The organism is Desulfobaccales bacterium (genome assembly GCA_041648175.1).
GTDB lineage: Bacteria > Desulfobacterota > Desulfobaccia > Desulfobaccales > 0-14-0-80-60-11 > 0-14-0-80-60-11.
Genome location: JBAZPO010000007.1, coordinates 1 through 57,671, shown reverse-complemented (window position 1 = coordinate 57,671; position 57,671 = coordinate 1). Strand labels below are relative to the sequence as shown.

The 57,671-nt window shown below is 53.4% G+C and carries 42 protein-coding genes, 3 tRNA genes and 1 riboswitch; of the genes, 26 read left to right on the top strand and 19 right to left on the bottom strand.

Annotated features, from left to right (window positions below):
• Window positions 1-406 precede the first annotated feature (406 nt).
• Complete coding sequence (locus WC600_08350) at window positions 407-886, bottom strand: hypothetical protein (GenBank protein MFA4902741.1); 480 nt, start codon at window positions 884-886, stop codon at window positions 407-409.
• Window positions 887-1,357: 471 nt separating this feature from the next.
• Window positions 1,358-1,433 (bottom strand) — tRNA-Glu (locus WC600_08345).
• A gap of 295 nt (window positions 1,434-1,728) precedes the next feature.
• Between WC600_08345 and WC600_08340 the strand changes: the two genes are divergently transcribed.
• The 4 genes from WC600_08340 to WC600_08325 all read left to right on the top strand — a co-directional run bounded on the left by WC600_08340 (window position 1,729) and on the right by WC600_08325 (window position 9,357).
• The gene (locus WC600_08340; protein MFA4902740.1) at window positions 1,729-5,166 is read left to right on the top strand and encodes a PAS domain S-box protein; all 3,438 of its coding nucleotides are present in this window, start codon (window positions 1,729-1,731) and stop codon (window positions 5,164-5,166) included.
• A complete protein-coding gene (locus WC600_08335; GenBank protein MFA4902739.1) occupies window positions 5,163-5,330 on the top strand; it encodes a hypothetical protein in 168 nt (55 codons plus the stop codon). Before WC600_08340 ends, WC600_08335 begins: the two co-directional genes overlap by 4 nt.
• 128 nt (window positions 5,331-5,458) lie before the next feature.
• Complete coding sequence (locus tag WC600_08330) at window positions 5,459-5,833, top strand: response regulator transcription factor (protein MFA4902738.1); 375 nt, start codon at window positions 5,459-5,461, stop codon at window positions 5,831-5,833.
• A gap of 215 nt (window positions 5,834-6,048) precedes the next feature.
• On the top strand, window positions 6,049-9,357 hold the full coding sequence (locus tag WC600_08325) for a PAS domain S-box protein (GenBank protein MFA4902737.1): 3,309 nt from the start codon (window positions 6,049-6,051) through the stop codon (window positions 9,355-9,357).
• A gap of 209 nt (window positions 9,358-9,566) precedes the next feature.
• Here WC600_08325 and WC600_08320 read toward each other — a convergent pair whose 3' ends face one another.
• Genes WC600_08320 through WC600_08300 form a run of 5 tightly spaced genes read right to left on the bottom strand, consistent with a single transcriptional unit; the run spans window position 9,567 to window position 15,256 of the window.
• On the bottom strand, window positions 9,567-10,007 hold the full coding sequence (locus WC600_08320) for a response regulator (GenBank protein ID MFA4902736.1): 441 nt from the start codon (window positions 10,005-10,007) through the stop codon (window positions 9,567-9,569).
• Window positions 10,004-11,986, bottom strand: coding sequence for a PAS domain S-box protein (locus tag WC600_08315; GenBank protein ID MFA4902735.1), 1,983 nt, complete (start codon window positions 11,984-11,986; stop codon window positions 10,004-10,006). Before WC600_08315 ends, WC600_08320 begins: the two co-directional genes overlap by 4 nt.
• A 3-nt stretch (window positions 11,987-11,989) precedes the next feature.
• Window positions 11,990-13,600 (bottom strand): ASKHA domain-containing protein, encoded by a 1,611-nt coding sequence (locus WC600_08310; GenBank protein ID MFA4902734.1) that lies wholly within the window; start codon window positions 13,598-13,600, stop codon window positions 11,990-11,992.
• A gap of 13 nt (window positions 13,601-13,613) precedes the next feature.
• Entirely contained in the window at window positions 13,614-14,618 is a 1,005-nt protein-coding gene (locus WC600_08305) for a uroporphyrinogen decarboxylase family protein (protein ID MFA4902733.1), read from the bottom strand.
• Window positions 14,615-15,256 (bottom strand): cobalamin-dependent protein, encoded by a 642-nt coding sequence (locus WC600_08300; GenBank protein MFA4902732.1) that lies wholly within the window; start codon window positions 15,254-15,256, stop codon window positions 14,615-14,617. The genes WC600_08305 and WC600_08300 overlap by 4 nt, the downstream gene beginning before the upstream one ends.
• A 1,237-nt stretch (window positions 15,257-16,493) precedes the next feature.
• Window positions 16,494-16,569, top strand: a riboswitch (cyclic di-GMP riboswitch).
• Between the two features lie 347 nt (window positions 16,570-16,916).
• Here WC600_08300 and WC600_08295 point away from each other — a divergent pair.
• Window positions 16,917-18,338: a kelch repeat-containing protein gene (locus WC600_08295; GenBank protein MFA4902731.1), complete on the top strand. Its 1,422-nt coding sequence runs from the start codon at window positions 16,917-16,919 to the stop codon at window positions 18,336-18,338.
• A gap of 208 nt (window positions 18,339-18,546) precedes the next feature.
• Here the strand turns inward: WC600_08295 and WC600_08290 are convergent, their stop codons facing one another.
• Complete coding sequence (locus tag WC600_08290) at window positions 18,547-19,044, bottom strand: transposase (protein ID MFA4902730.1); 498 nt, start codon at window positions 19,042-19,044, stop codon at window positions 18,547-18,549.
• A gap of 604 nt (window positions 19,045-19,648) precedes the next feature.
• On the opposite strand from WC600_08290, the gene WC600_08285 reads away from it, so the two are divergent.
• The 4 genes from WC600_08285 (at window position 19,649) to WC600_08270 (ending at window position 26,770) form a co-directional block, all read left to right on the top strand.
• On the top strand, window positions 19,649-22,765 hold the full coding sequence (locus WC600_08285) for a PAS domain-containing protein (GenBank protein MFA4902729.1): 3,117 nt from the start codon (window positions 19,649-19,651) through the stop codon (window positions 22,763-22,765).
• A gap of 2 nt (window positions 22,766-22,767) precedes the next feature.
• Complete coding sequence (locus WC600_08280; protein MFA4902728.1) at window positions 22,768-24,420, top strand: CHAT domain-containing protein; 1,653 nt, start codon at window positions 22,768-22,770, stop codon at window positions 24,418-24,420.
• A gap of 15 nt (window positions 24,421-24,435) precedes the next feature.
• Window positions 24,436-25,794 carry a hypothetical protein gene (locus WC600_08275; GenBank protein MFA4902727.1) on the top strand — a complete coding sequence of 453 codons (1,359 nt, stop codon included), beginning with the start codon at window positions 24,436-24,438 and terminating at the stop codon, window positions 25,792-25,794.
• 142 nt (window positions 25,795-25,936) lie between these two features.
• A complete protein-coding gene (locus WC600_08270) occupies window positions 25,937-26,770 on the top strand; it encodes a tyrosine-type recombinase/integrase (GenBank protein MFA4902726.1) in 834 nt (277 codons plus the stop codon).
• A 20-nt stretch (window positions 26,771-26,790) separates the two neighbouring features.
• Here the strand turns inward: WC600_08270 and WC600_08265 are convergent.
• The 5 genes from WC600_08265 to WC600_08245 form a co-directional block, all read right to left on the bottom strand.
• Window positions 26,791-26,868: transfer RNA gene (locus WC600_08265), tRNA-Glu, on the bottom strand.
• Window positions 26,869-26,876: 8 nt separating this feature from the next.
• Window positions 26,877-26,949: transfer RNA gene (locus WC600_08260), tRNA-Lys, on the bottom strand.
• A 137-nt stretch (window positions 26,950-27,086) separates the two neighbouring features.
• Complete coding sequence (tmk, locus tag WC600_08255; GenBank protein MFA4902725.1) at window positions 27,087-27,698, bottom strand: dTMP kinase; 612 nt, start codon at window positions 27,696-27,698, stop codon at window positions 27,087-27,089.
• Window positions 27,699-27,707: 9 nt separating this feature from the next.
• Window positions 27,708-28,157 (bottom strand): ferritin family protein, encoded by a 450-nt coding sequence (locus WC600_08250; protein MFA4902724.1) that lies wholly within the window; start codon window positions 28,155-28,157, stop codon window positions 27,708-27,710.
• A 150-nt stretch (window positions 28,158-28,307) separates the two neighbouring features.
• On the bottom strand, window positions 28,308-28,760 hold the full coding sequence (locus WC600_08245) for an Hsp20/alpha crystallin family protein (GenBank protein MFA4902723.1): 453 nt from the start codon (window positions 28,758-28,760) through the stop codon (window positions 28,308-28,310).
• Between the two features lie 510 nt (window positions 28,761-29,270).
• Here WC600_08245 and WC600_08240 point away from each other — a divergent pair.
• The 14 genes from WC600_08240 to WC600_08175 all read left to right on the top strand — a co-directional run bounded on the left by WC600_08240 (window position 29,271) and on the right by WC600_08175 (window position 46,657).
• The gene (locus WC600_08240) at window positions 29,271-30,197 is read left to right on the top strand and encodes an aspartate carbamoyltransferase catalytic subunit (GenBank protein ID MFA4902722.1); all 927 of its coding nucleotides are present in this window, start codon (window positions 29,271-29,273) and stop codon (window positions 30,195-30,197) included.
• On the top strand, window positions 30,194-31,471 hold the full coding sequence (locus WC600_08235) for a dihydroorotase (protein ID MFA4902721.1): 1,278 nt from the start codon (window positions 30,194-30,196) through the stop codon (window positions 31,469-31,471). The genes WC600_08240 and WC600_08235 overlap by 4 nt, the downstream gene beginning before the upstream one ends.
• 142 nt (window positions 31,472-31,613) lie before the next feature.
• Entirely contained in the window at window positions 31,614-32,006 is a 393-nt protein-coding gene (locus WC600_08230; protein ID MFA4902720.1) for a hypothetical protein, read from the top strand.
• Window positions 31,952-32,770: a DUF6236 family protein gene (locus WC600_08225; GenBank protein MFA4902719.1), complete on the top strand. Its 819-nt coding sequence runs from the start codon at window positions 31,952-31,954 to the stop codon at window positions 32,768-32,770. Before WC600_08230 ends, WC600_08225 begins: the two co-directional genes overlap by 55 nt.
• A 47-nt stretch (window positions 32,771-32,817) precedes the next feature.
• The gene (locus WC600_08220) at window positions 32,818-33,936 is read left to right on the top strand and encodes a DUF362 domain-containing protein (protein ID MFA4902718.1); all 1,119 of its coding nucleotides are present in this window, start codon (window positions 32,818-32,820) and stop codon (window positions 33,934-33,936) included.
• An 82-nt stretch (window positions 33,937-34,018) separates the two neighbouring features.
• Window positions 34,019-34,597 (top strand): hemerythrin domain-containing protein, encoded by a 579-nt coding sequence (locus WC600_08215; GenBank protein MFA4902717.1) that lies wholly within the window; start codon window positions 34,019-34,021, stop codon window positions 34,595-34,597.
• A 47-nt stretch (window positions 34,598-34,644) separates the two neighbouring features.
• Window positions 34,645-35,832: a DUF4062 domain-containing protein gene (locus WC600_08210; protein ID MFA4902716.1), complete on the top strand. Its 1,188-nt coding sequence runs from the start codon at window positions 34,645-34,647 to the stop codon at window positions 35,830-35,832.
• A gap of 12 nt (window positions 35,833-35,844) precedes the next feature.
• Entirely contained in the window at window positions 35,845-37,359 is a 1,515-nt protein-coding gene (gene cobA / locus WC600_08205) for a uroporphyrinogen-III C-methyltransferase (GenBank protein MFA4902715.1), read from the top strand.
• 251 nt (window positions 37,360-37,610) lie between these two features.
• On the top strand, window positions 37,611-39,572 hold the full coding sequence (locus tag WC600_08200) for an ATP-dependent helicase (GenBank protein MFA4902714.1): 1,962 nt from the start codon (window positions 37,611-37,613) through the stop codon (window positions 39,570-39,572).
• Window positions 39,573-39,650: 78 nt separating this feature from the next.
• Window positions 39,651-40,586: a radical SAM protein gene (locus WC600_08195; GenBank protein ID MFA4902713.1), complete on the top strand. Its 936-nt coding sequence runs from the start codon at window positions 39,651-39,653 to the stop codon at window positions 40,584-40,586.
• Between the two features lie 29 nt (window positions 40,587-40,615).
• A complete protein-coding gene (locus WC600_08190) occupies window positions 40,616-41,320 on the top strand; it encodes a metallophosphoesterase family protein (GenBank protein MFA4902712.1) in 705 nt (234 codons plus the stop codon).
• Window positions 41,321-41,741: 421 nt separating this feature from the next.
• A complete protein-coding gene (gene secD, locus WC600_08185) occupies window positions 41,742-44,405 on the top strand; it encodes a protein translocase subunit SecD (protein ID MFA4902711.1) in 2,664 nt (887 codons plus the stop codon).
• 756 nt (window positions 44,406-45,161) lie between these two features.
• Window positions 45,162-46,019 (top strand): phosphoribosylformylglycinamidine synthase I, encoded by an 858-nt coding sequence (gene purQ, locus WC600_08180; protein ID MFA4902710.1) that lies wholly within the window; start codon window positions 45,162-45,164, stop codon window positions 46,017-46,019.
• Between the two features lie 140 nt (window positions 46,020-46,159).
• Complete coding sequence (locus tag WC600_08175) at window positions 46,160-46,657, top strand: DUF3124 domain-containing protein (protein ID MFA4902709.1); 498 nt, start codon at window positions 46,160-46,162, stop codon at window positions 46,655-46,657.
• A 124-nt stretch (window positions 46,658-46,781) separates the two neighbouring features.
• On the opposite strand, the gene WC600_08170 is transcribed toward WC600_08175, so the two are convergent.
• From WC600_08170 to WC600_08150, 5 genes are all read right to left on the bottom strand, one after another.
• Entirely contained in the window at window positions 46,782-47,972 is a 1,191-nt protein-coding gene (locus WC600_08170; protein MFA4902708.1) for a cofactor-independent phosphoglycerate mutase, read from the bottom strand.
• A gap of 229 nt (window positions 47,973-48,201) precedes the next feature.
• A complete protein-coding gene (locus tag WC600_08165; protein MFA4902707.1) occupies window positions 48,202-48,612 on the bottom strand; it encodes a hypothetical protein in 411 nt (136 codons plus the stop codon).
• A 104-nt stretch (window positions 48,613-48,716) separates the two neighbouring features.
• On the bottom strand, window positions 48,717-49,121 hold the full coding sequence (locus tag WC600_08160; protein MFA4902706.1) for a hypothetical protein: 405 nt from the start codon (window positions 49,119-49,121) through the stop codon (window positions 48,717-48,719).
• A 107-nt stretch (window positions 49,122-49,228) separates the two neighbouring features.
• Window positions 49,229-49,513, bottom strand: a complete 285-nt coding sequence (locus WC600_08155) for a DUF4282 domain-containing protein (GenBank protein ID MFA4902705.1) — start codon at window positions 49,511-49,513, stop codon at window positions 49,229-49,231.
• 265 nt (window positions 49,514-49,778) lie between these two features.
• Window positions 49,779-51,110 carry a homoserine dehydrogenase gene (locus WC600_08150; protein ID MFA4902704.1) on the bottom strand — a complete coding sequence of 444 codons (1,332 nt, stop codon included), beginning with the start codon at window positions 51,108-51,110 and terminating at the stop codon, window positions 49,779-49,781.
• Window positions 51,111-52,395: 1,285 nt separating this feature from the next.
• Here WC600_08150 and WC600_08145 point away from each other — a divergent pair.
• From WC600_08145 to WC600_08135, 3 genes are read left to right on the top strand one after another with little or no spacing between them, the layout of a single operon-like run.
• Window positions 52,396-53,661: a hypothetical protein gene (locus WC600_08145; protein MFA4902703.1), complete on the top strand. Its 1,266-nt coding sequence runs from the start codon at window positions 52,396-52,398 to the stop codon at window positions 53,659-53,661.
• Entirely contained in the window at window positions 53,658-54,842 is a 1,185-nt protein-coding gene (locus WC600_08140) for a radical SAM protein (protein MFA4902702.1), read from the top strand. Before WC600_08145 ends, WC600_08140 begins: the two co-directional genes overlap by 4 nt.
• Before the next feature lie 10 nt (window positions 54,843-54,852).
• The gene (locus tag WC600_08135; GenBank protein ID MFA4902701.1) at window positions 54,853-56,307 is read left to right on the top strand and encodes an adenylate/guanylate cyclase domain-containing protein; all 1,455 of its coding nucleotides are present in this window, start codon (window positions 54,853-54,855) and stop codon (window positions 56,305-56,307) included.
• Between the two features lie 643 nt (window positions 56,308-56,950).
• Here the strand turns inward: WC600_08135 and WC600_08130 are convergent.
• On the bottom strand, window positions 56,951-57,671 hold a 721-nt coding region (locus WC600_08130), incomplete at its 5' end, for an aminotransferase class I/II-fold pyridoxal phosphate-dependent enzyme (GenBank protein MFA4902700.1).

The following is a 57,671-nucleotide window of genomic DNA, read 5'->3' as shown; positions in this document are numbered from 1 at the left end:
GTTTTGGGATTACTCAGGCGGCTGGGGGTGGTATTCTGGAATACAACTAATAATTTTGATAATTAATGACCAAGAAAAACCAACATTAGTATACATACACAATAAACCGCAAGCTTATTTAATATAAGTATAATGACTTTCGATAGCACTTTTTCTTTTGATCAAACCTTCCCAACAACATTCTTTTTTCTAGAACGATAGGGCTTTCCATCCAAAGGATTTCAGCCTCCTTTCTTTAATAATCCTGGTGCTCCTTCTCTTTATGGTGATTGAGTTACTCTTTGGATAGGTCAAGTCTGGCCGGTGAATGCTATCGCCGAGGCCAGTATAGAAAGCCGGATTTTTCAGGGGAACTGGGCGAAACGTCGGCGGCAAAGATTAGTCTTAGAGGATTGCGCCCTCTTGGTCAATTGGGGGTCGGGGACCGGACTCCGGCCGCACGTGTGCCGCGCATTCCTACCGCAACGCCGACGAGACCGGCACCTGCCCCTGATTTTTTGCTTCCGGGAGAAATTATTCCCCCTTGACGAGTACAAACTTCGGAGACAATCTCCGCATTTTGTTCATTTGCCCCTAAATAGTGGGAAAATTCATGTGCTACCACCTGATTGGACAGATCTTCTTGAGACAAATAGACCATGCCACACCAATAAACCCCTAAGAGATTTTCCCCGGGTTTTGATAATTCCGGGAACATCTGGCCTAATACCCTTGAGTCCTGAACAAACACAATCGGCGGCGTCTTGTATTCCACTTTTTGGTTCATTAACTTGGCCACGCTGCCATACAGGGCTACATAATCAGGCCCAGGCCGGCTGTCAAATGAGGCGCAGCAGTTTATCATGAGGCTACTTGACAGCACGATAAGAAGCTTCTTCAACAACATCCTGAACCCACTTGTAATGAGAATCAAACTTTATAGCTTGCTGGTGGCCTCGCTGGAATGCATCTGGCCGCCAATCAAAATTCCGTGAATAGAAAGGCTTATTAAATATATTTGCAAGGTATATGCCTGGCTACACACCTTCTCTCCAACAAATTCTAATTTCATTAATTTTCTGCGGATGGCCTGGACTACCCGGAAGTTCCGGCCAGCCTTGGCTGGAGCTCACTTACGGCGGGGGCCAACTTAATCATTCGAACCTTGAGGGGAGATAAGTCTGAGAGCCGAGGTGAGGCGAGTCTATGGTCGGATCGTGACCAAGATAATGGTCATTGCGTTTACGCGTTGGAACACGCCAGAGGGACCAACGCCACTGGCTGAAGATGAATTTGTTAATTTTTGTCGGAGGCTAAAATATAGACAAAAAAAAGGCCCTTCCGAAGTCCGGAAAGGCCCATGAAATGCGGTTTTTATTGGTAGTCCCAACGGGAATCGAACCCGTGTCTCCGCCGTGAGAGGGCGGTGTCCTAGGCCCCTAGACGATGGGACCGCATTTAATTTTTATATCTCAACCTGCAGATGGTGTCAAGGCACTACTTCCCTGTCGACCCTTGAGCTTGCTTCTTCCGGTCAAGGGAAAAGCCTAGATAACTTCTTGTTTTAATGGCAGATTAGATTGTCAGGCCGAATTATATTAAAGGTTCCCAATAACTTACCGATATAACTTGTAAAGGTTTTTTACGCCGGGCACCACTGCTGTCTTAGCTTGAGGGGGACCCAGTCTTGGGGATACTCAAAGGGCTTAGAGGAGTGAATCGGCCTCACCTCAGCATGAAAAACTTACCATGAAAAAGAGACGATCAAGCGTGGACTCAATAGACCACCTCAAGGCCAGGGTAAAGGAGTTTCTGGCGGCCAATGTGCCGGACCTGGAACGGATGCCCTGGGATGATGTCCAGGAACTGGTGCATGAACTGCAGGAGCACCAGTCCGAGTTGGAGAAGCAAAACCAGGATCTTCGCCGGTCCCAGGAGGTTCTCGCCAAGTCCCAGGACCGGTATGCCACACTCTATGACTTTGCCCCGGTAGCTTACTTTACCCTGGACCCGCACGGGCTCATCAGCGAGGTTAACGACGCGGGGATTAGGTTATTGGGGGAACCCAGGGATTCATTACTGCAAACGCCTTTCATCCGGTTCGTGGCCCCGGGAAATCATGAGGCCTTTCGAACTCACCTGCAATCGGGGCTAGCCGATGGCGTCTCGCAGTCAGGTGATCTGTTGCTGAGGCCTCACCAAGGCCCCCCTTTTTCCGCTTCCCTGGAGAGTCTGCCGGTGGTGGATGCAGGGGGCAAGTTGGTCCAATATCATACGGTTGTTAGGAATATCACCAAACTCAAGCAAGCGGAAGACAACTTGCGCAAGAGCGAAGCCTTGTACCGTCTCATCGTGGAGACCGCCAACGAGGGTATTTGGGGGATAGATGCCGATTACCAAACAACTTACATCAATCCCGTCATGGCTGGAATGCTGGGTTACCAGATGGAGGAGATGCTGTACCGGCCGTTGACTGACTTCTTGTTTCCCGAAGATCTGCCTGATCACGAGAACAAAATTGCCCAGCTCCGCCAGGGGCTGGATGTAACCTTCGAACGCCGCTTGAAGCGCGAAGATGGGAGTGATCGCTGGTGCATTATCTCGGCCAGGAGCCTCCAAGATGGCCAGGGCCAATTTCAGGGCGCCTTCGCCATGTTCGCCGACATCACCCGACACAAGCAGGCGGAAGAGGCCCTGCGACTGGCGGCTCACCAATGGCAGGCCACTTTCGATGCCATGAGCGACGGCATTTGCCTCATGGACTTGAACTGCCGGATTCTGGGATGCAATCAAGCCATGGCCACTCTGGTAGGCCAGCCCATTGATGAAATCCTGGGCTGCCTCTGTTACGAGGTCGTCCATGGGACCTCCCAACCGATTTCTGAATGTCCCCTGGGGATCATGTGCCAGACCCGGCAACGGGAAGAAGTGGTCCTGCCCCATAAAGAGCGCTGGTTTAAAGTGACCGTGGACCCCATCCTGGACGACGCCGGCGAACTCCTGGGCGCAGTGCATCGTATCGCAGATATTACCCGGCTCAAAAAGTCCGAGGAGGCCTTGAGAGAGAGCGAGGCCCACTTCCGGCAATTGTTCGACAGCGTCGCGGATGCCGTCTTCCTGCACGCCCAGGGCAGGATTGTCGAGGTCAACCTGCAGGCCTGCCGGAGTCTGGGGTACACCAGGGAAGAGCTCCTTGGTTTGCACGTAAAGGATATCGAAGTGGGGATAAGCCGGCAAGACCTCCAAAATCTGTGTAAGCATGACTCCCCAGCGAATACCTTTTCCGGCATCCATCGCCGCAAGGATGGCTCTACCTTCCCGGTGGAGGTCAAGAGCAGTAATTTTCCGGCCCAGGGCCACAATTTGCGGCTCGCCGCAGTCCGGGACATTACCGCCCAAAGGGCGGCGGAGCAGGCCATCCGGGAGAGCGAAAAACTCTATCGGTCCCTGTTCGAGAATATGCTGAACGGATTTGCCTACTGTAAGATGCTCTTTGAGCACGATCAGCCCCACGACTTCATCTATCTTGAGGTCAACAAATCCTTCCAGGTCTTGACCGGGTTGAAAAATGTTGTTGGGAAAAAGGTATCTGAAGTCATTCCGGGCCTGCACAAAGGGAATCCGGAGCTTTTTGAAATCTATGGCAGGGTGGCTCTGACTGGAGAACCCGAGAGGTTCGAAATCTATGTGAAAGCCTTTCAGAAGTGGCTTTCGATCTCGGTGTACTCCCCCGCAAAAGAATATTTTGTGGCAATATTAGACGATATCACTCAACGCAAGCAGGCTGAAGAAGCCCTGCGGCGAAGCCGGGAAACCTTACGGGTGCTCCTGGACGCCACCCCTGCCGCGGTGGTGCTTCTGAACCCCCACGGCATTATCCTGGCGGCCAATAAAATAGTGGCCGAAAGGTTGGGCAAACCCATCAAAGAGATGGTGGGCACTTGCATGTTCGATTACTTACCGGCTGATTTGGCCAAAGGGAGACAGGCCCGTATAGAAGAGGTCAGGAGTACCGGCAGGCCCCTGGTTTTTGAAGATAGGCGCGGGGGCCTCATTTGTGATAATTATGTCCATCCAATATACTCAGGCGCCGGAAATCTGGTAGGCTTTGCGGTCTTGTCGGTGGACATTACCGCCCGCAAGCAGACAGAGGAAGCCCTGGCCCAACAATCCCAGTTTCTGCAATCTTTGATTGAAACGATTCCCACCCCCGTTTTTTACAAAAATGCCGAGGGCCGCTATCTGGGCTGCAACCAGAGCTTTTTAGACTATTTTGGGGTTACGAAAGAGGAGATGGTGGGGAACACGGTCGACTGTCTACCCCACCAGGAATCGGCAACAAAATATCGTCAGAAGGACCTGGAACTGTTTAAAAATCCCGGCGTCCAGGTATATGAGCATATTATGCCGCTGCCTGATGGCAGGAAACGGGAGGTCGTCTTTAACAAAGCCACCTTCCTGAAAGGCGATGGCGCGGTGGGGGGACTGGTCGGGGTTATCACTGACATCACGGAGCTCAAGCAGGCCCAAAAACAACTCCGGGCTTTAGCGGCCCAACTGGCGGAAGCGGAAGAGAAGGAGCGGCATATCCTGGCCCGTGAGCTCCACGACGAGGTGGGCCAGGGCCTCACCGCCCTGGGCCTCAACCTGACCTTGCTCACGACCCAGATGCCCAAAAATGCGGCAGAGCCGCTCCTGATGCGACTGGCCGACGCCGTGACCCTGGTGGAAAAAATCGGGGAAACCATCCGGAACGTCATGGCCGAACTGCGGCCCCCGGTGTTGGATGACTACGGGCTGCTATCGGCGCTACGCTGGTATGGGGGGGAGTTTGCCCGGCGGACAGGTATCAATGTGGAGGTCTTGGGGGAGGAGGCAGCTCCCCGCCTGACCAGGTGGGTGGAATTGGCCTTGTTCCGTATTGCCCAGGAGGCCCTGACCAACGTGGCCAAGCACGCCAGGGCTTCTAGGGTCGAATTGACCGAAGAGGTAATTAACGGAACCATCCGCCTGATCATCGCCGACAACGGCGTCGGCTTCGACCAGTCCCAGGTGGGCCAGCCCGAAGGGCCTTGCCGGTGGGGCCTTATGAACATGAGCGAGCGGGCGGCAGCGGCAGGCGGTAGCTGCAACATCGAGTCTCAGCCCGACCACGGCACCCGAGTGATAGTTGAAGTGACCCGATGAAGATCACCGTGTTTCTGGCCGACGATCACGCGGTGGTCCGGGACGGACTCAAACTCTTGTTGGAGACCCAGGCCGATCTCCTGGTGGGAGGCGAAGCCGCCGATGGGCGTCAGGCGTCTACCCACGCGACAAGAAGAATCTTCCTTGAGATGTCAAGACTTTGACCTGAACTGTCAAGGTCTTCCCCTCAAATTGTCAGACTTTCCCGGCTGACAGAAGAGCAATCGCGGCATAGATATAAGAAAGTTGTCTATCATAATAGTTGAAGAATTTTGCACAGAAGAGGAGAGTTATGAACCATAATATCTTGATAGTAGAAGATCACGTAGTCGTTCGCCAGTCACTGCGGGAATGGCTGGAGCTCTCTTTTCCTCACTACCAGTTGCTGGAAGCCACCAGCGGAGAGGAAGCGATCTCCATGGCCCAGACGATGACTCCACGTCTGATCATCATGGACATCGGCTTGCCCGGGATGAGTGGCATCGAGGCCGCCCAGGGCATAAAAGCGGTGTTGCCGGACACCCACGTGGTGATGCTTACTATTTATGACGACGAGGCCCATCGAGCCGACGCGGCTGCGGCCGGGGCCAGCGCCTATGTACCCAAGCGCAAAGTCCAAACGGAACTCTTGCCCATAGTCACGAGGTTGCTATCCGGGGAGTATTGAGACCAAAGCCCTTGATTGGTCCCGGCAAGGTTGAGTTTTGTCAAGGGTAGACCACGATAGCCAAGCCACGCAAGAGTCTGACCTATACTCATTGCCAAAAGTTTTTTCTTATTAACCCCTCACCCTACCCTCTCCCACAAGGGGAGAGGAGAATTAGAGGAAAAAACTTTTGGCAAATACTATAAGTCGAGGGCCGTTGTAAGTCGAGATCATGTATGACAACTGACAGGACCTCAGAAGATCTGTTAAGAGAAATCCGAGACCTGCGCACCCGCTTGGCCGAGGCCGAGGGGAGTTTGCGCGCCCTTGGCCAGGGGCAAACCGAGGCCCAATCATTGCCGGGATACCAAGGAGATCAGACCGCCTTCTCGCGAGAGCATGCCCGTCTGGCTGCCATCGTCATGAGCAGTGACGACGCCATCATCGGCAAGACGTTAGAGGGCATCATCACCGACTGGAACCCGGCGGCCGAGAGACTCTACGGCTATACCGCCACTGAAATCAAGGGGAAATCTGTTCTGATCCTGGCCCCTCCAGAGCATCAGGCGGAGATCAACCATATCTTGCAAAAGATGAAGCGCGGAGCAGGGACCGAACATTTGTCAGCGCTACGGGTGCGGAAAGACGGCACCCCCCTCCAGGTCTCACTTACCGTGTCACCCATCCGGGATGCGGCCGGTACGATTATCGGCGCTTCCACCATCGCCCGGGACATCACCGCGGTCAAGCGGTTGCAGGATACGCTGCAGGCTTCTCTCCGCTTTCAAGAGATTGTGCACGAACAAACAGAGATCAATCCGCTTTTAGAAGCTTTCGTGTCTGAGATCAAAAACTTTACTGGCTGTGAGGCGGTGGGCATCCGGGTTCTCGACACTGCGGGCGGGATTCCCTATCTGGCTTATCAGGGTTTCAGCCGTCAATTCTATGAAATGGAAAGCCCCCTATCCATTTATTCAGATCAATGCATGTGTATCAACGTCATCAAAGGCACGTGCGATCCTACGTTGCCATTTTATACTATGGGCGGGTCGTTTTACATGAACGGCACCTCCCGGTTTCTGGCCACGGTTTCCGAGGGAGACAAAGGCAGCACCCGCAACCTGTGCAACCAAGTGGGCTATGAATCCGTAGCTCTGGTGCCTTTTCGCCGCGGCGAGGTGATCCTGGGCTTGATCCATGTGGCGGATCACCGGGATAATATGGTGCCCTTCCATGTCGTCGAGATGCTGGAAAAAGTTGGGATGCAACTGGGCGCGGCCTTTCAAAAGTTACAAGCCGAACAGTCGTTGCGGGAAAGTGAGGCGCGCTACCGCACCTTGGTGGAAAACATTGATCTGGGTATTTCGGTAATAGACCGGGATCATCGGATAATCATGACCAATGCGGCTCAGGGCAGATTATTACAAAGGCCCCTCGGCGAACTGGTGGGCCACGAATGTTTTCGGGAATTTGAACACCGGGATGCGGTCTGCGCTCATTGTCCCGGAACCAAGGCCATGGCCACCGGACAAAAGGAAGTGCTTGAACTTACCATTACCCCTCCTGACGGTAGCCGGCTTGACGTTCGTATCCAGGCTTTTCCATACCGCGCTACGGATGGCCAAATAACCGGGTTCATCGAGGTTGCCGAAGACATCACCCAACGCAAAGAGATTGAGGCAGCGCTGCAGCAGAACGAAGACCTCTATCGGTCCTTGTTCGAGAACATGCTGAACGGCTTTGCTTACTGCAAGATGCTCTTCCATCAAAATCAGCCCCAGGACTTCATCTATCTAAAGGTCAACAATTCCTTTGAACTGTTGACCGGCTTAAAAGATGTTGAGGGGAAAAAAGTGTCCGAAGTCATTCCGGGCATCCGGGAGACTGATTCGGAACTGTTCGAAATCTATGGCAGAGTGGCCTTGACCGGCAAACCCGAGAAGTTTGAGACCTATGTGTCAGCCTTAAGAATGTGGTTTTCCGTCTCAGTTTACAGCCCCGCAAAAGAATACTTCGTGGCGGTATTTGACGTCATTACCGAGCGCAAGCAGATGGAGGAGGACCTCCGCGCCGCAGCTCACGCCTGGCAAAGCACCTTCGACGCCATCGGTGACGCGGTGTGCCTGGTAGATCGGGAATCCCAGATTCTCCAATGTAACCAGGCCATGGTTGATCTGGCAGGCAAACCTTTATCCGAGATCATGGGTCACCATTGCTGTAGGGCGGTGCCCCTGACTACCGGACCCGATGCGGAGTGTCCGGTGGGGCGCATGTTGAAAAGTCGCAAGCGGGAAACCCAGACCCTGCCCTTTGGCGACCGCTGGTTACACGTCATGGCCGATCCTATCCCGAACGAGGCTGGCGAAGTTGCCGGCGCGGTGCTTATCATCGCGGATATCAGCCACTACAAACGCACCGAAGCGAGAGTCCGGGACCTGAATATCCTGCTTGGCGCCATTAAAGATATCAACGAGGTCCTGCTCCGGGTAAAGAACGAGAAAGAGCTCTTTCAAAAAATCTGTGATTTGCTGAAGAGTGTGCCTTATGTCAGGTTTGCCTGGATTGGCCTGGTGCAGCCGGACAGCTTTGAGGTGAAACCCGCGGCCTGGGCCGGTCATGAGGATGGATATCTCTCAATCATTAAGACGACGTGGGATGATTCGCCTTATGGGCAGGGCCCCCTCGGCATGGCCATCAAAACCGGGAAACCTGGCATAGTGGAAGATATAGAAAACGATCCCATCTTCAGCCCGTGGCGTCAACCTGCCCTACTCAGGGGCTATGCGTCGTGTATCGCTTTGCCCCTCGCCTATGATCACACGACCCTGGGATCCCTGAATGTTTACGCCGAAAAGAAAAATGCCTTCCAGGCGGAAGAGGTTGAGTTTCTAAAGCAAGTGGCCGGCGACATCGCTGTGGGGATTAGGTCTCTCCGCCTGGAGCAGGAACTAATCCAAGGCCTCATCAAGTTTCAGATCATGATGATACAAACCGTGGAAGCCATCGCCTCCCTGGCAGAAATGCGGGACCCCTACACCGCAGGACATCAGCGGAACGTAACCCGCCTGGCCTGCGACCTGGCCCTCAAAATTGGCCTGGCCGACGACCGCATCGAAGGCATCCGCGTGGCAGGTTTCCTGCATGATATCGGCAAGATCGTCGTCCCGGTCGAGATCCTCAATAAACCTGGGAAACTCAACCAGTATGAATTTAATCTCATTAAAACCCATTCTCAGGCAGGGCACGACATCTTACAGAAAATAGACTTTCCCTGGCCGGTGGCCGAGATCGTGTTGCAGCACCATGAACGTCTGAATGGCTCCGGGTACCCCAGGGGGCTGACCGGCTCGGATATCCTCCTGGAAGCCAAAATTCTCGCGGTCGCGGATGTCATGGAGGCCATGGCCGCGCACCGGCCGTACCGGCCAGCCCTGGGGGTGGATAAAGCCCTGGAAGAAATAACCCGCAATCAAGAGACCCTTTATGATCCCCAAGTGGTGGAGGCCTGTGTCCGCCTCTTTGCCAAGGGTGGCTTTCATTTCTGAGCGAGAGAGATTCTCAAAGCGGCCATGGAGGGCAAATCCCCTTGAAGTATGGCCGAAGACATTCTCCCATAATCTGCTGAGGAGTCCCCTGGCCATGGAAAAAAATGCTTGGCGGGTGCTCCGCCATCCCGGCATCGCCTCCCGGCTTATCAGCCTGGAAGCGTCGAAGCGATTGAAGCCACCCTGTCCGGAGTCGCCAAGAATAGCTGTTAAACTACTGGAGGAGGTTCATTCAGCACGAGCCAGTATAACCCCAAATAATTGATGGCCTCGCTGAACTGGGAAAAATCGACCGGCTTGACTACGTAGGAGTTGACCCCCAATTTATAACCTTGCAGCCGGTCTCTTTCCTCCTGGGAAGAGGTGAGAATAATCACCGGAGTAAACTGGGTGTGTTCATTGGCGCGGATCCGACGGAGAACTTCCAGTCCGTCGATCTTGGGCAACTTTAAGTCTAGTAACACAATGGTGGGGGCATCTTTGAGGTTCCGGCCGACATATTTTCCGGTACCAAAAAGATAATCTAAAGCTTCTTCACCATCCCGGGCAACTACGACTCGATTGGCGATCTTGCTTTTTTTGAGCGCCCTCAAAGTCAACGCTTCGTCATCCGGGTTATCTTCCACCAACAAAATGACTTTTTGGGTCATGAGCCGTTCTCCTTAAGAGAGAAATAAAAGGTCGATCCTTGACTTTCGCCACTTTCGACTGAGATTTGCCCGCCGTGCCGCTGGATGATACGGTGAACAATGGTTAAGCCGATCCCCGTACCCGGAAACTCGCTTTCCTTGTGTAAGCGCTCAAAAGGCTTGAAAATTTTGTCTGCATACGCCATGTTGAACCCAGAGCCGTTATCCCGCACAAAATAACTTCTTTTGCCGTCTTTCTCGATACTTCCAAAGGCAATTTTGGCCTGAGGTTTCCTGGAAGTGAATTTCCAGGCATTACCCAACAAGTTCTCCAGGGCGATTCGCAGCAGTCGTCGGCTGCCCGAAACCACCAGATTGTCCTCGATGGAGAATTCCACCCGGCGTTCCGGCTCAGCGGCTTGCAGTTCGGTAACGATTTCATGAACCATAATGCTTATATTGACACGGCCAAAGACCATTTCAGTGCGCGACAGCCTGGAAAGTTTAAGAATATCATCAATGAGCTGCCCCATGCGCCGCGATCCGGCCATGATTCGATCCAAATAACCTTTGGCCGCGTCATCCAACCTATGTTCGCTTTCTTCGAGCAAAATGCGGCTGAAACCACCTATAGCCCTGAGTGGGGCCCTTAAGTCATGGGAAACGGAATAGGCAAAGCTTTCCAGTTCCTTATTGGCGGATTCCAGCTGCGCAGTGCGCTCTTGCACCCTGTGCTCCAACTCTTCGTTCAGTTGGCGAATTTCCGCCTCCGCCCGTTTGCGTTCCGTGATATCTCTGAACACCACCGCAGCCCCCAATAACTCGCCTTGTTCATTCCGAATCGGGGTGCTGGTGTATTCCACCGGGAAATTTGTCCCGTCCTGCCGCCAAAAAATCTCGTTATCGGCCCGGCGAACCTGCCCGTCTCTGGTTACCGCATGGATGGGGCACTCAGCCTGGGGGTAAGGGGTGCCGTCAAGCCTGCTATGGTGAACCATTTCATGATGCCGCCGGCCGATCAACTCCTTAACTTCCCAACCTGCCATTCTCGCCGCCGCCGGGTTAACGAAAGTAATTTTCCCTTCCAGATCGATGCCGAGAATACCCTCTCCAGCGAAGTTCAAAATCAGTTCATTTTGCCGCCGCAGACGTTCAACCTCGGCCTCCCCCCGCTTGCGTGCGGTGATGTCCAGGAAGGAACCGTCCCAGACCACGACGCCGCCTTCTTGAAAACTGGAAAGGGCGTGAAACAGGACGTGCCTTGCCTGGCCGGAGGGGTCGAGGGAGCGGAATTCCATGGAGAGATGCGTCCCCTCGGGGGAAGCACCGGTCAGGGCTGCCAGGAACCCGGCCTGATCCTCCGGGTGTATGACGTTGACGATAAGGTTGGGATTATCCAGCAAGGCCTCCGGCGGCTGAAAAAAGATGACACTGGATTGCCGGCTGATATAAGTAAACTGCAGGGTGCCATCCGGGTAGACCAGCAGCTCGAAGAGCATCTCCGGCACCTTCTCCGTCATGCGCTGCACCCGGCGTTCCGAGGCCAGCCTTTCCAGAGTGGTGCCGCACAGTCCGGCCAGGGCCAGATAGATGTCCAGCAAAGACCGGGGCAGCGGCTCGGCCATACGGTGCCCCACCAGCATTACCCGGGTTGCCTGCTTGCTTTCGGAAATGGGGAGAAAAGCCACGGCGTAGGGCTGTGGCAAGTTCACGATCTCCGTGGCCAGGAAACCGCTATCCAGCACCTCGGCAGCAGTAGCGGCGGTCTCCCGCAGAGCCTGTTCATTGGAGATCTGGTCGAGGCGGGAAAGATGGTGCAAGACAATTTCGCCGTCAGGCCGCCGACCCAGGAAGGCTACCAGATCCGCCTTGAAGTAGTGAGTCAGCACCTTCTCCAGCTCTACCCAAACCTCCCGGTCCGAAATTAACCCGGCGAGATACTGGTACGCTTTAACCAGCGCCTCCAGTTGATCCGCCTGGGAGAAGAACAATTGGCCCATTCTTTAGTCCTCTTTAAGAGGTTCGAGATAGAGATTGGCGAGAAATAATTCTTCAAAGTCCGGGGTGAGGGCCAGATTAACCAGTCTGGCAATGGTTCTCATCCGGGATAGCTGCTCTTGTGCCGCGGCGGCAAGAATGACGTCGCCACAACCCCGCAAGGCGGCTTCGCAGATCAGTTCCACACGATCTTTAGGCCCCGCCGGGAGGAGTCCGATGGCCTGAGCGCTCCCCACATCGAGAAAGCGGCCGAACTCACCGGCGACGCAGACCCGTTGCAGTTGGTCCAGCTTGACCCCCGAGTGCCTGGCCAGGACCATAACCCCTGTGCCGATGGCCGCCTTGGCCCGCTGCAGGTTATCCACATCTTCCAGGCTCAAGCCCAGAGGTGCAGGTCCTGGAGTGATATCCAACCGCCCCTGACCCTGGTCCGCCGGAAACCGCCCGGTTCGGGACAACCGGCCGGTTTCCAAGAGGCGGGCAATGAGATCCACCAAGCCGGAGCCGCAAAACCCCCGGGGCTCCTCCCCACCGATCACCTGGTAGTGCAGGACGTCGTCCAGCCCACGTTCTACCCGATAGACCGCTCCGGGTTCAGCGGGCATACCATTGGACAGCCCCCAGAGTTCGAAGGCGGGCCCCCCCGCGGCGGAGGTAACCCAAAGGTCCAACCCGTCCCACAGGGCGATCTCGGAATTGGTCCCGAAATCGATGAATAGAGCCGGCGCCGGTCCGGCCATAAAGCGCGTGGCCACCAAGCCAGCCAGCAGGTCGGAGCCCACGAACCCGGCCAGGGGCTGAATGAATCGCACGTCGGCCCTGGGGTGAATGGACCAGGCTTCGGCCAAACGGGCCGCGCCTTCAGGTTGGCAATCGATGGGGGCCTGCCAATGTTGCGGCTGCAACAAGAGATGGTAGTTTTTCTCCGCCAACAGCGCCAGCATGGGGGTGTTGCCAACCACTGCCAGGGATACCACCCGGCGCAGATCGACGCCTTCACGCCGGGCCAGGTCACTCAACCCCTCGCCAATGGCCGAGGCCGCCGATTCACACAGGGCCTGCGCCGACTCGGGCGATTCTTGCGCCGCGACCAGGCGGGTCAGGACATCAGCGCCGTAGCTCGCCTGGGGATTGCGTCCCCGGCGCTGGGCCAGGCACCGGCCATTGCCCAGATCCAGAAGCGCCAGGCGAATATTGGTCGTACCCAGGTCCACCGCCAACCCCAGGGGACCCTTGACCTCCTGAAGCATCTCCGGCGGCGGTGCGTCAAACGGCCAGGCGGAAGGTGGAAAACTCTCGCAGGAGACGCTCTGCCATTTGGTGGGTGGCGCCGGATTGAGAATCTCAAGATGCAGATCGCCCAAAGGCCGCACCTGACAGGCCAGGCGCACCCCCTGGGCCAGACGCTCCGGCTCTATATGGAGACGTTCGCTAAGGGTCGGCTCCGGCGGCAGGCCGGCTAACAGGCGGATCTCACAGAGGCCGCAGGCGCCGTGCCCCCGGCAGGCGGTGCGTACCTGATAGCCTGCTTCCTCCAGAGTATCCCTGACCGACGGTCCTGGTTCAAAAAGGACCCGGCACTCCTTGGCGCCTATAAGAAAAGTGAGCTGCGGCACGCCATTATCCCATTCAGCGCACCGCGGCTACCATGGCAGCCACGTTTTCCGGCCTGGCTTCCGGCGGAATCTCGCAACCGGACGACAGGATAAAGCCGCGGCGGGTGCTGAACATCCTCAGCAACTCCCTCGACCACTGCCTAATCTCCTCCGGTGAGTTGCTGATAAATGACAGGGGTTTCAGGTTACCGTCGAGACAGGTGTGGGGCAGCGCCTTCTGGGCCACCAGAGGATAGACTTCGTAGTCGAAATTGGCAATATCGACTCCCAGTCCGGGATAAAAGGGGAGAATCGGAGCCGTCGGCCCAGCGATATGCAGCCAGTTGAAGAGCGCCCCGGCATTTTTCAGGGCGGAGAAAAGGCGGGTGAGGCGGGAGGCCAGGATTTCGCGAAAGAACTGCGGCGGGACCACAGCAGGGGAGGCGGAAGGTTCAAAAACTATGGGGAGGTGAGCCCCCGTCTCCACCTGTGCCGCACCGAACCGGATAGAGATATCGGTGGCGAAGTCCAGAACTCGTTCGAACCCTTCCAGGTCGTCTACTGCCAGATACAGGGCCTTCTCAATGCCCAATAACTGGGTGGTCAGGGTCATCGGTCCCAACACGCAGCCCACCACCGCCACCCGGTGACCCACCTCATGGCGCAACAGGGCGACGGCTTGCAATAACTCCGGCATCCTGCCGGCTGACCGGGGGTCGGGCACCGAGAGACGGGACAACCCCTCTGGCGCAGAGAGGGCGTAAGCAGACACATCCGGATACTGGTCAGCATAATACGTCAATACCGAACCCGCGGCCTCGGTTTCCACGCAGACGTCCATCAAGGCGAATACGGCGTCGTAGTCGTAGCGCTTAAGTGCCGCCATTTGGGCCGCGGCCAGCTCGGCGCCGCTTGTCAGATAGCGTTTCAGGGGAATCCCAGAGATCCGGGCCGCATGGCCAAAGACTTGGGCAATCACCGGCACCCGGTCCACCGGCTCCAGATTCACAGCCGCGGCGATCCTCTCAAGGCTATTCATGGTCGAGCCCCGATGGTCTCATCGAGATAACGGGCGCCGTCAAAGGCGGTTTGCGCCACATAATCCACTTGCAATTCCTCGGCGCTGGCCTGCTTCAAAACTGCCCCGCCCGCCAAAACCTTGAGGCCGGCCAACCCCCGGGCCGTTAGGGCGCTACGCACTTGGCGGACCTGGGGAATTACCGAAGTAATCAAACCGCTCATCAGAACGGCCTGGACCCCTTCCCGTTCTGCGGTGTGCACCAGTCTTTCCAGGGAGCAATTTTTGCCGCAATCAACGATACGATAGCCTTTAGCTGACAGAACGCTCTTGACAATATTCTTGCCCAGTTCGTGGACATCCCCCTCCAAGGTGGCGATAGCCAAGCTATGTTTTCCAGCCCCGGGAGGCATGCCGTCCGGGTAAAGTTCCTTGATCACGGCCCCGACGGCGCGGCCGGCCAGCATAATCTCCAGCAAATTAAAATGCTCCACCGTGCACTTTGCATCCAATCTGGACATGGCCTGCTCGATCCCGGCAGTAACGACCAATTCCGGAACGAAGCCGGCGGTGCGCAATTCCCGCACCGCGGCCACTGCCGCAGCATGATCACCGTCCAGTAAGGCGCCGATCAAACCCCCGAAGGAAGGATCGTTCATAGTCATTAATATCCCTGCAAGACTCCAGTTGGCGAACATTGGCCTTGGATCGAAGGCTTCTCGAAAGGCAAGAACAAAAGTGAAATAGCCACTACTATAATTCTCTCTTGTCAGGTAGGCAAGCAAATTGCGGCCGTTGTAAGGGCGTCTAACCCTTTACTGATTTGCAGGAGAGGCCGTCAAGGCGGGAAGGAGAGTTGTATCAAAAACCGCTTGACCTCGCCTGTCTGGATCACCTTCCCCCGGCCCCCTTACCCCTCCCTCGGTCGAATACTCCCCTAAAAAAAATGCGTCATGCAATTGAGAGGCCACTCTGACGACGGGCCTGTGCTCATTCAGGGGGAGATTTGCTCATCTAAAATTGTTGGTAGTCAGAAATACAGGGGGGTGTTGACGAAATTGTTCAGACGAAAAAAAGAGAAAAATTTCTGCGAGAGATATATCTATACAGGGGGAGACCACCCTTCATCCCCGGCATCGCCCTCCTCTGGCCTGAATCCTCAGCGGGCCGGGTCTGGTGGATGGTAGCCAGTGGTGGCAAGGCGTCGTTGAATCCTGATGGGTGGCCAGGACTGGGGCACAAGCGGCCCAATTTCGAACGCTAAACCTCTGCCCGGACACTTACCCTCATTCATGAATCAGTATTCAATTTAGCCCAGTTTGAGTGACCTTATGTGTGGGTCCAAATTCAGGTTGTAGACATCGAGATGAATAACACTTCGGTGTTGAAGGAGAAACTGTGTTCGGTATGGTTACCTGGTCAATGTCGACATCTTTTTCACAAACACACTATCTTTTTCACATCACCCAACCCTATTTCCAGATATCCATAGCCTTCTGATTCCACATAAGCAGAGCCCATGCAGCGTTTAAATCACTGAAACAGCGTCCAACACATTCCAGTTGCTCGAACTTAAGCGAAATGATCAACTTTTTATCCCAGGAAGCTTTTCAACCTTGATGAGAATTGCAGCTACCGGAGCAGGAGCCTCGCTATCAAAACCATACATTTTGTTATACAGATCATATCTGCAACTCTTTGATATTTTTGATAAGTTTCTTTGGTGGCAAGATAACTTTCATTTGATCAGGAAGAATGGATAGATAAGAAATTAGCCAAAATCAAAAATAAACAAAATAAGCACTTTTGTCTCCTTCTGCCCACGCGCCCTTTTCATAAAAATTACAAAAACATTTATTGACAATACTCCCCCCTTTGTGCTAACGGATGAATTTATTTAGAAAAAGCCAATCCTGAAGGGACGTGGGAGCGGAAAGCCACGGGTCTCTTTTGAGATAGCCGGGTTGCCTGGAGAAGGTGCAGTTCGGCTTTTTCTTAGTGCTATGGCCAGATTTTAACCAGCTGGATTAACTAGCCAAATATACTATACGGAGGCGACAATGAAACTCCAACATTGTTGGGTAATCCTTCACCTGTTGGCTGGGTTAATTCTCTGGTCTGTTGTGCATCTCGAAGCCAGTGCGCTTTACAATTATGAAGACTTGGGCACCCTGGGGGGATCAGGGAGCTTTGCCTGCCGGCATGAGGCTAGGCCCCCAGGGAGGATGACCCATGTGCAGGTAAACGAAGAGCACCTACATTCTTTTCCCATCTTTGCATCGTCAGCCTGCTTTGCACCTGCTACCCGAGGTAACCGCCATGGCTAATTTCTGGATCAACACCGGCTCCATGAATAGCGTACGGGCAAATCACACGGTCACCCGGCTGCCCAACGGGCAAGTCCTGGTGGTAGGGGGAATAGTCTTCCCCGATTTTACCGGCGCCGAACTTTACAATCCAGCCACAGGGACCTGGTCTCCCATCACATCCATTTATAACGACGGCCTCACCTCTCATACCGCCACCTCTCTGACTAATGGCCAGGTCCTGGTGGTGGGGGGGCAAGTTTGGGGTATCGCCCAAAAAACCACTGCGATCTACGACCTGACAACAGGAAAATGGAACTCAGTTGGAAACCTGAGCGCCCCCCGCTTTGGTCACACTGCCACCCGACTACCCAGCGGCCAGGTCCTGGCGGTTGGTGGCTGGACCAATATTGGTGACCCTGCGCATATGACCACTGAGCTTTACGACCCGAAGACCAGAACCTGGACCGTGGTTGAAAACCTACATGTCGCTCGTGGAGGTCACACTGCCACCCGGCTACCCAGCGGCCAGGTGCTGGTGGTGGGGGGGTGGGACAAATCTGACAGTATCAACACGGCCGAGATCTACATTCCGGCCACGGGCAAATGGACTCTCGCAGATAACCTCAAAACCCCCCGTTATGCACACACTGCCACTCTTCTGATCACCGCCGGCGGCTCAGTCATGGTGGCGGGGGGTTTTTCCCAATACAACAATCAAGGGCAGCTGTCCTCCGTCGAGCTTTATAACCCCGTCCAAGGGAGCTGGAGCTCCGGTGCAGAACTTAATAGTCCCCGAGGTAATCACACTGCCACTGTTATGTCCAACGGCTGGGTCCTGGTGACGGGGGGCTACGCCCAAGACAGTCATGGTCCCATGAGCCTTGGCTTTCTGGCAAGCTGCGAGCTCTTTCTGTTCCAAGAACCTTCTCAGCAAGAAAATCAAATACCCGACATCCCTCTAATACAGGGCGGCTCTGTAACGAAGATCGAGTATATTAAATTGCGGAAATACTACGACAAGGTCTGGCTCGTTAACCCGCCTCATGAACAGCTTGGACAAGAAGCCTATTGGCGTCGCGGTGCACCAATCGTAATCCAGGACATGAAAGATTTTCTCAAGAAACATTTGGCCTTCATGTCTCAGCCCAAAATCTTGAAAGACTTGCAGGAGGCTTCGGGGGAACCGTCAAACGTTATCTTGGCCTCCGAATGCTTCAGTCTGGCCCAGATCGCCCAGGCTGCCGGGCTGTTGAGTGAAGCGGCGAAGTTCTACCAGCAGAGTGCCGACAGATATGCCAAAGCCGGACAGCAGGATAAGAAGGCGGAGGCGTTGCGGGGTCTTTTAGGGTTGTACCTAAAGCACGGCCTGTCCAAAGAGGCCTTAACGGTCGAAAAGGCTCTCGATAAACTAAAGAAATCTCCAAGTTCCTAAGGCAGCCTGAGCCCGACGTTGACAAGTCTTCTCTATGGCTGGCAATAATAAGGCTTGAGACGCCCCGGGCAATATAGGGTGTCTCAAGCCTCATTAGGGATGGATGGCCCCTGTTAGGACCGTAGCCCGTAGGGCGGGAAAGCGAAGCGCATCCCGCCTTTTGTATTATTCCATTTCCAGACGCCGAACGTCATCAGCTGCCGCCCACTCAAGGTATTAAATACCGCATCGTACGTAATGATGAAAGCTCGAATAAGGCCAATCCGCAACCCTCGGTCACATGACCGTGCTTAACCGGATTGTAGTGGATGTAATCAACGTGACGCTCATAATCACGCTCGTCGCGGATGACGTGTTCCCAAAAACGTCGCTGCCAAATGCCTCGTTCTCCCTTCTTCAGGCGCCGTGCCGAAAGTCTTTCCCCTTTGGGAACTTGTGCTGCAAATCGTGCTTTGATATCATGCCAGCGCGTTGAGAAATCCGCGTCCCCGGAAGGCAACGTCCAGATACAATGCAGGTGATCGGGCAAAATGACGATGGCCTCGATGGTAAATGGTCGCCGGTGGCGGGCCACCTTGAACACCTCGCGAAGGTTGTCAATGTTTTCGGTCAAGAGTGTCCGGCGGCGTTCCAGCAGCGTGACCGTGAAGAAGAAGGTGCCGCCAGGAACAAAGGCGCGAATATATTGCGGCATAAGTCTGGCCAAACCCAATTGCCTACGGTTACGTCAAAAAATAGGGGCCAGTAAGTTTAAACAATATCTATATACAAAAATCGCTTGCTGCAAACTAACTGCTATGATCCGACACTTATCACGAAGCCAAAAACTTCCCATATCCAAAGCATATCAATCCTTTTCGACCTGAAGGGTTCCGGTCGTTTCCTTCGGCTTCCTGACCTCCTTTAATCTTTAACACTGAAATCTTCCTCCCCACAAAGACCCATTGCAATATATGGAGATCATATCTTCAGTTTTGGCCTTGTCGGGGATAAAGGAAGGTTTTGGCAAGATAACCGCCATTCTTGCAGAACTCTTTCATATTTTGGGGATGGAGGACCAGTTTTTCAAAAATCATGCGCCAAGCCACGGCACCATAAGAACATGTATTCTTTCAAATAATTATTGATTTAAAGATTTATTATTGTATAGTTGAGGTAACTAAAAAAAGAATCACAGGAAAAAGGTTATCCACACCGAAAATATTATTGTTTGTACGCTGCGGAGCCTATCATTGTACATTACCCATTAAAACCTGCCTAATCCTCCTGGAAAGCAAGAGCTCTGGCTTTTCCTTCTGAAGGAGGTAGTCATGACCCCCACAAGACATTGGGTCAATCCGGAAAGACTGGTTGGCCTCCTCGAGAAGCACCGTGAGAAGATTTACCAAAACTGTTTTTCTGGTTTGCGGCAGAAGTGGGCCGACCAGGCACAGAGAAAACTCTCGCTCCTAGAGCAAAAAATTGCCGACCACAAAGATCTCTTTTCTATTCTGTTAGATTGTTCGGCAAAGACCGAAGCCTATTATCACCATATCTGTTCCCTTATCAACTTAGACTCCATAATTTCCCAAGAATATTCGGTCGTTGATGTATTTGACGAAGCCGCATCACTCGAGGACTCTATCTTTGATCTTTTCCAAGAACTGCAAATTTCAAACGATGAGCGCGAGCACTTAAAGCTCGGGGTGAGTGAACAAATACTTGCTCTGATGAAGGGGCTGCTTTGCAGCACCGCAGATCTTCTCTCCTGCCTGGTTGACGGCGGCATTCGGGGCTACTGCCAGGTAGATGAACAGGGCAGAATTGTCTGTACAGACCGGGAATTTCAGCGTTTGCTGAACCGGAAACCAGCGCCGGGCGAGCGGCTAGAAGAACTTTTTGTGAAGGGTGACAGAGCCTTTTTCGCCGATGTCTTTTCTGCCCAATCGAAAACTCCCCCGGGCTCGCAACCATTGCACCTGGACTCCCACCTCGAGGCACCAGTTCCTGTGGGAACAGAATTATGCCCTCTGGTCATGGACGGGCAGCAGCGAGGCTGGTACGCCTGCCTGGTGGACCTCACTCCTCTCAAGGAGAGGGACCTGGAGGTTTATGAAAACTTGCCGGTGGGACTGTTACAAGTCGATCTGAAAGGTAACTTCCGTTACGCCAACCGCAAATTCTTAGAAATTTTGCACCTTGAAAACGAAGGTTGGCAAGGCAAGACCGTCTGGGAATTCCTGCCAGATGAGGCTGATCGGCAGAAAGTCAAAAAAGGAATTGAAGAACGCCGGCAAGGCAGCCAGGGCGAATACGAAACAACTCTTACCCGAAAAAGTGGCGACCCGGTGCCGGTAAAAATCTATGCGGTACCGGAAAGAAATCTGGAAGGAGAAATCATCGGATCCTTCGCCATTATTAGGAGCCTGGCTCGGGAAAAGACTATTGCCAGGATGAATGCCCACATGGCTTCGGAGGAAAAATGGGAAAATATGCTCCTTCAGGTTATCCGGGAGGTCAAGCCCCTCATTCCCCACGATCTGTGCATCGTTTCGGAAATCAGTCCTGACCAAAAACATATCCGCCGCCTGCTCACGGAGCCGCCCATAAATAATGCCATGTCGCACATAGGGCGCTGGGAGATGCCGGACAAATTGACCAAGTGGCTAAAAGAGCAGAGAGAAATTCTTATTATTGATGATATAGATACTTTCTTATCTAAACCCGAATTTGAGGGAGTCAAAGAAAATCCGGTAATAAAAGAGTTTTTGCAATTTGGCTTCCGCTCCACAATTCGTCTTCCCATCGTCCAGGAAAAGCCAATAGCCTCGGTGTCTTTTATAAGTAAAATAAAAAGTTGCTATAAGGAAACGCACGAGGAAATCCTGAAGGCCCTGCCCTTAGATGAAGCGGTCCGCCTGGCTCTTCATAGGGAAAAGGAAGAAGAATTCAAGATCTTTTTCGATCTGATCAAAGCAATATCGGCTGAAGGAAACGATTTTCGCAAAGTCGCAAAGACCCTGGTCGATGGCTTATCGGATCACTATGGGTGGGAAAACGTGGCTATGTTTCGGGCCGACGAGGACCTGCCCGGTTTTCTTCTTCTCTATCAGAAAAACAGGCCGGGCACACCTCCGATTTCGGAGGGATATGTACAGGCCCTGGACCAGGGGGTTCTCGGCTATGTTTACCGCACGGGTGAAGACGTTAACATTGGCAATGTAAGAGAAGATCCCAGGTTCAAAGGTGTTTACATAGCTCCCTGGACGGAACCGGACGGCTCGGAAGAAGGCGCCAGATCAGAACTATGTTTGCGTTTGGCTACGCGGAACGTCTGTTTCTTTTTGAATATAGAGGAGCCCAAGGAGAATGCCTTTTCCGATAACGAGCTGAATACCTTAAAAGTTTTCCGTGACGAAGCTGAAGGCATCCTGGAGCGCTCCTGGCTTTTTCATTCTCTCAATGCCGCGCGCCAATATACCTCGGATGCCATCATCGGCACCGACCGGAAAGGCAGAATTACCAGCGCCAACCGGGCTGCGGCCTATCTTCTAGGCTATACAGAAGAAGAAATTCAAGCAAAAATCGAAGGAAAACAGGATGCTCTCTTTTTAAAGGAATTTTTTCAAGATGCCAAGCTGGCCGAAAAAGCTATTAATGACAGTTACTTTCCCAGCCAGAAGGTAGTCTGGCTAAACAGAGCCAACAATCCGGAATACTTGCTGCTCTCTGCCTCGGCTTTACCAGAGGAGGAGTTCGGTGGCAAGATTTTTACCGCAAAAAGCCTGGCCCAAAAAGATTGGGTGGAACGCCTGGAGCACCTGGGGAAGTTGTACCAGGAGATCGCCATCCAGATGAAGACTCCCCTATCCCTGGCTTTTGCCTGGCTGAATCGTCTGGTGCAGAAAGAGCCGCAATCCGAGGAGGCGAAAACGTTGGAAAAGGTCATTAAACAATTGCGCAAAGTGGACCTCACCTTCGACCGTCTCTCTTTATATGATTATAATGAAAAAGAAGGCTGGTTTCCCACCCACAAGCTGCGGCTGAGCCTCGATGAAGTGCTGAACCACGTGAGAAACGATCTGCCGGAAAGCGAATGGGAGAGAATTGTCGATTCCTCTCCCCGTCCTTTACCTACCCTGGACGGAGATCTTTTCCAGCTCACGTTCTGCATGGAAACCATCCTCTCTTACTTGCTGGGCGTAATTCCGGAGGATGAAAAGGTTCAGGTGAAGGTCTCGTCACAAAACGGCCGAGTTGTCATGGAATTCAGCGGAGTTTGCCCTGAAATCCAGGATTCCCGGCTTTCCCGGGCTTTGGCGGCCATAGCCTTGGGGGAAAATATCCTTCACCGCTTCATGAAGAACCATGAGGGCGAATACCAGGAAAAAAGGCACGGCAGCAGGACGATCTTTACCTTCAACCTGCCCGCTGCTGAAGGAGAATAGCCATGAGTCTTCACATCCTCCTGGTATTTCCGGAAGCCCAGATAGAGCTAGCCAGGGATATGCGAGATCTCTTGGAAGACAATCCCCTGGTCAAAGAGGCTGACGGCGAAGTAAAGATTGTTAGGAATGTCAAAACTGCCTGGGAATGCTTACGCCAATCCCGCTATGATTTCATCGTGGCCTTTCTGCATCTTCCCCCTGATCGTGCGAGCCCCCTTGATCTTTCGGCCCAGTTGGGACTAGATTTTTTGCAATCCCTGAAGAAGGAGAGCCAGCACATCCCAAGCATTCTGGTGGCGCCCGCCAGAGATGACAATATAGACAAGGCTCTGGAGACTTTGCCTGAATGCAAACTTGCCTTTATCGGAGAAAGTTTATCCAACGATGTGCTGGACCATGCCCAGAAGTATCTGCAGAAAGTGACTTACCAAGAGCCTGCCTCCCAGCCAACATACTATCTGAAGGAACCCGCCAAACTCCAGGGAGATATTGAAATCAAGCTACACCTGGGGCCTGGTTTTCAGCCCTTTGTCTATGGCGAATACACCATGTTTACCGAATACAAAAAGATAGCTGGTCAGCATGGGCAACTTTGGTTGGACTGGAGGACTTTAAAAGAGTTGGCAAAAAAATCCAAGGCGCTGGAAGACCCCGAAGTTTGCTCGGAGTGGCTGGAAGAACTCAAGAATGTCGGAGAGTCCTTGTGGAGAGAATTTTGTAGAGGATTCTGTGACAGATATACAAAATTTAAAGAGCACTTTAATACCCATGTCAAACAAGTCAACGGCATAGAAAATACCCGGATCCGCTTCAAGATGGACATGGTGGACAAGGAAGAAGATGAAGATCTGGCCCGGGTCAGCGAGGAAATGCAAGCAGTGGTGCTGGAAGCTCTGAAGGAAGATCAAAAGGAATTTCTGATGCTTCAGGCCCCGATTTACCGCCGTTTAGATCTTACTGAATATGAATACGACTCCTACCCCTTGTTTGACCTTAAAGATAAGGACAAGGAAGCTCCCATTAACTGCTTGATTATTGAAGCGGACACCAGCGGCTGGGTGGAGGAACTGAGAAAGAACCTGCCAGAACTCAGCCATATCCTTGGAGAGCAAGGTGAATCCCGGTTATTGGAGGCTTATTTCCAACAAAAACGCGGGCAGGGAAGGATCGGCAAAATTCTCAGGCTGGCCAAAGACCTGCTCCCGAAGAATACCAACTTTACGGATTGGGTTTTTGAGGTCCTGGAACAAGACGGTCCCTGGCAACTGGTCCACTACGCCGGGCATTCTCTTTATGGCGATGACCGGACCGGCTATGTATTTTTCCCGGGGGAAAATACTCCGGAACCGGTGAAAATCGGGGTATTCAGCACCCATCTGCGTAACTCCCAGGTCAGATTTATGTATCTGAGCAGTTGCCAGAGTTCCGAAGATGATTTCGTGTTTCAGCTGGCCAATAACCGAGTCCCTGCCATCCTGGGATTTCGCTGGAGCATTGACGACGAGAAGGCCAAGGAGTACGCCTTGAAGTTTTATGAATACCTCTTCGAGTACCGCTCCCTGGACCAGGCTTTCCTGAAAGCTCGCCAATATGCCCATAAGTATAAAGACAACCGGATCTGGGCTGCGCCTCTCTTAGTCCTTCAGAGTCCCTGAAAGGAGGACCCATATATGGGAGTAAGTGAATTTTTTGAGAGTTTCTGGAAGGGAATCCAAGGAGAACAAACTGTCCTGAAATTTTACCACCGCATTCCGGACCAGCAAATCCTCCCGGATGGGTTCACCTCCCAGGTATTTCGACCGAACGAATCCTACTTCGAGATACGGTTGGCCGAGATGTTCCTCGCCAGTCGGCGGCAATACTGGCAGGGCTTTATCCCTCTTGGAATTATCCTGAGCGATTTTCTTTATAACCGCCAAAGACAATCGGTCCCCTTCCTGGTGGGCAACCAGCTTTTGAAAGGGTTGGAGCAATCCGTGGGCGGGGAATATGTGGAGTATTACAACACCAGGATTGCCGGGCCGGTTCCTTATATCGGCGATGATGTGGGTTTGTTTGTGGGACTTTTCCGGTCCAAGGTGGAGGACCTGTCCGAAGGCCTGTTCAGTTTCCTGGAAACCTTGATAGGCGCCTTTGACCTTGGTCAGATCAAACCTTACCTGAAAATCGCCGGGCAGGTGCGCACCGGTCTCGGTCATCTCTTGCGGTTGCCGGGTGAAAAAGTACAGTACCGCCTGGGCAACCGGGACACCTTCGTGGATCCCACACTGAAACCCGAAGACGCCAAAAAATTTCGGGAAGGCTACCTGGCTTACATAAACTGCCCGGAAGACGCCTTGGATCGGGATAGCCTCAGGGTCAAGGAGGATCGCTTGCAGGTGCAGACGGCCACGACTCTGGAACCGCTGAGAAGCTATGATTATTGCCTGATTCGCTTGGAAAGCCTGCCAGCAAGAAATGACTACACCACCTTTCCCTGGTATGACTTATGGTTACAGGCAGTTGACCGGATATATCACGGTGATATTACCGGCGCCACCATTAAGCTCATGGATTTTAATCAGAAAGTGCGACAATCGCCAGATTTGACCGAGGGCCACCAGTATAAACTTATAGCTATGTTCCAGGGGAATTTTGACAAAGAGGTTGAAATTGCCGGCTTGCAAAAGGGCGGTCAGGTGCAACGGGCTCCCACCGTTAACCGCGGGGATAGTGGGCAGCAGTTGGAGGCGAAAGTAACGCTCCAGAGAACCGCTTCCTTAGCCCAAAGGGCTGGTTTAGGCAAAGAAAAACAGGCGGTAAAGGTGTTATGGGATATCCATAAGAACTGGGGTCGTATCCCTTATCTGACAGAGCGCCCCGAAGAATTTGACTGGAGGAACCGAAAGGAGGACGAGGATATTAACCGCCTGATCAATGACCAATTGAAAGAGGTCGGCGAGATCAGTAAGGTGTCTGAGCCCGATCCCCAGGGCTTGGCCGACGCCCTGATGGCGGCTTACCTGAGCCCGGACCTAAGGCCAGGATAAATACTTTTTTTAATTGGGCGGGATCTTCAATTGATCCCGCCCTTTATAGTCCTTAGCCATACAGATTCTCGATCCATCTTACCGCTTCAACATCGCTGACCTTCCCCAGAGCCTGATCAGTACTCAGGTGGTGGAAGCCGGGGTGGATCTGGACTTCCCCGTTGTATATCGGGTGATGGGGCCGCTGGATCGCATCGTTCAAGCCGCGGGCCGGTGTAACCGGGAGGGCAAGCCAACCTTGGGCCAAGTGGTGATCGTGGAGTTGGAAGGTAACAAGGAGCGGAAGAATTTATTAGCGGCCTGGAATTGGGGGATCAAATATTTGGCTTTGCCAGCCCCCAATCCCTTCCTGGTCGATAAGTTCCCGGAGCAGCGGCACTACCGATATGTACCGTCCGAGGACGATTTTTGGAAAGTATATGATATTGCCGAAGGTCAAGACAATGTCATGCTCCTGGCTTACCTGCAGTTGGCGGCCAGGCGCTCGGAGCTCTTCCGGCTCCGGTGGGAAGATGTCGGTTTTGCCAAAGGCGAGGTTCGGCTCACTACTCGAAAGCGCATGGGAGGCAGCCTGGAAGAAGACTGGCTTCCCATGTTAGATGAGTTGAATGTGGCTCTCTTAAACCATAAGCAGATCAGCAAGGGCGACTTGGTGTTCCCTGATCCGGAAACAGGGGGGCCCTATCTTTACCGGCAGCATTGGATGAAGCGGCCATGTGCCAGGGCAGGGGTTCCTCCTTTTGGCCTTCATGCCATCAGGCACTTGACGGCCAGCATCCTTGCTGACGAAGGAGTGCCCTTGATTGTGATCCAGGCGATCCTGAGACACAAGAACTCTAATGTAACCCAGCGCTATTTGCATCGGCTGTCGGAACTGAAGACGGCCCTTCAGGCCTTGTCCAAAAGAAAAAGCCGTTTGGGGGAGCCGTCAACCTCCGCCAAACGGCATACTGAATTACGGTTAGCCAATAACTAACCGACATTACTAACAATTGATGGCGTCCCCACGGGGATTTGAACCCCGGTCGCCGGCGTGAAAGGCCGGTGTCCTGGACCAGACTAGACGATGGGGACGTTTTTTATGGGCCGTGTTGGACTCGAACCAACGACTCTCTGCTTAAAAGGCAGATACTCTACCAACTGAGTTAACGGCCCGAACGGATTATTATTAACCAATGAGAAAAGACTTGTCAAGGCTCATCCGTGGCCGTAATCAATCTTATCGACTTATCCGCCGTGGTCTCGGGCATTTCTCTGGCGAAACCATTTGCCGCCAGTTTCCTCGCCGCCGCTTAGCTCAATTCCAAAACCTTGAGCGCGATGGCCAGGAGGTCGGCATGCACGACCTCGGGAGGCCTCGCCGCGTCCACCCGGTGAATCTGGGGGCCCGTCAGGGACGCATAGATGACTGCCACCTGCTCCAGATAGTCCTGCCCTTCGCTCACCTGGCGCGTGCGGCCGCGGTGCTGGGACAGGCGGGCCACGGCCGACTTAGGGGGCAGGGTCAGGATGAACACCACGTCCGGACGCGGGGCGAAGGCCTCATTGGCGGCCAGAATGCTGGCCGGGTCCAGCCCTAAAGCCCCCTGATAGGCCACCGACGAGTAATAGTAGCGGTCGGTTATGACTACTCGTCCGGCGGCCAGGGCGGGACTGATCACCAATGCTACGTGCTCCCGGCGGTCATCAAGAAACAGCGCCAATTCTTCGGTGGGGCTCAAGTGCCGGCTAGGCCCCGCCAGATAACGGCGCAATTTCTCCCCGGCGGGGAAGGCGGTGGGCTCCCGGGTCAGGACTACTTCCACCCCGCGCTGTCTCAGGGCCTCGGTCAGGAGGTGCGCCTGGGTAGTCTTCCCGGAGCCGTCCACCCCTTCCAGGGCCAGAAGCACGCCAGTCGCCCTCACCTTAAGACACTACCACACTTCGGGAAAAGCGGCGTTATCGTAAAGGTATTCCACCTTTTCTTTGTGTTTCAGCTCGACGCTGGCCATCTTTTCCAGGAAGGCCTGAATTTCTCCCGGGGGCTGCAGGCCGGCTAAGGTTTGATAAAAACGGTAGGACCCCTCCTCCCGCTTCATGGCAATGACCAGAGCTTCTTTGGGGGTCATGTCGTCGCTGATAGTCGGGGCCACCAGCATTTCCGCCAGATGGACATTCTGAGCCGCCCCGGCCAGCTTGCACCCCTGGGGAGTAAAGCAGCCCAAGAGAAAGGCCTTGTGCTCCAATTCATCTTTGGCCAGGAATTCCAGAATATCTTTGGTTTCCTGATGGCTCACCAGACCGGCCAGGCGCTGGTAAAAATCGTGCGACATTTCTTCTTGGGTGATGGCGCTCTTGATAATGGCTTCCATTTCGGCACTCATAACGGGTTCCTTTGCTCACGGAGCTAACTGAGACGATGGCCTGATCCAGGCAGAGCGTATCTTAAAGGCAAAACCGCTGAAATACAAGTCCCCCATCCCTGCGGGCGGCAAGCATGGGGGCGCCCCGGAAGACCTGTAGCGTAACCTTCCTTAAGCGGTCTTGATCTCAATGGGCTTGGGTTTGACCTCCTCTTTTTTGGGACAGGTAACGGTCAACACCCCTTTATCGTATTTCGCCTCGATTTTATCCAGGTCCACTGCGGCGGGCAGTACCAGGGAGCGGGAGAAGGAGCCGTAACTGCGCTCCACCAGATGATAATTCTCCTCCTTTTCTTCCCGTTCCGACTTCTTTTCGCCCTTGATGGTCAGCACCTCACCGGTGACCGAGATGTTGATGTCCTTGGCGTCGATTCCGGGGACCTCAGCTTTCACGACGATCTCGGTGTCCGTCTCCTTGACGTCCACTGCGGGGGCAAATTCGGGTTGCAGAGGCCGCAGCCCCCGCCGGCCGGCCCCGAAATAATCATCCCAGAGACGGTCCATTTCCCCGCGCAGGCGAGAGATTTCCCGGAACGGCCGCCATTCCATGAGTTCATTAGCCATACCCTCGTTCCTCCTTAACAGGTGCAGCAGTCCTTTTAGTCTTCAGGTCGGACCATCATCCGACTTAAAAAAGACAAGGTCTTGTTAATACTTACTAAACAGGTAAGAAAACCCTGCCTCTTTATTTAGATAAATAAGTCCTGCCCTGCCTCCTGTCAACTCGCCGAAAAACTTCTTGAATTTACCCGCCCCAAGTGATAGTAAAATACAGATGCCAAGAAGGCTGTCGCTATGAGAAGAATTTCAAGAAAACTTTCCGCCAGGCCTCCTTACCAAACCAGGAGGTTTTTTTTTGTGGTAACCTGAGGGCTCCGGAGGACTGGAGTTGTCGTCAGATCAGCAGTAATTTTAGACGACCACCAGTAAGCGCGACAACCTGATCCTCAAGGCTGACAGCCAGGCACAATACGTACAGCATCGGATGGGTGAGGTTAACGGCTCCCATCCTTTATGATAAAAAACGGCAAAACCCCAAAAACCCCCAGCCTCGCACGCGAGAAAGGTCTCATTATGGAATTCCGGCGGAAGGACCTCTTGGGTATCGCGGACCTCGCCCCCGACGAGATCCGTCATATCCTGACTACCGCCGCGTCCTTGAAGGAAATCTCGGCCCGTCCCATCAAGAAGGTCCCCACCCTTCGGGGCAAGACCGTGGTGACGGTCTTTTACGAGCCCAGCACCCGGACCCGGATGTCCTTTGAGATCGCAGCCAAGCGCCTCAGCGCCGACACCCTCAACCTGACGGTGGCGGCTTCCAGCGCCGTCAAGGGCGAAACCCTGATGGACACCGCCCACAATCTCGAGGCCATGCAGCCGGATCTGTTGGTGATCCGCCACCCCGCCAGCGGCGCCCCCCATTACCTGGCTAAACGCCTCAGATGCGGGGTGATCAACGCCGGCGACGGCCTCCATGAACACCCCACTCAGGCCCTCTTGGACCTCCTCACCGTCCAGGAAGCCAAGGGCACTCTTTCCGGCTTAAAGATAGCCATCATCGGCGACATCGCCCACTCCCGGGTGGCCCGCTCCGACATTCACGCCTTTACCAAAATGGGATCAAAAGTCACCGTGGCCGGCCCGGCCACCATGCTGCCGCCGTACTTGGATTCCCTGGGGGCGAAGGTCACCTACTCCCTGGAGGAGGCGGTGGCCGGCGCCGACGTCATCATGATGCTCAGGCTCCAACTGGAACGCATGGGGCAGATGTTTCTCTCCACCCTACGGGAATACAGCCGCTACTTCGGCTTAGGGCTACGGCATCTGGACCTGGCCAAACCCGGCGTGATCATCATGCATCCCGGCCCCCTCAACCGGGGGGTGGAGATCTCTCCTGAAGTGGCCGACTGCTCCCAATCCGTGATTTTAGAACAGGTGACCAACGGCGTGGCAGTGCGCATGGCCATGCTCTATCTCTTGATCGGCGGAGAAAAGGCATGAGCTTGCTTATAAAAAATGGCCTGGTGGTTGACCCCGCCCAGAATCTGGAAGCCCGGCAAGACCTGCTCCTTGAAGACGGCAAAGTGGCCGCCATAGAGCCCCCCGGCACCATTGCCGCAGACGGGCGCCGGGTGATTGACGCGTCTAACCTGGTAGTGTCGCCCGGCCTCATCGACATGCACGTGCACTTAAGAGAGCCGGGAGAGGAGTACAAAGAGACCATCCTGACGGGCGCCCGGGCCGCGGTGGTTGGCGGCTTCACCGCGGTGGCCGCCATGCCCAACACCCGGCCGGTGAACGATAACGCCGCGCTCACCCGCTTCATCCTCGAGACCGCCAAGGTGGCAGGGCTCGCCCGGGTCTACCCGGTGGGGGCCATCTCCATGGGTTCCGCGGGCCAGGGCTTAAGCGAATACGGCGACCAGAAGGAGGCCGGTGCGGTGGCCTTCTCCGACGACGGCCATCCGGTGATGAGCCCCATGCTTATGCGCCGCGCCCTGGAGTATGCCCGCACCTTCGACGTCCCCTTGATCGCCCACGAAGAAGACCTGGACCTTAAGGGGAACGGCGTAATGCACGAAGGCCGCGTCTCCCTGGAACTGGGCTTACGGGGCATCCCGTCTGCGGCCGAAGAAGCCATGATTTTTCGAGACCTGGCCCTCCTCCAACTCACCGGCGGCCGCCTCCATATCGCCCACGTCAGCGCCTTCGGCAGCGTGGCCCTGATCCGCACCGCCAAGGCCGCGGGCCTCACCGTCACCGCCGAGACCGCGCCTCATTATTTTTCCCTGACCGATGAAGCGGTGTACGGCTATGACACCAATGCCAAGGTTAACCCGCCACTCCGCACCGCCGCGGACGTGGCCGCCATCAAGGATGGCTTGGCGGATGGGACGCTCGACGCCATTGCCTGCGACCATGCACCCCACACCTCCCTGCAAAAAGACCTGGAGTTCGAGGCCGCGGCCTTCGGCCTCATCGGCCTGGAGACCTCCCTGGGCTTAAGCCTCAAACTGGTGCACGACGGGGTCCTCACCTTAATCCAACTGGTAGCCGCCATGAGCACGAACCCGGCCCGCATCCTGAACGTCCCCGGCGGCACCCTCACCCTCAACTCCGTCGCCGATATCACCTTGATCGACCTCAACCGGGAATGGACCGTGGACGTGAACACCTTCGCCAGCAAAAGCCGCAACTGCCCCTTCCACGGCTGGAAGTTGCGGGGCAAGGCGGTAATGACTATTGTGGGTGAAAAGGTGGTGTGGGAGGAATAGAGGTCAGAGGCCGGGATCAGGGGTCAGATTTAGCTGCCCTGAACCCGGTAATCGGAGGTTTAGTCTGCGTGTAGGGCGGGCACTGCCCGCCAAATTTTGATTTTTCCTTATTTGTAAAATTATTATAAGAGGAGGTATTGAAATGGCATTTTCAAGGGCTCTTTATTATCCATGGATAGAGATTCAAGATGAGTCTTGGTTAAAGAATGCAATGTTATATTGGGACAAAATTCAAACAATTGTCCCAAAATCAATCCAACGACCATATGAAAAAAGAACTGCCGAGGAATTCTTTGATGAAGGATCATTAATACCTTTCTATGTACATCCTGATTTAGAAGAGATCGAAGAGTTAACAGAAGATGTATTAGAATACATAAACTCGCCTGAAGGGACTCAAGTTCTATTTTCTGGAGACATTACAGACCATCGAATTATTCACCCTGATAAATTTTCTGAAAGAATATTTGATGTTTATCAATGCATCCTGAAAAACTTCCTTATGAAATTCAACACATACTTAACGAATCATTAGGTAACAAAAATCGATGGATTTCTGTAGATAAAAGATTCGCGAATTTCTATATGACATTATTAGCCACAAATCTTTCTGAAAGACATGGCATCGCTTTATTAACTGATTCAGTATCAAATAGTCGGCTTGCAAATGTTGCTAGATTGGATGGTAATTTATCATCCTATTCGATGGGATATAATATTAATTACCATGAAGGGTCTAGGCGAAGAAGAAGCCGATTTGGTCGCGATTTAAGACGTAATCGAAGTTTAGCTCAAGCAATGCTCGCAGACTTAATATTAGAAGGCATACAGATCGATCCAGAAACCCCTGTAAATAAAATAATCATCTTCAGAGAGAGATTCAAAAGCGAATTAGGTCGTTTCAGAACAAAGGTTTCTGAACTTGCGAACGAAATTTCTATTGAACAACCATTGGAGGCCATTCGTCAAAGTGTTCATGATAAATATATAAATGAAGTAAGGCCTGCCATAGATTCTATGAAGATTGGATTGAAGGAAAATATGATTCGATTCGCATCCGATACGTTTTTAAAAGTTTCTGTTGTTTCTACCACAGCAACTTCAATTCCACTCGCGTTACTAGGTTTGTCAATCCCTTGTGCTTTATTAGCAGGGGCAGGCGTATCTTTTACGGCAAATACAGTATTGTACAATATTGATAAAGTACAGAAATTGAGAGAAAATCCTTTTACATATTTATTGAAAGCACAAAAAGAATTTGATCCCCAACGGTATCAAGTTACGGTGACACCATTGTAATTTTTATAACCACTGACAACCTAAAGATAAATTACTGAAGGTAAATCATGCCCAGCCAAGTCTTTCTCATGGATCTCCGGGCCTCCGTCAAGGAGCCCAATTTCAAGAAGTTCGGCCGTCTGCTGGACGCCCTGGATATCAAGACCATCATCCAGCGCAAAAAGAAGCGGCCCCTGGTGGCGCTTAAGCTCCACTTCGGGGAGAAGGGTAATACCTCCTTCATCCGTCCTATCTATGTGCGTCAGGTGGTGGACAAAGTTTGGGACCTGGGAGGCCGGCCCTTCCTCACCGACGCCAATACGTTGTATGTGGGGACCCGGAGCGAATCCGTGAGCCACCTCACCACCGCCATCGAAAACGGCTTTGCTTACGCAGTGGTGAAAGCGCCCCTGGTCATCGCCGACGGCCTCACCGGCAAGGCCGAAGTGGAAGTGGAGATTAATAAGGAGCAGTTCAAGAGCGTCTTTCTGGCCGAAGCCATTGTGGAAGCAGAAGTCATGGTGACCCTGAGTCACTTTAAAGGCCACGAATTCGCGGGGTTCGGCGGCGCCCTGAAAAACTTGGGGATGGGTTGCGCCTCCCGCCGGGGCAAGCTGGCCCAGCACTCCAACATCTCCCCCAAGGTGACCGAGAAAAAGTGCACCGGCTGCGGCGACTGTGTGGCCCAATGTGCCCAGGAGGCCATTGGCATCAATCCGGAAACAGAAAAGGCGGTCATCGACCCCACCAAGTGCGTGGGTTGCGGGGAGTGCATCCTGGTGTGCCCCTATGGCAACATCCAGATTCAGTGGAACGAATCCATCCCGGTTTTCCTCAAGAAGATGATGGAGTATGCTTACGGCGCCCTCAAAACCAAGCAGGACCGCAGCGTGTTCATCAACTTCGTCACCCAGGTCTCGCCCGCCTGCGACTGCTACGGCCACAACGATCTGCCCATCGTGGGGGATATCGGTATCCTGGCCTCCCATGACCCCGTGGCCCTGGACCAGGCCTCAGCCGATCTGGTCATCGCAAGCCCGGGCATTGCCGGGTCCGCCCTGAAAGACCTGGCTGTCGGCAGCGATAAATTCAAAGATCTCTATCCCCAGATTGACTGGCATATTCAGTTGGACTATGCCGCCCAGTTAGGTCTGGGGGCTCGGGAGTACGAACTCGTTAAAATCTAAACCGCAGATGGACGCAGATAGACGCAGATTTTTTTATCCATGTGCATCGGCGTCCATCGGCGGCTAAATTAAGGAATATTTTATGCAACCTATTGCCCCTCTCATGATCGAACACCGTCTGATCGAGCGCCTGCTCCACCTGATGCAGCAGGAGTTCGAGCGCATCAAGGCCAATATCGACGTGGACCCGGAGTTCGCCTTTGTGGACCCGGTCTTCATCGACACCGCGGTGGATTTCATCCGCACCTACGCCGACCGCTGCCACCACGGTAAGGAAGAAGATATCCTGTTCAAGGCCCTGGCGGCCAAAGACCTCTCCCCGGAACTTAAACAGGTGATGGATGAGTTGATCAAAGATCACGCCTGGGGCCGGGAGACCACCGCCAACCTGGTCAAGGCCAAGGAAGGCTACCTCCTGGAGTCCCCCGGCGCCCTCAACGACCTCATGCTCCATATGGGGGAGTTATTGGGGTTCTATCCCCGGCACATCGAAAAAGAGGACACACACTTCTTTATCCCCTGCATGGCCTATTTCAGCGAGGCCGAGCAGGCCGATATGCTGGCCCAGATGCAGGAGTTCGACCGGCAGTTAATCCACGAAAAATATCGCGGCGTGGTGGAACGCATCGAGCAGCACCGGGGCTGCAAGACCTGCCATTGAGAGGCATTGGGAGTGAAGTAGAAGTTTTCCCTTTAAGGAGGGGAGAAATGCCCAGGGATGAAAATGTAATAACTGTCTTTGTTGCGTCTCCTGCAGATGTTGCGGAGGAACGTGCAGCATTAGAAGACGTGATTCGAGAATTAAATATCACTTGGAGTAAAACACTCGGATTAAGATTAGAACTTGTTCGTTGGGAAACGAATGCATATCCAGATTTTGGCGAAGATGCGCAAAATGTAGTCAATCGACAGATAGGTGACGATTATGATATTATTGTAGGAATAATGTGGGCTCGTTATGGAACACCGACAAAACGATCAGGATCGGGGACTGAAGAAGAATTTCATAGGGCTTTTGATCGCTATAAAGAAGGTAGTAATATCAAAATAATGTTTTATTTTAAAGATACCCCAATATCTCCGAGTAAATTAGATCATGATCAACTTCGTTTAGTTTCAGAATTCAAAGCTCAATTGGGGAATAAGGGTGGTCTATATTGGGAGTTCTCAACATTAGAGGAATTTCAATCTCTCATTCGGGTTCATCTTAGTCGAGTGGTCCAAGAATGGAAAAAATGCAAACAGAAAAAGTTCAAAAACCAACCAAATGAATTAATAGTTAACGAGGGTCTTCAAATTTCGAATGAGGAAGGCGAAGAACTTGGATATCTTGATTATATTGAAATGGCTAATGATTCCCTTTTAAAGGTTCATGAGCTTCTAATGCGAATTACTCAATATCAGCTTGAACTTAATAATAAAATAAATCAACGCACTGAGGAACTCAACAAGATTGATAAGGCCCCTAAAGAAGTTATGATGAAGATGTTTAAACATATATTACAGAATTCAGCTGAAAATATGGAGGAATTTGTTGTAAGAATAGAGGTCGAAATACCTATTTATTCTAAAGCATTTCAGGATGCTATTATGGCGATAGGTAATATTATTACTTTATCAACCGAATTTGGCATGGATAATAAAAATGAATTAAACGAACTTTTAAATGCTGTTTCGATATTTATTTCTTCCACACCTTCCACGATAGAATCTATAAAAGGGTTTCGATCTAGTATACAGAATCTCCCTGGGATGGTTACTAGGCAAAATCTTGCGAAAAAGAAAACGATTAATTCATTAGATAAATTGGTAGGCGTATTTGAGACAAATCTTAATCTTGTGTTTGAAGTGGAAAAAGCACTACGTATAAAGATTTCAAATCCAGAATGCAAATGATATAATAAAGGGATGGTTTATCTAGTAGGCGCCGGGCCTGGAGACCCGGGTTTGATCACGGTGAAGGGTCTGGATTTACTACGCCGGGCCGACGTCGTGGTCTATGATCAGTTGGCCAGCCCGGCGTTGCTCCAGGAAGCGCCGGCCACAGCCGAACTCTTCTATGTGGGCAAAAAGGCCGGCGCCCATGCCCTGCCCCAGGAGGACATCAACGAGCTCTTGGTGAAAAAGGCCAAAGCCGGGCTCACGGTGGTGCGCCTCAAGGGCGGCGACCCCTTCGTCTTTGGCCGGGGCGGCGAAGAAGCCGAAGAACTGGCCGCGGCCGGCATCTCATTTGAGATCGTCCCCGGAGTAACCTCCGCAGTAGCGGTGCCCGCCTACGCCGGCATCCCGGTGACCCACCGGCGCCACACCACTCTGGTGACCTTCATCACCGGCCACGAAGACCCCACCAAAGACGCCAGCACCATTCCCTGGTCCGCTCTGGGCCAGAACCCCGGCACCCTGGTCTTTCTCATGGGGGTGAAAAACCTGGCGGACAACTGCCGCCGATTGATCCAGGCAGGCCGCGCCTCGGAGACTCCAGCCGCGCTGATTGAAAAAGGCACCACGTTGGCCCAGCGCACCGTGGTGGGAACCCTGGCCGACATCGCCGCTCGCGCCCAAAAGGCCGAAATCAAGCCGCCTGCAGTGCTGGTGGTTGGCGGCGTGGTTGACTTGGCTGAGACCCTTAAATGGTGGGAAAATCGGCCACTGTGGGGCAAAACCGTGGTAGTGACCCGTTCCCGGAACCAAGCGTCCCGCCTCGTGGAGATGCTGAATGACGCCGGGGCCAAATGCCTGGAAGTCCCCACCATCGAGATCATGCCCCCCGCGGATTTTGCGCCCCTGGACGCGGCCTTGCAGCATCTGGCCCGTTATGACTGGGTGATTTTCACCAGCGCCAACGGGGTGAGCGCGTTCATGGACCGTCTTTTCCATATGGGTAATGATGTTCGGGCCTTGGGACGCGCCAAAATTGCCGTCATCGGTCCGGCCACTAGCGATGCCCTCAAGCCATACGGCCTGATGGCGGATGTGGTGCCAAAGACCTTCCAGGCCGAGGGCTTGCTTGAAGTTTTAACGCCGCGCTTATTGGGCGGGACGCGCATCCTCCTGGCCCGGGCCGAGCAAGCCCGGGACGTGCTCCCCGAAGGTCTGGCCGGGCTCGGGATGGCGGTGGACGTAGTCCCGGTCTACCGGGCGCTGCCGCCTGCGTCCGTTCCCGGCGAGGCCGCCGGGGTGCTTAACGAGGGCCAAGTGGATATCCTCACCTTCACCAGTTCCGCCACGGTCCACAACTTCGCCGGACTGGTGGGTAAGGACCACTTTCAAAGCCTGGCCGCGGGCGCAACCGTAGCCTCCATCGGCCCCATCACCACGGCCACCTTAGAGGAATACGGCATCACGCCTAAGATCGAACCGGCCGCGTTCACCATCCCGGCCCTGGCCGCGGCGATTATTGATTATTTTAAGAGTAAGCAGTGAGCCGTAGCCCGTACCCCGTAGGGCGGGAAAGCGAAGCGCATCCCGCCTTTAGCATTATGCCATCTCTGGACTTTGAACGAGCACATCTGCCAAAGCATATACATTGCGGCATAAGTAAGGAACCCGAATTACCGAAGGCGGGATGCGCTTCGCTTTCCCGCCCTACGGCTCTGTGTGTCCGCCTAAACTAATATTGGGCTATTTCTTAAATCATTTGCTGAAAGCTGAAAGCTGCTAGCTGATCGCTAAATATGACCTACACCTTCAAACCCATACCCCCTGATGCTCCGGCGCCCCGCATTGATTACCAAAAGGAGCTCAATCCGGCCCAGTACGAGGCGGTGACCACTAAAGAAGGGCCTATCCTGGTCATAGCCGGGGCCGGCAGCGGCAAGACCCGCACCCTGGTCTATCGCCTGGCCTATCTGGTGGAGCACGGGGTGGACCCCAGCTCAATCCTGCTGCTCACTTTTACCCGCAAGGCCTCCCGGGAGATGCTTACCCGGGCGGTGCATCTCCTCAATCAGGCCCTGGGCCAGGTAGTGGGCGGCACCTTTCACGGGGTCTGTTACCTGTGGCTCAGGCAGTACGGCGAGCGCCTGGGGTACCCCAAGGGGTTTACGGTCATGGACCGGGCCGACCAGGGCGACCTCCTGAAAATGCTCAAAGAGCGCCTGGGCTATAAGCAGCTCTCCGGCCCCTTCCCCCGGAAGGAGACCATTGCGGAGCTTTTTGGTGCGGTGGTAAACAAAGACCTGTCCCTGGATAGCCTCCTGAATCGGGACTATCCCCAGTTCCTGGACCAAAGGGACCGCCTGGCCAAAATGGCCGCAGCCTACCAGGATGAAAAACGGCGCCACGCTCTTCTGGACTATGACGACCTGCTCCTGGAAGGCCGCCGCCTCTTAACCGAGCACGACGATCTGCGTCAGCACCTGTCCCGGCGTTTCCAATACCTGATGGTGGACGAATATCAGGACACCAACCGGCTCCAGGCCGAACTGGTGCGTCTTTTAGCCTCCACCCACCAAAACGTCATGGCCGTGGGGGACGACTCACAAAGCATCTACTCCTTCCGGGGAGCCAATTTCCGCAACATCATGGATTTCCCCGACCTCTTCCCCGGCACCCGGATCATCAAGCTGGAAGAGAACTACCGCAGCACCCAGCCCATTTTAGACCTGGCCAACGAGATCATTGCCAGCGCCCGGGACAAGTACACCAAGTGCCTGTTCACCCGGCGGGCCGACGGCGTACGCCCGCGCCTGTTCCGCGCGGCCTCGGAAAACGAGCAATCCCGGTTGGTGGTGGCCCAGGTGCAGGCACTCCAGGAAGAAGGCACCCCCTTGAGCCAGATCGCGGTGCTCATCCGGGCCGGCTACCATTCCTTCGACCTGGAGATAGAACTGGTGCGCTCCGGCATCCCCTTCATGAAGTTCGGGGGCTTCAAATTCATGGAGAGCGCCCACATCAAGGACCTCCTGGCCCACCTGAAGGTGGTGGCCAACCCCAAAGACACCATGAGTTGGACCCGGGTGCTGCTCCTGGTCCCCGGCGTGGGCCGCCAGCGCTGCAACAAGTTCAATGCCCAGGTGGGCAACGGCTTTGAACTGGAAGACGCCATCAAATGGCTGCGCAGCCAAAGCAAGTCCAAGGAATTGAAAGACTTAGCCGATCTCATGGCCGGCCTGAATACCCCGGGCCAGACCCTGATGACCCGGATGAACCAGGCCCTGGCCTATTACGAACCCCTGGCCAAGGCCCGCTATGATGATTACCCAAAAAGAATGAAGGACCTGGAACACCTCCTGACCATCACTGCCCGCTACCGGGAGATCCAAACCTTCCTGAACGACCTGACGCTGGAGCCCCCCAGCAGCCTGGCGGACGTGGTCACCCCCACCGATGACTACCTGACCCTGTCCACGATCCACTCGGCCAAGGGCCTGGAGTGGGACGCGGTGTTCATCATCTGGGCCGCGGAAGGCCGCTTCCCGGCCTTTTACTCCCAGGAGCGGGACGAGGAAATGGAAGAAGAACGCCGCCTCATGTACGTGGCCGCCACCCGAGCCCGAAATTATCTGGCGCTAACCTTCCCCAGTATCGGCTATAGCAGACAATTCGGCATGACCGTCAATTCGCCCTCTCGGTTCATCAATGATATCCCCCGCACCCTCCTGGAACCCTGGCGGGCCGAGGTGGAAGAGTGGTGAACGGTTAAGGTAGGGCGGGCGTCCTCGCCCGCCGGCAGGTGCAGCCCCGTAAGTTGAAACAAGAGAACGCAGGACGCCATGGAACCATGGGAACCGGTCTATTTAAAGACGCACCGCCGGGGCTTGCTCACGGCCAAAATTGCCGCGGCTTATGACATCTTGAGCCAATGCAATCTTTGCCCCCGCAACTGCCTGGTGGACCGGCATCACGGCGAGCGGGGTCTGTGCCGTACCGGGGATCAACCGATGGTATCGTCGTATTCGCCCCATTTCGGAGAAGAAGACCCCCTGGTGGGGCACCATGGCTCCGGCACCATCTTCTTTACCCACTGCAATCTGTATTGTATTTTTTGTCAGAATTACGAGATCAGCCACGGCGGGGAAGGCGAAGAAGTTTCTATCCCGGACCTGGCTGCGATGATGCTTCTTTTGCAGAAGCGGGGCTGCCACAACATCAATTTCGTCACCCCCAGCCACCAAGTCTATCAGATTTTGGCGGCCCTGGTCCCGGCCATTGAGGGCGGGCTCCACGTCCCACTGGTTTACAATACCGGGGGCTATGACGCGGTGGAGACCCTCCGTCTCCTGGATGGGGTGGTAGATATTTACATGCCGGACTTCAAGTTTTGGGATCCCCAGGTAGCCAAGGATTTGTGCCAGGCGGAAGACTATCCGGAGATCGCCCGCCAGGCCCTCAAAGAAATGCACCGGCAGGTGGGCGATTTGGTGATAGACGAGAACGGCGTAGCCCAACGGGGCCTGTTGGTGCGGCACCTGGTGCTACCCGACGGTCTGGCCGGCACACGAAAAATTATGGAATTTTTGGCCCGGGAGGTGTCGCCCAACACCTACGTGAACGTCATGGGGCAGTATCGCCCCTGCGGCCGGGCTAGCGAACATCCGACGCTGCGCAAATTCTTGACCGGCCCGGAGCACGAGGAAGCCCTGCAAACTGCCCGGAAAGCGGGCCTGACCCGGTTGGATCAGCGGGAGAAACTGTTCCGTTGGCTGTAAGGTTGGCAACATCGTAGGGGCGGACCTGCGTGTCCGTCCTGTGGGGACACGCACAGGTGTCCCCCTGCAACAAAAGGACTCACATGGGCGGCGACCTCTACGCCATCGGCGACATCCACGGGAGCCTGGAATCCCTGGAACGCCTCATGGAAAAGATCAACCCCGATCTTAAACAAGACCGGCTGTTGTTCGTGGGGGATTATCTTGACCGCGGCCCCCGGGCCAGGGGGGTGGTGGATTATATCATCCGCCTGAAAAGTCTGGCCCCGCCGGGACAAGTCATCTGCCTCAAGGGTAACCATGAAGCCATGTTCCTGGACTTCCTCCAGGGCCGGGAAAAGGAGTTCTTTCTCTTCAACGGCGGCCTGGCAACCCTGGAAGATTACTGGGGGGACGATTGGGTAGACCAGGAAAACCTGGGATTGCCGCCGGATCACCGGCAGTTTTACCAGGATTTACAGCTTTATTATGAAACTGCCGATTATATCTTCGTGCATGGCGGCCTCAAGCCCGGCGTGGCGCTGACAGACCAGAAAGAAGAAGATTTGCTGTGGATCAGGGGAGAATTTATCACCTCCCAGGAGGATTTTGGCCGGCGGGTCATTTTTGGACACACACCTTTCAAGGAGCCGTTACTTATGCCCAATAAGATTGGGATCGACACCGGCGCGGTCTATGGCAATTTCCTCACCGCTTTGAAATTGCCCGAAGAAGAATTCTTTTTTGACCGATAATTTCAAGCAAAACCCAAAATATCTTCAATTGACACCTTGTTCATTCGAAACGAAGTTGACGCCTCCGGCCAAACCCGCACCCAAGCCAGTCGGTATAATACCCTGCTGCACATCCCAATTGTGGGCCAGCCTGTAGTGCCGTAGGGCGGGAAGCGAAGCGCATCCCGCCTTAAGGATCTTTTGCCAAACGCTATATGGGCACAGCTTGGGACGAGGCCCCGCGGAAAACCTGACCGATTCGCCACGGTCTACAGGGCCAAGAACCTTGACAATCCGGGAGCTCTCAGGTAATTTCTATCGATTAAGTTAAACGAGGACGAGTCGCTTTCCAGGTGCGCCTTTATAATATAACCCTTTAAATTAAAAGGTTAAATTACATAAACAACGCCAGACTCGCCCTCGAAGCTAAGGAGATCGGTGCATGTTGCGAGCAATTCGCTTAAAGTTTCTCTTCTTATTTATCCTCACCATCATCGCCATTGTCTTCGTGCTCCCGTCCGTCACCGGTGAACTGCCCGGCTGGTGGGAAAAGCATGTGAGCCGCGGCTTGAAGTTAGGATTGGACCTGAAGGGAGGCATGCATCTGATCCTCCAGGTGGATATGGAGAGCGCCATCGGTAATGCCTTGAACCGCGATGCCACCGACATGAACGAATTGGCGAAAAAACGCGGTCTGGCGCTCAAAGTGGGAGATGTAGCCAAAGATATTCTGCCCGTCACCCTGGTGAACAAAGACGAACAGGTGGCTTTCCAAAAATTCTTGAAGGAGGAATTCCCCCATCTCGCAGCCGGGGAGCCTCAACGCCAGGATGGCAGTCTGGCCTTTGTCCTGAGCCTCAAGCCCGATGAAATCAACCAGATCCGGGAACGCACCCTGTCCCAGAGCCTCGAGGTTCTCCGTAACCGCATCGATCAGTTCGGGGTGACCGAACCGGTCCTGGTGCGCCAGGGCTCCGACCAGATCGTGGTCCAGCTTCCCGGCATCCAGGACCCCCAGCGGGCCCTGGACCTTATCGGCCAGACGGCCCAGTTGGAATTCAAGCTGGTGGATGATCAGGCCCAGGTCAATCTGCCCGAATTGATCGAGCAGGCCCTCAAAACCGGCGCCCTGAAACCCGGTTATGCCCGGGAGCAGCTCAACCAGGCCCTGGCGGATAAGATTCCTGCGGATAATGAAGTTTATATCGAAAAAAGCATTAATCGGGACACCGGCCGGCTGGAAAGCAAGCCCCTGCTGCTCAAAAAGAAGGTCCTCCTCACCGGCGCCGCGATAAAAAACGCCAGGGTAAGCATCGGCGACTATAATGAGCCTTACGTATCCGTGGACTTTAATAATCGGGGAGCCACGGAGTTCGGCAAGATCACCGGGGAAAACGTCAAGCGCCGTCTGGCCATCATCCTCGACGGGGTAGTCCGATCGGCTCCGGCTATCCAGGAGCGCATCGGCGGCGGTAAGGCCCAGATCACTGGCTCCTACACCCCGGCCGAGGCCCACGACTTGGCCATCGTGCTTCGGGCCGGGGCCCTGCCGGCCACCGTCAAGATCGTCCAGAATATCACCGTGGGTCCCACCCTCGGAGCCGACTCCATCAAAAAAGGTCTCACCGCCGGTTTGCTGGCAACCATCCTGGTCATCGGCTTCATGATCTTCTACTATCGCTTCTCCGGGCTGGTGGCCGACTACGCCATGATCCTCAACGTCATCCTGCTCCTGGGATGTCTGTCGCTTTTGGGCGCCACCCTTACCCTGCCGGGTATAGCCGGCATCATCTTATCCATCGGCATGGCAGTGGACTCCAACGTCCTTATCTACGAACGGATGCGAGAGGAGTTCCATGCCGGCAAGCCCTTAAAGGCCAGCATCGACGGCGGCTATGACAAGGCCTTCTGGACCATCATCGACTCCCACGTCACCACCCTGATCACCGCCTTTGCCCTCTTCCTCTTCGGCACCGGGCCAATCAAGGGCTTTGCCGTCACCCTGAGCCTGGGTGTCATCCTGAACCTGTTCACCGCCCTGTTCGGCACCCGGGTGGTTTACGACTGGCTGCTGGTCAAGCGCTGGCTGAAAAAGCTCAGCTTTTTCGAATTCTTCAAGCAGCGCAACATCGACTTCATCGGCTGGCGCCATTACGCCTTCGCCATTTCCGGGGCCTTGGCGATTTTGGGCCTGGTGGCCTTCGTGCAGCTCTCCCGTGGCCAGGGCAACCTGGGAGTGGAGTTCAGCGGCGGCGCTTTGGTCGAGATGACCGCAGCCAAGCCCTTCACCGTCAACGCGGTCCGGGACGCCCTCAACAAAGAAGGCTGGGGACACGCCGAGATTCAGCAGATTGAAGGCGGCAAGGAGCTCATGGTCAAACTCAAAAAGTCCGAGTCTTCCGTGGGGCAGATGTCCGAGCACCTGGCCGATATGCTCAATAAAGCCATGCCCGACAATCAGTTCAAGGTTATCGGCAAACAGGAGATCGGGGCCTCGATCAGCGGTGACCTGCGCAACAAGGCCATCGTGGCCATCATCATCTCCATGCTCGGCATCATTATCTACATCGCCTGGCGCTTCGAATTCATCTTCGGCATCGGCGCCACTATTGCCACCTTTCACGACGTCTTGGCCGTCCTGGGCATCTTCTGGCTGTTCAACGTCGAGATCACCCTGCTGGTGGTCACCGCCCTCTTGACCCTGGCGGGCTACTCCCTTACAGATACCGTGGTGGTCTTCGACCGCATCCGGGAAAATCTGGCCCGGAAAAGGGGCAGACTGGGAGACATCATCAATCTCAGCGTTAACGAGGTGCTCTCCCGGACCATCATCACCAGCACTACCGTGTTCCTGGTGGTGGTGGCGCTGTTCTTCTTCGGCGGCGTGGTCTTGCGGGACTTCGCCCTGGCCATGATCTTGGGCGTGCTGGTGGGCACCTACTCCTCCGTCTTCGTGGCCAGCCCCATCGTCTATGCCTGGCGCAAACAGGCCAAACGGGTGGAAGTGAAGCGGGAAAAGGTCATCGAACTGGAAGCCCAGAAACAGAAGCGGGAAGAAAAGAAGACGACCAAGGCGGCTCCCAAGAAGAAGACCGGGAAGAAGTAGGAAACCAGGGGTCAGGGACCCGTAGCCGTGGGGCGGGAAAGCGCAGCGCACCCCGCCTTTCACAGGTGTAGGGCGGACACTGCCCGCCATTAAACCCGCTGTTGGGGCGGGCCTCTGTGCCGGTGGGGCGGGCCTCCGTGCCCGCCATCCTTACATTTTCATACTTCGTTGTGAGAACACCCATAATGGTTTCAAAGAAAGTTTAACTATTTCCTCTCGCCTTATGGCTGAACATCTATATGTCATTGTTTTATTTAATTTAATCTCATCTCACCCCTGGGGGAGGGAGTTAGGGTGAATGGAAAAAGAAGGATTTTTTCCAAAGCCATCACTCCTGATTTTTCGTTTAGGATGACATAATTGCGGGTCAACTGTTCATTCTTTTCTGGAAACCCTTGCTTCTCCATGTTTAACTGCGCCTCAGGCGGGTTGCAGTCGAAACGTCCCGCCTCCGCAGGCCCTGTGGCCGATACACTGCCGCCTCTGGGCGGAAATTGAACGCGTGACAGACGGGAATAGAACGCATGCTGGCGGGACAGAAGCACACCGCGGCGGGACAAGGGTGCTACACACGCGGGACAAAATCGCTAAAATCGCACCAGCGAAAACTGATTTAATAGATAACATATTGATAATACTATAATACTTTTTAAAGATCCAATGGGACACTTTTTTTTTCGTGTGTCGGCTCAATAAAATTAAGCAGGGCGGGCATTGCCCACCAACCTATTAACTGTTATCTTTGCCATCTGATTTATGAATACCCGGAACCGAAAACCGCAAACCGAAAACCCGGAGCTAAGGCCCAAAGCCTTAGTTCTGTATGGCTACGGTCTGAACTGTGACTATGAAACCGCCTTCGCGCTTTCCCAGGCCGGGGCCGACGCGGTGCGGGTCCACACCACCGATCTCTTGGAAAATCCGGGCCTACTCTGGGACTACCACCTTCTGGCCGTGCCCGGAGGGTTTTCCTGGGGGGATGACCACGGCGCCGGAGTCATTCTGGCTTTGAGATTAAAGCTGGCCTTGGGCTCCGCCCTACAAGAATTTATCGCCGCGGGCCGCCTGGTCATCGGTATCTGTAACGGCTTCCAGGTTCTGGTTAACCTGGGGCTGCTGCCGGGCCTGCCCGGGCACGCCACCGCCCGGCTGACTGCATTGATCCCCAACGATTGCGGCAACTTCCGGGATGCCTGGGTCCACCTCAAGGCCATGCCGTCAAAGTGCGTGTTTACCCAGGGGATCGACCTTCTGGAGCTACCCATCCGCCATGGCGAGGGGAAATTTTACGCCGATGGCCCGGTCCTGGCGGAGCTGGCCGACCGGGGCCAGATCGCCCTGAAATATGCCACGCCTTCAGGAAAAGCGGCCCTGGGCCGGTTTCCCTATAACCCCAACGGTTCCCTCCTGGACATCGCCGGTATCTGTGACACCACCGGCCGGGTCCTGGGCCTCATGCCCCACCCCGAAGCCCATATCTCTTCTTTCCAGCATCCCGCCTGGACCCGGGATAAAGAACCCTTCCGACGTCAGGGCGAACCCTATCCGGATCGAGTCGGCGCCGGCTTGGCCCTTTTCCAGAACGCCGTACGCTGCCTCAAGAATCTGGTATAAAGAAAAACCAAGGATATTTTTCACCAATATGATTCCAGGGCTCCGAAAAAAATCCGTGCCCGCGTTTTTAGTCCCTTAATTATCTGGTCGATAAGGCAATAAACACCCACTCCTATCCTTGCCTGCCTGGAGGAGAATCCATGTTGAGTAAAAATGTAAAACAGATGGCTGTGACGGCCATAGTGGCAACTATGCTACTTTTTAACTTCAGCGCCTCGGCCTTGGGTGCAGCCAAAATGGTAAAGGGTCAAACCGTCTATATCCCCAGTTATGCCAATGTAATAAGCGGCCCGCCCATGTTAATGGTGGTTCCCTTAAGGGCCAATCTCATTATCCATAATACCGACCCGTCGCAGCCCATTACGCTAGACCGAATCGATCATTATGATACCGACGGCAAACTGGCTTATAAATATTTGGAAAAACCGGTCACCCTCAAGCCTCTGGCGGCCACACGGGTCATCGTCAAGGAACCCAAAAGAGGTGATGAAGGTGTGGGCGCAAATTTTATTGTGCAATGGCACGCCGAAAAACCGGTGAACGAACCCATCATCGATTGCTTGATGCTGGGCACCCTGGGAAACCAGGGATTTTCTTTTTCCTCACTAGGCAGAATCATCCAAGAGGAAAATAATTAAGAGAGTGGCTTAATTTTTTGAGAATTAGGGCAATAGCCTGAATTTTAACCACTACCCAATAACGGCAAAAAAAAGGGGTGACCTACGGGGTCCCCCCTTTTGCGTAAGGATTCTTATCTCTTCGTTACCGCTGCAGTAACCGGGTCAGCAGGTCAGCGCCCTGTTCCAGGATGACTCCGGTGGCCTGGGCCGCGGCCTCGGTGTATGGCCGGGGCTGGTCTCCCGGGGTCCGGGAATCATAGAGGACATAGGGCACCGGCTCATCGGTGTGGGTGCGGAGCGCCAGGGGGGTGAGGTGATCGCAAAGCACCAGGACCCGAAAGTCCCCCAACTTCTCCAACCCGGCCATCATCGGCCCCACCACCTTGGCGTCGAAGTCTTCGATGGCTTGGAGCTTCAAAGACAGTTCGCCGCTATGGCCCGCTTCATCCGGGGCCTCCACGTGCACAAAGACCAGGTCCATCTCTTTCAAAGCCTCTATAGCCGCGGCCACCTTGCCGGCGTAATTGGTGTCCAAAAAACCCGTAGCGCCGGGAACTAGGATGGAACTCAACCCGGCGTACTTGCCGATGCCCCGGATCAAGTCCACCGCCGAGATCACCGCGCCACTCAGGCCAAAACGCTCCTGCAACGTGGGCATTTGGGGGGACCGACCCTGGCCCCAGAGCCAGATGGAGGTGGCAGGTCTTTTTCCGGCCGCCAGCCGGCGCCGGTTAACATCCAAATCGGCAAGCACCGGCCACGAGGCCCGAACCAAGTCCCATAGGGGCTGAGCATCTCCGCTCATGAGGTGGCCCACTGCCTGGCCGGTCCAGTCATGGGGTGGGTAAGTACGCCAGGCGGCGTCCCCTTCACGCCACACCAGGAGATGGCGGTAGCTCACTCCCGGGAAAAAGCGGCGTCCGTCCCGGCCCAGAGCGGCTTCCAGAGCGGCAATGAGGTCTTTGGCCTCGGCGCTGGTGATGTGTCCGGCAGAGTAATCCTCCATAAAAAGCTGAGGGCCCTCATGGCGCAGGGTGACCAGGTTGCAGCGAAAAGCCACCTCTTCAGGCCCCAATTCCACCCCCAGGGCCGCAGCCTCCAGGGGGGCCCGCCCGGTATGGTAACGCACCGGATCGTACCCCATGATGGCCAGATTGGCGATGTCGCTGCCCGGTTCTTTCCCCGGCGGAATAGTACGGGCCAACCCCAGATCGCCCCGCCGGGCCAGTTCGTCCAAATGTGGGGTAGCCGCAGCCTCCAAAGGAGTCTTGCCCCCCAACTCGGCCACGGGGTAATCCCCCATGCCGTCGCCCACCAAAATGACATATTTCATGACAGACCTGTTCCTTACTCAGGAAGAGTGAGCCTGAGAAAATTACTCACGCCGGCCCCGCATCCGGGAAAATCCAACGCGAGCCTTTTTTAATAATAACCGGTGAGGCGCAGGTGGGCAAGGCAGGAAACAGGACAGGTTTATCGGCAAGGTTGGAATTGTTCTGCCATGGGAAAGGAAAGCCTGAAGGGATTGCCACAATCCCCTCAGGCGGTCCTGCCCATTGAGTCTATCGGCCTGCGCCCTGGGAATCCGCGTATAGGGTCCAGTACTCGGGGTCCCAATGCTGCTCTGACACCGCGTGCCGCTCTGCGGAGATGTTTTGCTGGAGGCTCAATTGCTGATAACGTTGATACGCCCCCTCATCCCCCACATAGCACTGCTTGGTGCTGGGGTCGGGGCAGACTACATAATGGGTCTTGCCTTTATAATTTTGCTGCACCACTTTTTGAGCCGGCAGGGAATTGATGTAGGCCAATCTTTTTGGGGTGTCCGCCGTTCGCAGGGTAAATCCGGCCTGCGCCAGCAAGTCCGCCTGCGATGTGGCCGGACTGCTGGATGGGGCCGTGACGCAGCCCACAATAAATAAACCAATTACCACCGCCAGCATCGCATAGAGTAGAGCCGCTCTGGTTCTCATGCTCCGTATATCCTCTTTGAAGATATAATTCTACCTCTGGGGCTTGCCCCCCTTTATCTCCCCTGGGCCAATTTTAGACCCCTCGGTGATCCTGCGGCAAAGAATCAACCGCCGCCCTGGGAATCCACCCACATGTTCCACCACTCGGGGTCCGAGCGCTGCTCCGACACCTTGTGCTGGTCTTCAGAAAAGGCATTCTGGATGGCCATTTGCTGATAACGGTCATAGGCCGCCTTGTCACCCAAATAGCACTGATTGGTGTCCTGATCGGTGCACACCATATAGAGGGGTTTATTATACTGATTTAAAACCACTTTCTTGGCTGGCAGGGTGTCAACCAGGGCCACTCTTTGGGGGCTCTTCGGCGTGTGTGCTTTAAACCCGGCCTGCGCCAATAGGTCCGCCTGGGTTGGAGTCGAGGAGCCGGAAGGCGCCGTGACGCAGCCCACCAAAAAGATGCCAATTACCGCCACCAGTACCGCATAGACTAAAACCGCTCTCTTCTTCATGGTCCATATACCTCCTTACAGATATAGATTATGCACGCTTGTGCCTGGTCCCGCTCCATTATCTTCCAACTTGGTCTCCCGGCCCAATTTTCGGGGGGGCCCACCGCTTATGCCTGGGACCGCCGTTCGAGATCGTGCTTGATCTCTGTTAGAGTCTCGTTGATGCGGAAAAAGACGATCAAAATCTCACAATAGAGCCGGACTCCCAGGGGGCCGAGAATGAACAGCAAGATCCCTTTCCAGATATAATGTCCCAGACCCGATTGATGGGCACTGACTCCCATGATTATCATGCCTGCCCCGACTATAAGACACATGAGGGCGCCAACCCAGAAAATAATCTGGATGATGACCGGAGTGACCATGGTCCGGAAGGCCCAAAAATCGCTCATCAAAATCTCCTTTCACCACAATATATGACCTGCTTGTACATGCAATAGTGATGTTGCCCTATACTGTCGACCAATCTTACGATTTACTTTAATTTTTCTCAGGAAAAAAGGCATGAGTGCGTGGATTCCAACCAGAACCGGGTTTAGTGAAACCCGGGGGAGCGCCGAGGGGCCAGAACAATCAGAAGCCAGGTTAATCTGACTTCGGCCTTCCCTCCCCACACTTTCGGCCCCCTGATGGGTGACACGCAGGTCCGCCTCGCCGTTAAATCTGGGCAGAGTGGAGGTGCGGGTCTTCGATGCGGTAAAACACGGTGGGGGGGGAGACGCTGGGCAGCTCGTCAATCTCGGCCATGGCTTGACGGGCGTCAGCCTCCCGGGCCTCGTGGGTGATCATAACTATGGGTACCGTGCCTGCCACTTCCCGGCCCTTTTGGATCACCGCGGCGATGCTGATATTGTGTTTCCCCAGGATACCCGAGACCTGGGACAGCACCCCGGGCTGGTCCAGGGCCGAAAAGCGCAGGTAGTAATTGGTCACCAGGTCATTAATGGGCTTGATGAGCCGCCGGGTGGTGAGAGCCGATTCCCATCCCAGGGCCGGCACCCGCCCGGGCACCCCGCAGATGAGATTGCGGGCCAATTCTATGATATCACTCACCACGGCGCTGGCCGTGGGCATCATACCGGCTCCCTGGCCGTAGAGGAGGATGGGACCCACTGCGTCGCCGGTGAGGTACACGGCGTTCATGGCGCCACTGACGTTAGCCAGCATGTGGTCCCGAGGGACCAGGGTGGGATGGACCCGAGCCTCCACCCGGTGCCCGTCATCCCGGGTAATGGCCAGAAGTTTGAGACAGTAGCCGAATTCCCCGGCGAATTGTAGGTCCACAGGGTTAAGCCGGCTGATGCCTTCTACCGCGATGGACTCCAGGTCCAACTGGGCCCCATAGGCTAAACTCATGAGGATGGCCAACTTATGGGCGGTATCGATGCCTTCCACGTCCAGGGTGGGATCGGCTTCGGCGAACCCTTGGGCCTGGGCCTCGGCCAGGGCCTGGGCATAGGAGGCGCCGCTGCCAGTCATCTGGGTGAGGATGTAATTAGCAGTGCCATTAAGGATGCCGAACAACTCCTGGACCCGGTTGGCAGTCAACCCCTGGCGCAGGGCCAGAATGATGGGAATACCACCGCACACCGAGGCCTCGAAGGCGATCTCCACCCCAGCGGCCGCCGCGGCCGCCAATAAATCATTGCCGTGGTGGGCCAGAAGGGCCTTGTTGGCGGTGACCACGTGCTTTTTCCCCGCAATTGCCGAAAGGACATACTCCCGAGCGGCGCCGGTACCGCCGATGAGTTCCACCACGATGTCGATTTCCGGGTCAATAAGGATGTCGGCCGCCCGGGTGGTAAGGTGGTCCGCGGGGAGCGTCACGGCCCGGGGCCGCTCAAGGTCCAGGTCCGCCACCTTCTTCAGGATCAGGGGGACTCCCAGGCGCCGGGCCAACAACTCCTGCTGCTCGGTGAGCAGACGCACCACCCCCTCCCCTACCGTGCCAAAACCGATCAGGCCGATGTTAATGGCTTTCATCTGCATCCCAGTGAATCTCTTTTACAGGCCATTTCAAAACCTCAATTCTCCCGGCTATCAATTTGTGCGCCGCGCAGAGTCTCATTTTAACAAATGCCTGGGGTCATATCCCAGATGTTTCTATCAAAAATAACCCATTGGAAAACCACATTTCTTGCAAGGTCATTGGGATCGCAGTGAATAATCTTGTATTTTCAATGGGTTGCTCGCGATTCGGGCTGTCCCCAAAAATGACTGAATAAACAGCATGTTAGATATTTGCAGATTTTTTAAGGGCAACTAGCACCCTTGTGAAATCCTGCTTTGACCGCCTTTTAGAACAAATAAGAAAAAACACCGGGACGCTGAACCGCAACATTGCGATATTGTTGCTCTTTCAAACGCAGGCCTCCCGCTCTCAAGCGCGGTTGTCCCGCGGTAGTGCCACAGCGCATCCGCCGTTGTGCCGCTGGCAGCGGTCCAGGTTCCGGTGCTGTATCGCAGGGTTACGGAAGGTTTCGCAGAAAACCGGCCGGACCGGAACAAGGGTGCGAATATTGGGCGCATGAATCTGGTTAAAAGGATCATAGGAAAATCTTTCCGCCGCAAAAATTGGCTGTAGGGGCGGGGTTTGCCCGCCCAACCCATGGCACGTTTAAGCCAGGGCGGGGAAACCCCGCCCCTACAATTGCTTAAGTGAACAGCATTGGGCCTAAATCACGGTCTGCACAGGCTGGAAAGCCTGTGCTACTGGCCGGAGACCAAAGCCCTGGCAGTTGAGACGAGGGTTTTGGCTCACTATAGAGGCAGGTTAGGGGAATTGCCAGAAAAGAAAGTATCATTGACCCGAATTCGACGAAGAAGGTTCTCAGCGAGCCTGGAAGCCATGGCAAAACCGGTTTTCGGGGCTGTCTGAACGCAGGGAAAGGTTTCAACTTGCCGAAAAAGCGAGATGCTGCACGGTGTTCAGAATGACAATTTTCATCAGGGGCAGGTTAGGCGGGATGCGCTGCGCTTTCCCGCCCTACGGGCTGATAGATTTTTCTCTCTTGGCGTATCATCGGACGCGCACTTATGATAACTATATCGAATATCTATTTTTTATGACCTAAGGTACACATATATAGCAGTGAGCGACACACACCAACCCATGAATATTTTAAGTCGCACGATCTGACGAAACTTGAAAACCAATTAAAAGTGAGCTAAATTTTTCCTCACCCCCATGGCAGATAGGCTATAATTTCCATATGGTGTAAAGCATAGATCAAAAGTCCAAACCATTGATTAGTCTGGTAGGAGAGCAAACTGAGTGGATAAACTCGGAAACTTGTCTTGTATACGTGGATTATATCGTGCTTTGCTAAAAAGTGGGCGCACGTATGCGGCCTTTGAAGAAGATAAAGTATTTCCGTTAGTGCAGAAGTTGGCAGAGCGGCGAGAGATTTTAGACCCCATGGCAGGATATGGTACATTAATGTCATATTGTTCTAAGCGGGGTGTTTCAGCATATTCAATTGAATATAATCCACCAGCATATTTATGGCAGGTTTTAATACATCCCGGCAATGCAATGAAGTTCATTACACTTGCTCAGAGGTTGAAAGAGTATCGCAAGAATTGGCCACAGGCTAAAGTAAAAGCTAGTGTTTCAAAAGATTGGTTTCCAGATGAATCTAAAAGAATATTACTACGTCTATTTTATTTATGTAAGAAAATACTAAATGAAATGGATTTATCAATTTGTAACACTGAGGAGCTATGCTTAGCATTTTTATTGCCATTTGTTGGAAGGTTTTCATCATCTGTTACAGGTAATATTGTGATACATATCAAGCGCGGAGGCATATGTGTTTATACCGGGTGGCAAACAGATTTTTATGATTATATTAATGCAGTTGTGGAAAGACTGTTGTCAATCTCAGACCCTTCTGTTTGTAAAGTATTTCGCCATCAAGTTATCTATGGTGATTGTAGAACCATAGAGTTGCCTGAGAGCAAGTTTGCAGCCATGATAACATCCCCTCCATTTCCAAACAGCCAAGATTATTCCTCGATGTTTGCTCCAGAAAATGCTTTCTTAGTCGAATTAACTAATATGCAGCTAATTGGTGGCTACCCTTTTACTCGCACACTAATTGGGACTGTATATGTCTCTTCAATAAAAGCTCATAACGAGGGTAAAGGATATACAATCAGTAGTACATCCGCTAAGAAATTTCTTTCAAGCATCGATAATTTCAAAGGTAAAACTAAAGATGCTTGTTATGATAACAAAGTCTACTATATACCTTATTTTGCGAGTTATTTTTCCGAACTTGAAAAAGCATTCTTGAATATATCCAAGGCGTTAAGTAATAATTTTGAGGGTTATATTATCGTTGTGAACAATACAACCAGGAATATAGTTGTCCCTATTTCTGATGCCGTAGTCGAAATCTGGCGCAATCTCGGGTTCGATGCCGAAATAGATAGGGACCTCACCCGTGAAATGTCCCACTTAGGTTCAATAAACCCGAGAGCAAAGGGACTTAGAGCACGACACATGGAATACACCATAAAGGTGTGGAGAAAATGACCCTTAAGAATGTTTTGCATACGAAATCTGGATTGTTTGTACGTGAAGACGAAGGTTTTGGTCTTTTCGTATATTCTCCTTATTTGGGTTTAGTTTTTGCCTGTAGAGAGGAAGACAGTAAGAAAGTACTCATGTGGCTTGAGCAGAAATCTGACAAAGCCCCTTCAGTTGAATATGAAAAAGCATTAGGCCCGGGCTGGTCTATCCCCTTGAAGGATGTCGAATATCCTATTCCTCATCTATTACCAAATGCTGATGCTTGGAAAATACTACCCAATCCCAATCGCCCTATTCTGATAAACTGGCTATTAACAGGTAATTGTCCCTTGGCGTGTCAATACTGCTATGCCGAAGATCTGATGAGAGGCAAGTGCCAGGAACCTGATGAAAATGAGATCGATGAAATTGCCGAGGCAATCTTATCGTTTAAACCCCTAGTGGTTGTTTTGACTGGGGGTGACCCTTTGTTTAGCCATCATTTAGAAAAGGCGATCGCATTACTTCATAAAAAGACAGGAATTATAATTGATACAAGCGCATATACATTTAATTCTAATCACTTAAAAATATTTAAGCAATACAATGTATTTGTCCGGATTTCAATTGATTCTGAACGGCCACAAATTAACGATGAGCTTCGGCCAGTAAATAAAATGTATCCTAAATTGCGGAATATTCATCCAAGTACTGTAGATGCTGCCATAAGTGCATTGTGTCAATGTATTAATGAAAATGTTAGAATCGCTGTACAAACTGTAGCGACGAAAATTAATTCTAGCGATTTATTATCTTTTGGAGACAAATTATTTAAATTGAAAGTAAGTGGATGGCGAATCCTTATGGTAGCTCCTTCCATCGAACAGCAACAAGCATATGATAAGCTTAAAATGTCGAAGCAGACAAGAATGAGATTCATCGAATATACACAAAAGGAGCTTCTTTCTAAATACAAAAAGGATTGGAATCGCAGAATGGCTGTTCAGGTAGCCCACAATAAAACCGCAAATGAAGTTATATTGGTTTCCCCGGATGGCACGTTCAGAACTGAGTCAAATGTTGAATGTGGAAAAGTTATATTGGATGAAGAATATCCTAAGCGGCCAAGATTAGAAATGTTATTGCATAAGATTGATATGCAGGCACATGGTGCACGATACTTAAATTTCTCTACCGCCAGATGAGGAGATGGAGATGGGTAGCAGGGTGGAAGTAACATGTTTTGCTGATCTAAAAGACTTTACCAATCTTACGGCACAACTTGGCCATGATAAAATTAAGCCTTTTCGCGAAGATTATTTGCGAGTAGGTAAGTTATTAGCCGAATCTGTTGGAGGTAAATATATTAAAAGCATCGGCGATGCGCACATGATTACCTTTAATGAACTTAAATCTGCCTTAAAATTTGCCGTGCAACTCCAGCAATATTATTTTCCTCGACCATGTCAGAGCAGAAGCCCGTTTCAAATTAGAATCGCATTGTATCTAGGGGTAGCAGAACCTGATGGAGATGACGTTTTTGGATCAGGTCCAAACCAAGCATCCAGAGTTGAAGGTCTCGCTATTCCTGGTGAGGTTTGGGTGAATGAAGGGTTGGTAAATGCCTTTGAGACTATTTGGGAGTCTTACAAGGCTGGGAAATATTTTAAATATTGCGGGGATTTTGAGTTAAAAGGTATTGAGAAGCCTCCAAAGCAAACGTTATATTCTTTAGATTGGTGCACCCTTGGAGGTGATGACCCGGAATATGGGTTGGCCCCTTTGATAATAGAGCATCTTAAAAATGCATCAGTGGTAATATCCAATTTCTCAGTTAACGATGTCGCCAATCCGGCCTCAATAATCTGGCCTGTAGTTCCCAGAGATTTAGTAAATGCTATCCATCGAGGACAAGTTGAAATTATCAGGTTGCTAACTCTTCTCGGGTGGAAAGTGCATGTGCTAATAGCTGACTGTGGTGCAAAAGACACTCCTCGAAATGAATCTGAAGAATTCATGCGAAATCTAAAAAAGTATATGCTGCAACGCAATTTAATAGATATTGATTTTTCATTCATGAGTGACTTATATAAACCTAAAACGGATTCATGTCACAAAATGCATAGTTATTTCCAAAAGGTAATCTCGGACTTTACTCTTGCGGAACTTGTGGCTATAAACACTAAAACTTACGATACAAAAATCCAGGAAGATATCAAAACATCTGCTGCTTTAGATTTTCTCCGCCCGGCATTGACGATTGCTGCGGTTTTGCGCCTAATCGAAGACATAGGTGGAAAAAGTATTGTAGTAGTGGGACTTGATGAAAAGATCCAATGGGAAAGAGGGCTTGATATTAAGGGAAGCAGGCTAAAATATGGTGTTATTTTTAACCCTGTTTTAGTAACGGCGGGATATCAGGTCAGACAAGCTAAGGCTTGGCCTTTTTGGTATTCTTGGGAGGCCATGGTGGTAGATATGGAAAAATCTAATTTAGCTCAATGGACTGCCCAATTGCACGCTTATTTACCTGATTTTCCATCAAAATGTGTGACAATTGAGGGTTGCTCTATCTCTCCTGAAGACTGGCAAAGTGAAGAGAGGTTACATCAAAAAGTAAGTTGGGATGCTTTAGCTAAATATGTCTATAGAGAAATTCTAAGCATCTAAGCAAGCGATATATCTTGCCATTTCCCTACTTAACGTCGGTCCGTTAAAAATTCCAGATATGGTTCCAATATCAAGAATCTCAACCTAGTTAGATTTTCTTGATTGATCCAGCGGATTGCAAGCTGCGGTTTAGGAGCTAGAAGCAAAATCTGCTCATTGTGACGTTGACAGGTTTTGCCAAGCAGAGCTTGGCATCCAGATGCGTCCCCAAGCAGGAGCTTGGGGACAAGAGGATATTCCTATAAGAGCGGAATTAGTGATTAATGTGCCCAAGCCCAGCTTGGGCCATAATTGCGTTCCCAAGTGCAACTTGGGAACGAGCCATTCATGTTCCAAGGGAACACTCAAAACCATGAAAATTAAAGAAGGGTGCGTCTCACGCACCATTTTTGGCGCGTAAGACGCGCCCTACGAGAGTCATTTTCAGAAAACTGAAGTGCAGCATCGCAGCCCCTTGGCAGTGTCAGAACCCGCGGATTTCAGCCTGCGTTTGCACAGGCGAGACGCCTGTGCCACCAAGGGCATTTTCAGAGCATAAAAGCCTCTCTCCCATTGCCCCTTTTCGGGGTTGGGGGAGGAAGTTTGAGGGAGTTTTTCATAAGTGCAGGGGCTTTCGGCCCTGGCCTCCTCCCTCAAAATAATCTCACTTCTCCGGCTTCTCCGGCGCGGGCAGGCCCAGTTCTTCCAGGCTCATGCGCAGGACTTTGCGCAGGCCCCGGACGGCTTGATTGGTGCGGTGGACGTTTTCCACCAGGGCGAAGCGCACGTATTCATCCCCGAACTCGCCGAAGCCCAGGCCTGGGGCTACCGCGACCTTGGCCTCCCGGATGGTCATCATGGAGAATTCCACAGAGCCCAGGTGCCGAAACTTTTTGGGGATGCGGGCCCAGACGAACATGGTGCCCTTGGGGGGTTCCACCCGCCAGCCGATGTTGTGCAGGCCCCGGCACAGGGCGTCCCGCCGCTCTTTATAGACCGCCACGGTCTGCTCCACGCAGTCGTAGGGGCCGTTTAAGGCGATGATGGAGGCGATCTGGATGGGCTGGAAGACGCCGTAATCCAGGTAGCTCTTGATGCGGGTTAAAGCGTGGACCAGGCGCTGGTTGCCCACCACAAACCCCATGCGCCAGCCGGGCATGTTGTAGCTCTTGGACAGCGAGAACAGCTCCACCCCCACCTCTTTGGCGCCGGGCACCTGGAGGAAGCTGGGGGCCTTATAGTCATCAAAGACCAGGTCGGCGTAAGCGAAGTCATGGATAATATACACGTGGTACTTATGGGCATACTCCACGATGCGCTTGAAGAAGTCCTGGTCCACACACCGGGTGGTGGGGTTGTGGGGGAACGAAATAATCAGCATCGTG

Excerpts from the sequence above, each read along its gene's own strand:
- WC600_08350 (MFA4902741.1), bottom strand. The coding sequence starts at position 886 with ATGTTGTTGAAGAAGCTTCTTATCGTGCTGTCAAGTAGCCTCATGATA.
- WC600_08340 (MFA4902740.1), top strand. The coding sequence starts at position 1,729 with ATGAAAAAGAGACGATCAAGCGTGGACTCAATAGACCACCTCAAGGCC.
- WC600_08335 (MFA4902739.1), top strand. The coding sequence starts at position 5,163 with ATGAAGATCACCGTGTTTCTGGCCGACGATCACGCGGTGGTCCGGGAC.
- WC600_08330 (MFA4902738.1), top strand. The coding sequence starts at position 5,459 with ATGAACCATAATATCTTGATAGTAGAAGATCACGTAGTCGTTCGCCAG.
- WC600_08325 (MFA4902737.1), top strand. The coding sequence starts at position 6,049 with ATGACAACTGACAGGACCTCAGAAGATCTGTTAAGAGAAATCCGAGAC.
- WC600_08320 (MFA4902736.1), bottom strand. The coding sequence starts at position 10,007 with ATGACCCAAAAAGTCATTTTGTTGGTGGAAGATAACCCGGATGACGAA.
- WC600_08315 (MFA4902735.1), bottom strand. The coding sequence starts at position 11,986 with ATGGGCCAATTGTTCTTCTCCCAGGCGGATCAACTGGAGGCGCTGGTT.
- WC600_08305 (MFA4902733.1), bottom strand. The coding sequence starts at position 14,618 with ATGAATAGCCTTGAGAGGATCGCCGCGGCTGTGAATCTGGAGCCGGTG.
- WC600_08300 (MFA4902732.1), bottom strand. The coding sequence starts at position 15,256 with ATGAACGATCCTTCCTTCGGGGGTTTGATCGGCGCCTTACTGGACGGT.
- WC600_08295 (MFA4902731.1), top strand. The coding sequence starts at position 16,917 with ATGGCTAATTTCTGGATCAACACCGGCTCCATGAATAGCGTACGGGCA.
- WC600_08285 (MFA4902729.1), top strand. The coding sequence starts at position 19,649 with ATGACCCCCACAAGACATTGGGTCAATCCGGAAAGACTGGTTGGCCTC.
- WC600_08280 (MFA4902728.1), top strand. The coding sequence starts at position 22,768 with ATGAGTCTTCACATCCTCCTGGTATTTCCGGAAGCCCAGATAGAGCTA.
- WC600_08275 (MFA4902727.1), top strand. The coding sequence starts at position 24,436 with ATGGGAGTAAGTGAATTTTTTGAGAGTTTCTGGAAGGGAATCCAAGGA.
- WC600_08250 (MFA4902724.1), bottom strand. The coding sequence starts at position 28,157 with ATGAGTGCCGAAATGGAAGCCATTATCAAGAGCGCCATCACCCAAGAA.
- WC600_08245 (MFA4902723.1), bottom strand. The coding sequence starts at position 28,760 with ATGGCTAATGAACTCATGGAATGGCGGCCGTTCCGGGAAATCTCTCGC.
- WC600_08240 (MFA4902722.1), top strand. The coding sequence starts at position 29,271 with ATGGAATTCCGGCGGAAGGACCTCTTGGGTATCGCGGACCTCGCCCCC.
- WC600_08235 (MFA4902721.1), top strand. The coding sequence starts at position 30,194 with ATGAGCTTGCTTATAAAAAATGGCCTGGTGGTTGACCCCGCCCAGAAT.
- WC600_08230 (MFA4902720.1), top strand. The coding sequence starts at position 31,614 with ATGGCATTTTCAAGGGCTCTTTATTATCCATGGATAGAGATTCAAGAT.
- WC600_08225 (MFA4902719.1), top strand. The coding sequence starts at position 31,952 with ATGCATCCTGAAAAACTTCCTTATGAAATTCAACACATACTTAACGAA.
- WC600_08220 (MFA4902718.1), top strand. The coding sequence starts at position 32,818 with ATGCCCAGCCAAGTCTTTCTCATGGATCTCCGGGCCTCCGTCAAGGAG.
- WC600_08215 (MFA4902717.1), top strand. The coding sequence starts at position 34,019 with ATGCAACCTATTGCCCCTCTCATGATCGAACACCGTCTGATCGAGCGC.
- WC600_08210 (MFA4902716.1), top strand. The coding sequence starts at position 34,645 with ATGCCCAGGGATGAAAATGTAATAACTGTCTTTGTTGCGTCTCCTGCA.
- cobA (MFA4902715.1), top strand. The coding sequence starts at position 35,845 with ATGGTTTATCTAGTAGGCGCCGGGCCTGGAGACCCGGGTTTGATCACG.
- WC600_08200 (MFA4902714.1), top strand. The coding sequence starts at position 37,611 with ATGACCTACACCTTCAAACCCATACCCCCTGATGCTCCGGCGCCCCGC.
- WC600_08195 (MFA4902713.1), top strand. The coding sequence starts at position 39,651 with ATGGAACCATGGGAACCGGTCTATTTAAAGACGCACCGCCGGGGCTTG.
- secD (MFA4902711.1), top strand. The coding sequence starts at position 41,742 with ATGTTGCGAGCAATTCGCTTAAAGTTTCTCTTCTTATTTATCCTCACC.
- purQ (MFA4902710.1), top strand. The coding sequence starts at position 45,162 with ATGAATACCCGGAACCGAAAACCGCAAACCGAAAACCCGGAGCTAAGG.
- WC600_08175 (MFA4902709.1), top strand. The coding sequence starts at position 46,160 with ATGTTGAGTAAAAATGTAAAACAGATGGCTGTGACGGCCATAGTGGCA.
- WC600_08170 (MFA4902708.1), bottom strand. The coding sequence starts at position 47,972 with ATGAAATATGTCATTTTGGTGGGCGACGGCATGGGGGATTACCCCGTG.
- WC600_08165 (MFA4902707.1), bottom strand. The coding sequence starts at position 48,612 with ATGAGAACCAGAGCGGCTCTACTCTATGCGATGCTGGCGGTGGTAATT.
- WC600_08160 (MFA4902706.1), bottom strand. The coding sequence starts at position 49,121 with ATGAAGAAGAGAGCGGTTTTAGTCTATGCGGTACTGGTGGCGGTAATT.
- WC600_08155 (MFA4902705.1), bottom strand. The coding sequence starts at position 49,513 with ATGAGCGATTTTTGGGCCTTCCGGACCATGGTCACTCCGGTCATCATC.
- WC600_08150 (MFA4902704.1), bottom strand. The coding sequence starts at position 51,110 with ATGCAGATGAAAGCCATTAACATCGGCCTGATCGGTTTTGGCACGGTA.
- WC600_08140 (MFA4902702.1), top strand. The coding sequence starts at position 53,658 with ATGACCCTTAAGAATGTTTTGCATACGAAATCTGGATTGTTTGTACGT.
- WC600_08135 (MFA4902701.1), top strand. The coding sequence starts at position 54,853 with ATGGGTAGCAGGGTGGAAGTAACATGTTTTGCTGATCTAAAAGACTTT.